The organism is Burkholderia sp. MR1-5-21 (genome assembly GCF_053427715.1).
In genome coordinates, this window is sequence record NZ_JBSAXD010000030.1 from 1 (window position 1) to 56,537 (window position 56,537).

Genomic DNA, 56,537 nt, shown 5'->3' on the forward strand with positions numbered 1-56,537 from the left:
CGGTTCAAGTCCGGCCAGGCCCACCAGTCGAACCCGGATGGTGAAAGCGGTAGACGCAGGGGACTCAAAATCCGCCGCGCTCTGACCGGTGCGTACCGGTTCAAGTCCGGCTCCGGGTACCAGACTCTCGCCGCGCCCAGCGCTCTCCCTAACGACCATCTCAGCAGTGCGCGGGATACCCCGTCGATATCAATGGACAGTTGCGGCAAGGGCTACAAAATGCGGTCGTTGGCCGTGCACCTTTGACCGCCGAGCGGGGTATGTGAAATGCGTCTGGGCGGTCACCAGCACTGAGGGAACGACAGCAACATATCGGTCGTTTGTTGGCACAGGCGCAACTGCTGAAGTAACCCGTTCGTCAGGCTTTCAGGTTGAGTCGGGGGCCGCCCTTGCGGCTGCTTGTCCAGCGCCTGCCGCCCCCGAGCCGGTCGACATGTCGTTGCAGATTGCGGCCCCAAGGAAATCCACTGGCCTTACCCAGGTCACGCACCAGCTTGACCACTTTTACGCGCGTACAGCGCGACAGCGGTCCGTCGAGCACCTCCGGGCGGAGATCGGGCAGCGATGACGCGATATGGATGGCTTCCTCCAGCGGCTGCCCCTTCTCGCGCCGCTTGCCTACGTCACTCGCGAGCTCGAGCAGGGCGCGCTCGGGCTCGGAAACAAGAATCGACGGATCGAGATTGGGGCGTGTCGACAGCCCCGTTCCTGGCGACAGACTCATATCGAACAAGCGCGTCGTCTGCAGCGTATAGGGCATGTGTTCGTCTACCCAGTCAGGCATGACATACGGACGGTCGGCCCAAAGAACGACGCGCTCTCGAAAATTCAGGTTGTGGCGCACACCGTGCCAGTCCAGGGCCGTCTTGCCGCCAACATGCAGTCCGTGAACCCGTCGGCTCAGATAAGCCAGGATCCGTCACGCGTGGGCGCGTCGCCCGTCAACAGATAAGCCCCTTTCGACAGGCGTTGCAACCACCCGGCATTGACCAGATACGTGGTCAGTTGGGCGCTCACGCCGCTGTCGCGCAGCATCTGGGGATCAAGCGGCTCTCCGCGTCGAGCGTCTTCCATGACGCGCTGGAGTGTCTTGCTGGCCATTCCGTCACGAAATCCGCGTGCATCTTGCGTCTATCAAGATAATCATTGATTTATCTGGCGCCGTCCTTGGTACAACGGGACCATGAATCGAGAAGAAAAGCCTCCGCGCGACAGCTGAACTGTCCGCTCGATGCGCGACGCACAAGATAAAGCCGTCGGCCCATGGTGCGGCAGCGTTGTAGAGCCGACGCAGTCGCATCGTATCGGGTGCCGATGCGTTGCGCACCGGCTAAATCACTTATGATCTCGGGATCCGGCGAGCGGGCCTAACCTTGCTGTCGGACGAGAACTATCGCGACTTGCCGCACGGCCAATCATTGCCGGCCCGCCTTTCCTTGTCATCGCAGAGCGATGACCGAAGCCTAATCCGATGAACGAAAAAATGTCACCCGGTAATCCGGTCGACGCGTGGCCCCCACGTGGCAATTCGAGCGGCGGACCGCGTTTGTCCGAAGCACCGGCGCGTGCGTTGCGTTTCGAACAGGCGGCGTTGCAGGCTGCGCATCCGATGTTTCTCTGTGACGCCGACGGGATGCTGAGCTGGGTCAATCGCGCGTTCGAAGCGCTGACCGGCCATCCGGCCACAATGCACGTCGGTCGCTCGACGATTCAGGCGCTCCTGGCCTCACCGGGCGGTGTGTCCTGTAATACGCCTGTCGCGCAACTGAATGGCAGTCGTTGGTTTGTAAGCGGGCGTTTGGACGCATTGCGGCTCGTGCGGGTCGATATATCGCAGCTTAATGGGGCACCTGCACCGGATGCCGCCACGAGTGCGGCTGAAGATCGCACCTATCACGCGCACGCAATGGACGAATTCGTCGGTCTCCTGGTCGAATGCGCGCACGAACCGCTGTCGGACTACCAACGCTGGTACGCGTCGCATTTCGACGATTCGATGCAATTGCCGAACCGCCGACTGTTCGCCGAGCGGCTCGACCTGCGTATTACGCGTGCGCGTGCTGTTCGTGAACGTTTCAGCGTCGTGATGTTCGCGCTGTCCGGGCTTGAAACAATCCGCAATGTGCTTGGGCAGCCGGGCGTTGAAATGGTCGCACAGGTGATCGGCGAACGATTGCGGTCGCGCATCCCCCGCGCGCATGCACTCGCGAGTATCGGCGAAGGGAAATTCGCGCTGCTCAGCGACGAGGCATCGGAGGAATTGATTGACAAGGTCGTTTCGCACGCGTGCGAGCCGGTCGAGTTCGTCGGTGCGCATCTTCGCGTGGCCGCTCACGCGGGCATCGCGACGTATCCCGACAACGGCGAAGATGTCGACACACTGATGCGCCGTACAGATGTCGCGCTGTCGTCTGCACGCGACGCGGGGGCGAACGGCGTCGTGCATTTCTCCAGCGCGCTTGACGTGCGGGCCGCGCGGCGATTCGAGTTGGAGTCGATGCTCGCCCGCGCACTCGAGCGACAGCAGTGCTGGCTGACGTACCAGCCCCAGGTGACGCTCGAGACCGGCGACATCGCGCAAGTCGAGGCCCTGATGCGCTGGAAACTTCCGTCTCACGGCGAGATCAGCCCAGCCGAATTCATTCCGATCGCGGAACAGAGCGGAATGATCGACACGATCGGTGAATGGGTAATCCGCACCGCGTGTCAGGAATTCGGCAAGCTGCGTCGCGTCGTCCCGCATCTGCCGCGCGTGTGCGTGAATGTATCGCCGCAGCAGTTCGAGCGTGGCAATCTCCTCGAGATCATCCAGGCCGCGCTGGATCGCAGCGGGCTCGCGCCTCAGTGCCTCGAGATCGAGATCACCGAAGGCGTGCTGTTCACCGATACGCAACGCGCACTGCGAACGATTCGCGCGATCCGCGAACTTGGCGTCGAGGTCGCGGTCGACGATTTCGGGACCGGGTATTCGAGCCTGTCCTATCTGACCCGCTTCCCGGTCAACCGGGTCAAGATCGATCGCTCGTTTGTCGCGGGGCTGCCTGACGACGCGGGAAGTTCGGAACTCGTTGGCGCGATCATCGCAATGGCGCATGCACTGAAGATGCGCGTGACCGCCGAGGGTGTCGAAACAGTCGAACAGGCCGACCGATTGCGCGAACTTGGATGCGACGAAGCGCAGGGCTTCTGGTACGCGCGGCCGCATACGATCGCGGCACTCACGACCTTGCTGGCAAGCTGAACGAACCTATCAATCCGTTGCATCGACCGGTTGAATCCGCAACGCAAGCGTGACGGTTGGTCTCGATCGATGATTGCTGTGTCGCCGCCGCGATGTTCGTGCCGCCGACGCGTGCCTCGCAAAGCACCCGAAGTGCTGGATGCTGCGGATGTGATATTCGTATTGCGATCCGGCCACCTTGATCCGTTCCACGTGGAAGCATTCTGCTTTGCGATTTGGAAATGTGGCACATCGCTCCGTAGGTAGATGCCCGAGCTTCGAATCGTTACCAGCCGGGCGAATCGAGCCAACATGCGAGACGGCACGAAATCGAAGGGTCCTGCAGCCCTTCGTCCGCACGAATACGAATGCGCCCACGCGGCTGTCGCTGACGCCGCAACCCGGTTCGCTGATTCATGCATCGCGACCGTCTCGCGGAAATGCCGCGCCTTGATCTTCCGCCGGAGCCGACGGTCGGCAGGAAGCCTCACGTCGCTATGTCGCGACGACACAGTTGCGCCCCTGATGCTTCGCCCGGTACATGCGCTCGTCCGCCGCGCGCAGAATTGCATCTATGGTTTCGCCATCACGGCCGAACTCCGATACGCCGACGCTTACGGTGATTGCGATCGGATTGCCCGCGCCTGTTTCGAACGGCTCCCCGGCGATCGCCGCGCGCAGACGCTCGCCGATCAATAGCGCGGTATCGAGTGCCGCCCGTGGCAGCAGCACCATAAATTCTTCGCCACCGACCCGGGCGACACCTTCATACGGTCGGATCGCGTCGAGGCAAGTCTTGACGAAACGCTGCAAGACCCGGTCGCCCGCCTGATGTCCGTAGCTGTCGTTGATTGTCTTGAAGTGGTCGAGATCGAGCGCGAGCAGCGAGAACGGTGCGCCATTGCGTTTTGCGCGGGCAATTTCAGCTTCGACACTATCGATGAATTGCCGCCGGTTCGCCGCGCCGGTGAGCGGGTCCGTCGCGGCCATATGTTCGAGCTTTTCGTTGGTCCGCTGCAGCTCGTGCAGGGCTCGTTCGGTGCGGGCCATCGCTTCGCTTAACCGCGCCAGCAGTTCTTCCTGACTGTAGATCTTCGAGAAGGAGCGCGTGGTGTGAAACGCCTGCACGACACCGTAACTGAGCAGGAAAAATCCGCTCGCAAAAATGACGTGCGCGAGCCACCACATATGATTCCATGGCCGCCCGAGGATGAAGGCGAGTGACGAGAGCGCAAACGATGTGACCGAGATACCGTAAAGGGTCATCAGCGGCGAGCGAATACGGCGCGCGACGAGCGCGATTACGTTGATCGTCGAAAGCACCAGCGCACCGCCCTCCATCGACAGTCGCACCCACAAGTTGCCAGCAGACGGCGAATAGGCGATCAGGGCGACTGCTACGTCGATCATCACGAACAGCGCGATCCAAGTCATCCAGGTGCGGTGATCGACGCGCGTCATCACGCTATCGGCGGAGCGACTATAGGAGAGCTGCCCGATGAGAAGCAGGATTGACATGGTCAGGCGCGAGGCCGGTCCATAAAGCAGGAACAGCCAGATATTGTGATGCGCCATGCCGGTAAACATGCCGTGCAATACATAGATCAGCGAAAAACCCAGAAAGCCCAGCGTAAGCCAGCGCAGCAAAGGTTCCCCCGATGAGCGATAGCAACGCCAGCATACGTAGGTAACGAACACCCCTTCGAGGGTGGCGGCAGCGATCGCCAATTCGTGAAACGCATGATTCTCGAATTTCAGCGACGGGTCCTGGAAGAAATACAGGTACACGATGAGATATGCCGGCACCAGCGCAAAGGCCGCCAACAGCAGTTTGGCGTAAGCCTTGGTGGCAAGCTGGATGGTGGTGGGAGCCTCGCTGCCGACAATATTGTTGTTCATCGTCTCCTCCGGGTTCTTCGGGTGGCCCTAGTATAGGTGGGGCGGACGCAAAATTCCCGTGTTTTGCCATGCCGCGTTGACAACCACGCAAGCCTGGTCGACGAATCGCTCGGCAGTAGCAGGCCAACGATCCGATGATCGACGGCGACAGGTCCAAGATCGCATCGCTGTTTCTTGTTCACGACACGGGAAGCGACCGAGTGTATCGGCGACGAACGCCTCAGCATCAAGAGCGAGTGGCTCGCGAACGCCGTCACGCACGACTATGACGATGAGCCGGTTGTGGCTTGGCAGTGTGCTCGGCCGGATCGTTAACCACAGGCGCAGCGCACGAGTCGCGGCGACGGGGCGCAATACAAAATTCGACGGCAGACTTGGCGTCCATCATCCTCGCCGTGCAGGTAGATGGCGCACGTCTCGATTGAGGCATGACGTAGGTTTTCCGGATGCAGCGGATATCGACGCCGGCGGCGGCTTGTCGCAAGTCGACACCCGGAGCGCGACGTGCTCGTCCTGCCACTCGGCTTCGCCTGCGGCATGCGCGTGACCGAGATTGCTCAGCTCGAAGTCGCCGATGTGCTCCAGCGGTCCGGCCGTCTTCGGGAGGAGGTCAGCCTACGCGGTTCGATCTGCAAGGGCTCGAAGGAGCGTTGCGTCTATCGGAGCCATACCAAGACTGTCGTGGCATTGGAGCGCTGCATCAAATTGCGCTGGGACCGCGGCAAGGCCACAGCGCTCGACCGGAGCAAGTGGCGTGGGTTGATGCCCAATGTGGCCGTTGATCCTGACGCACAAGGGCTCAGTGTGAAGCGGCGCGTGAACTACCACGACGAAACGGTCGAGTATCTGGCGCTGACAGCCTCCAGGACGACGTGACTTGCCTCTTATGCGCGACCGGGCTTGGGGGGGGCTACGGTTCACATTCAGGCCGTCGAACATTCGCTTCGAGGCTTCTTGCTCGTGGCCATTCCATTGAGGCCGTACAGTTGCTTGTGGGACATGTCGACGTTGATCACGTCTCGCCCTATTTGGACGTGTCCGAACGCGAACAGCGGGAAGCTGTCGCCGCGATTGATCTCGGCGAGTGATGCCCGTCAATCTGCGCGGCCTTTGGCCGTGCGGTACGTCAGCGGTTTCGCCCTTGCTTTTCGATATTCCTTACCATAAAGTAAGGAATATCGGAGGTGTCACCATGACGGCAGCAACTATCACGTCGAAGGGGCAGGTCACGATCCCCGTGGACGTGCGCAATCAGCTTGGCTTGGAGTCGGGAGACCGGATCGAATTCAGCTTCAACGAGGCGACCGGCCGGTATGAGATCTATCCGGCCACGCGCTCGCTCGCGTCGCTCAAGGGCATCGTGAAGAAGCCCGCTAAACCGGTGTCGGTCGAAGACATGAATCGGGCCATCGCCGAGCAGGGGGCATCTGCGCGATGATCGGACTGGATACGAACGTGTTGGTCCGCTACTTCGCCCAGGACGACGCCGTTCAGTCGAAGAAGGCGACGGCGCTGATGGAGTCCCTATCAGCCGAGCGGCCGGGGTACGTTTCGCAGGTCGCACTGGTCGAGGTGGTGTGGGTACTCGGGCGCTGCTATGGCGTCGAGCGCGAGCAGATGAAGGACATCATCGAATCGATGATCGGCACCAAGGAGTTGGTCGTTGAAGGTGCGGACACGGTGCGAAAGGCACTTCGCGTTTTCGCGGCATCTCCAAAGCCGTATTTCGCGGACTGCCTGATCGAGCGCTCCGGGCATGTAGCCGGATGCGAGTACACGGCTACTTTCGACGTGACGGCTGCGAAAGTCGCCGGGATGCAGTTGATCAAGTAATCACGGCACAAGCCGATAATGTGGGAAACGGGATGGAGAGCAAACAGAGCGGCGGCATGCTGGTCGACGGCGAGTACGTCGCAACGTGCCGGGAGCGCACCATACTCGGAGCAACTGCAAATGGGCACGATGCCGTGTTCCCCAAAGCGACGATGACCGTAAAGGACGGGTGGGCAACGTTCAGCCGTGACGGGGTAGAGGTGTGGAACTGCAACGCTCGCTATGCCGCCGCCCACTTCGACGTTCAACCCGCATAGGACATTCCGCCGATGAGTCACCTCGTTCAGATTGCGCCGGGCGTGTTGTTCTCGTCCGATGTACTTAGCCCCGAGTGGGGCCGTGAGTATCGACGGGACGAAGGGACTGTGGAGATCGTTCCGAATACGAAGCCTGCAAGGCGGCCGGGCAGTGCTGCAGAGGAAAGTAACCGCGACTTCCGCGAGAGCATCGGCGGACAGATGTCGTTGTTGTAGAGGAAAACGCCGGCTAGCGTTGGCGCAAAGGAATAGCACGATGGAGCGAATGGCGGTGTCCGCGTGCTACGAGGCAGTGAAACTGGGAAAGGCCGTCACGGGCCGCGTCGACTTCATTGCGCGGGTGGCAGATCCGACGAAGGGATACGACCTGACCACGCGAGCGCAGCGTGCAGTAGCACGCCGGCTACGAGTGAGTCCGGCTGACGTCAAGATCGTCGGCGTAATGTCGAGTTGACGCAAGGGAAAAGCGGACCGGACACCGTCGACGAGGGGGAGGCATCGAGTGGACTACTATCAAGGGATCGTCACTGACTATCTGAGAGCCGACCGCGCGATGTTCCTGAATATGGAATGCTGCATACAGCTAGATGCGGGAAGTAACCCCGATGCATCGCCAGGTCGGCACTGGTACTGTGACGTGGTCGCCGTCAATCTGAGGGATGAGGCCATCTTCCTTTGCGAGATCACGTACTCGTCGACTCTCGAAGCGCTCATAAAGAGGTTGAATTCTTGGCATACGCATTGGAACCATCTATGCGCCGCTCTCGTCAGGGATCTCCATGTTTCAGCGAGCTGGCCAGTGCGTCCATGGGTGTTCATTCCTGACGAGCGGCGAGACCTTTTCGCACAAAAGCTCGCGCCGCTGGGCCTTGGTAATTCGCCGAGTGTTGGCATGCCACAACCCAAAGTAACATCGCTCGAGGAAGTGGTCCCGTGGAAATATCGGTCGTGGAATCACATCCCGAATTGAGACAAACAACGGAAAACGGGTCGTGGGCGATCCGCTGACACCGTGAATGAAGTTGAAGCGGACGCTGTCCGGAACCGGCTTATGGTGAAGTCGTCCGTCATCTGGTCAATGGCGGGACCGGGTCCAGCGGCACCAGTCATGGTGATCCAAATGCCGCAGCAACTCTGCACGACGATGTTCGCGAAGATAATGCCTTGTCACACCAGTTGTCGCGATCAACAGCACGACCGTTCCGATCACAATCCCAATCCACGATTCGATCATTGCAGCCTCCTTCGTCACAACCAGTGAGCGTTCGCTGGCGGTTGCCTTCGAGGCGGGAATGGCTTGTCAGACAAGGCGGAGTCCATTCCCTCCATACGCACTGTACACGCGGACAGACTGCGGGGCTAGCTAACGAACACGCGCTACAGCTTTCAGGATGGCGTGGCCCTCGGGTGTGATACAAGGTCGTCCGTGACCGGACGCCACCCGTTCAAAGATCACCAGATGTTGTTCCAAGAGTGTGTGAATCTCATCGCGATTCGTTTCGATTTGATCCGGCGCGTCGTTGACCAGCATCAACGTGGTGAATTCATGCGGACTTAGCATGCGTGTCTCCTTACGTGGAAGTAGCCTCGGTTCATGATTACGGTTGGCACTGGAACAGATGTCCAGCGCCGTAACTACAGCATCGACGGCGAGTGACTTACTGCTTTGCGGCATGGAACTCGGGTGCTGCTGCCAGTCTTTTGGCCGACTTCGTGTCAGCGAAGACTGAGATAGCAAGAGTGGGACATTCGGCCTGCTGTTAGTGCGGCGAAATTGAGATGTAATATCTGATCAAACTGGCGAATTGCGGAATGGGAGGAAGTATTCTAGCGTCGTCAACTCAGCATGCAAGATGGTCCTTTATCGGGGTATGCCCGCATATTTTCTGGACGGGTCAATCGATTGCCTGGGACGCCTTGCGGCGGACGGCAAACGTCCCTTCGCAACGGAATGTCAGGCGATGATGGTTGCGTCCGGCATCGGACGGCAGATCATAGATGACAGGTCGCGCCGCGAACTTATCTTGACCAGTGGGGCGCGACAGTCAGTCTGGAAACGATGAAGATCGTGAAGTCCCTGCCACGTCTGGACATTCAGCAGCCAGGACCGACCGACTGTAGGACTGTTGATGGAACTGAAGGACAAACCGGATGCAATGATTGCGTGATTGGCGGGCAACGGTCAGCGTCTAAGGTGGATGCGGACTGTTGCCGTCAGCCGAGTGCAACGCGCGATTAGTGATCCTGAGTGAACCATTGGCGACTACCCGCCCTAGCCGACGCTGGATCAGCGCCGCCATCGGTGAGTTGTTGCACGGCATCAACGAAAAAGCCCGCACAAGGCGGGCAAAAGGCATCTAGGCGAGGACTACCTAAATGCGGCACGTAATGAGGCTACGCGCTCTAATCTTCGCCCTGCAGCCGGGTTTCCCCGGTGTATCGCCGATAGGTACTGCCGCCAGTTCGATCAAATCAGGCAGCCTTTTCGCCAATCGCGTGATCGCCGTAGATCGTATCAGCTGGGAAGCGTTACTGGCAGTTAGTTCGTCCCCGAATGCTTCCCACCGACTTCCTGTTATTCGGCGAACAGATCAGGGCCGAACACTTCGTAGTGGATACGCGCTTCGCGGATGCCCAAATCCTTCAGGGCGTCGTGCTGCATCCGCATGAACGGGATCGGCCCGCAGATGTAGTAGTCGGCGTCAGGCAACAGAATCGCATCCTTGATCGACTTGGCATCGACAAGCCCTGCATAGTCGTAGTCCCGGCCTACGACATCCTGCGGCAGCGGATCGTCATAGAACACCACCAGATCGAAATTGGCATACGTCTTGGCGGCTTCGCGCAGGCGGTCACGCATGGCGTGTACCCCACTGTTGCGAGCACCATGTACGAACACGACCTGACGTTGCGGGTCTTGTATCGCCCGCTTCAGCATGCTGACCATGGGCGTTAGCCCCACGCCACCGCTGATGAGGACGATGGGCGTCGTGGCGTTCACGTCGATATGGAACGTACCATACGGCGCAGCCAATTTGACTTCGTCACCCACACTGACGTGATCGTGTAGCAAGCACGAAACATAGCCCGCTGGCTGCGTACCGCCGCCTTCCCGCTTCACAGAGATGCGGTAGCTGCGCCCATTCGGCATGTCGGACAGGCTGTACTGCCGAATCTGCTGCAACCCCAAGGCTGGCACATCGATCGCAACGCTGATGTACTGCCCCGGTTCGAAGTTCTCGACGGGGCCGCCGTCCGAAGGTTCAAGGATGAACGACGTAATGACGCTGCTTTCGGGCCGCTTCTCGCGCACGACAAAGGTGCGCCAGCCTGTCCAGCCGCCTAGCTTTGAAGCAGATTGCTCATACAAGTCGCTTTCCATCCCCATCAGGACATCGGCGAGATTCCCATAGGCTTGCGCCCATGCGGAAATGATCTCGTCGGTTGCTGCGGCACCCAAGACTTCCTTGATAGCAGCCAGAAGGTTCTCGCCGACGACAGGGTAGTGCTCCGGTCGGACACCGAGACTCGCATGCTTGTTGGCAATGTTCTTCAGCACGGCCATCAGGCTGCCGGGGTCTTCGATGTTCTCGGCGTATGCGTAGACCGCACGTGCCAGCGCCTGTTGCTGCTGGCCCTGTTCCTGATGGGCCATGTTGAACACGTTCTTCAGTTCAGGATGGGCTTCGAACAAACGCTTGTAGAAGCACTTGATGATGTCGTAACCGTGTTCGGCCAGAACCGGTGCGGTCGCCTTCACGATGTCTTTCGTTTTCTGGGTCAGCATGGCCTTTCTCCTAACGCGGGCGTGGGGGTTGCCAAATCGGGAAGGCTAGACGGTGGCCCTACCTCGTCGCCTTGATCAAGGTCAAGTCTAGGTGAGACGTTCTTGACGGGACAACGCGCAGCAGTTGTTGAAGGCTTGAACGACGGCACTCGAAGTCGTTTACGCTGAATCACTTCATTGCCTCGCCATTGCGACTTTCCCCAGTAGGGGACGTAGGCCGATGCTCGTAGACTGGTCCTAAGTCGGAACGAACGTACCCAAAGGCGGCCATCGATACCGGGCCGCAACCCCACTTCTGCTTCGTTCCGACGCCCGTCTCACCAACCCGCCTCGGCGGGTTTCTTGTTTGCGCTTTCGAATGTTGAGTGGCCCAGAAATACAGGCCGTTCGCCACCATTCAGTCGATCGCCAGATGGCGCAAAACGCGACAGTGAAGGTCAGATGATTACTGTCCCGGCAATGCTTTCCTGAACGACCATCTTGCAACGGTATACGGGATGGAGAGCAAACAGAGCGGCAGCATGCTGGTCGACGGCGAGTACATTGCAACGTGCCGGGAGCGCACCATCCTCGGCGCAACTGCAGATGGGCACGGTGCCGTGTTCCCCAGAGCGACGGTGACCGTGAAGGACGGGTGGGCAACGTTCACCCGCGACGGGGTCGAGGTGTGGAACTGCAACGCTCGCTACGCCGCCGCCCACTTCGACGTTCAACCGCATAGGACATTTCGCCGATGAGTCAGCTCGTTCAGATTGCGCCGGGCGTGTTGTTCTCGTCCAATGTACTTGGCCCCGGGTAGGGCCGCGAGTATCGAGGGGACCAAGGAACTGCGGAGGTAGGCCGGAACACGGAGTCTGCAAGGCGACCGAGCAGTGCTATAGAGGAAGGCGACCGCGACACTCGCGAGAGCATCGGCGGACAGATGTCATTGTTGCAGACGAAAACAGGGAAAGGCCGAGAGAGTGGAATTGTATTAGCCGGGATCGATCTCGACGCCATCTACGCGGGATGCGTGCCGCCCCCAGGTCACCGAAATGCAGTCGCCAGCTGTAGGTCGTCTGCTCGCTGATTCCGTGCTACTTCGCGACCTCGGCAACTGGCGCCTTGTCCACCTCGGGCAAGTTCATGACCATCTCTGCTTGTCGGCAAACCGACTCATCGTCATGACATCCATTCCTCCGTTGGAAACGATTGTTTGATCAACGGTCACTCGATTTCCGAGGTGACATTTGGCTCACAAGCGCCTCAACGTGAAAATGCCGCAGCATGAGGATCCTGTCCGCGCAGCTTGTCCGGTATTTCGATTCGGAGCAAACGGTCGAGTTTGGCGGTGCATTGCAAGTAACGTCGACGACGAACCGAGCCCATTTGGCCATCGTAAATTCGGACGACCTCCTGCATTAAACAGACTGCGTCATCGCCGAGGCGCCAATCATCCGTTGCAAAGGCGTGCTCGGCCGCAGCCTCCAATGCGCCTTCCGCCTTGCAATACAGTTCGTATGCCGCGTCTCCATACCCGTCCTGCCAAAGCAGGTATGAAAGATAGGTCATGCGGATAAGCTGGTAGAGCTGATGCCGATTCCCCTGACCCGCGCGGCACACCGCGAAGGCCAGATGTGCTGCGAGCGACGCATCCCTGACGTACGCCATCGGCAAGGGGAGCAGCATTGCCTTTTGAGATAGCTTGCGGTTATGCATCGTTTCGTGGGCGTGCCTTTGTCGAACTGGACGACGCGGTCTTGAATGCGTCAGTACTCCAACGTTTACGCGCGGGCAATACGGCCCGTGTAACCGTCGGCACGTGAGCACTCGTGGCCACGATGGATCGATCGGGTTGTTCCTTGCGGTACAGCGAAGTCAAAGCGGCAATGCCTTGCCGGGACGCCCGCGCGGTTCGCTCGACAGGTGTTCTGCGAGGATCGCCGAAACGCCGAGGAACGCCGGATAGTCCGCGGTGATGACGTAGGTCGGCACGTTCGCGAGATAGGCGTCGAAACGCCCCTTGGCTTCGAAGCGCCGGCGAAACGACGAGCGGGTGAACAGCTCGCCCAGGCGCGGCACCACGCCGCCGCCGATATAGATGCCGCCGTGCGAGCCGAGCGTCATCGCGAGATTGCCTGAGAAACTGCCGAGAATGCCGCAGAAGCATTCGATGGTTTCGGCCGCGAGTGCCTCGCCCTCGTGCGCGCGCTTGACGATCTCGGCGGTGTCGAGGCTCGCGGGCAGCTCCTTCTTTTCGCGCGCGGTGAGCGCACCATGGATCAGTTCGATGCCGGGGCCCGCGCACACGCGCTCGAACGACACGTGCGGCGACTTCGTGCGCGCAAACTGCAGCACGAGATCCTCGCGCTCGTCCTGCGGCGAGAAACTCGCATGGCCGCCTTCGCTGCCAAGGGCGATCCAGCGGTTGTCAGCGGGAATCAGCCCCGAGACGCCGAGGCCCGTGCCCGGCCCGAGCAGGCCGATCACGCTGTTCTCGCGGGGCTGGCCGCCGCCCACCTGGCTGCGCTGCGCGTCGGTCAAACCCGGCAGCGCCATGGCAAGCGCGGAAAAGTCGTTCACGACCAGGAGCGTGTCGAAGCCGAGCGCACGGCGCGTGGCCTCGATCGAGAAGGTCCAGTCGTGATTGGTCATGCGCACCTGATCCCCGTCGACCGGGTTTGCAATGGCGATGGCCGCGTGCTTCACGCGGCCGACCTTCGCGTCCTTCAGATACTGCCGGATGACCTCCGCGACACCCGGATAGCCGGCGCACGGATACACGCGAACCTGGCCGATCTCGCCGGCGCCCGACTCCAGGGCAAAGCGCGCGTTGGTTCCCCCGATGTCGGCGAGCATTCTCGGTCCGTCGGCGTGCTGGCTCTCGCCAGGGGCAAATTTGTTAGGTGCACCTGTAGACATAGAGTCTCACTTCCTTGTCGTTCGCCAGCTTCGAGATGGCACTGCTCTGGTCAGCCGCGGCGGCCTGCTGCTGCACGTGGAGCTTGTGCTGGCGAGCGATCAGCAGGATCAGGCTCTCCGCCTGGGGCCGCGCCTGCATCGGAGGCGCGCCTGCGCCGCACCGAAAAGTGCGGTGATACCGCCGGAATCGCCAGGCATCTGTCGCTGCCGCCCGAGGCAATGTAGTTAGGCAAAAATTGTAATTGACACTGTTGTGTAGTTTAACTACAGTCGAGCGCAATGAATAGTACCTGGAGACGAAAAGGCGAAGCGATGTCGATGCAGAAAGGGCTGATCCAGTTCGCCGACAAGAGCGCTACGGGGCCTTTCCGGAACAGCGCGAGGTCTCGGCGAAGCGCATGGACAAAATCCGGCACCTCGCAATGACGCAATGAATGCGGGGACGCCAGTGCACTGGTTTCATCTGCCGAATCTGCGTTGGCGTTTCTCGCCGGCTTCAATCCCTCGTTGCAGCACTTCGCGCGCAGGCGCCATGCCCACATGCTCTGCTCCGATCGACTTCGGCGCTGCCGGCAAAGCGCCTTACAGCCGTGCGCCTTGAACGCCTCGACTCAACACGCTGCATACCTGTCCCCACTGCCTTCGGAGACCTCATGACGACCGATCACGATTCGCGACTCGCCCAGCATTTCCCAACCCTCGACGAGATACCGGCGGAACACCGTCTGACCGCCCCCGTTCACCAGCGCGGTTTCTTGATTGGCGGGGAGCTGCTCACATGGGACGGCCCCTGCAAAACCGTGCTGTCGCCGGTCTGCACACGCGACCCGGTGACGGGCGACGTGAGCCAGCTCGAGATCGGCAGCTACCCGCTCATGCACGAGGCGCAGAGCGACGCCGCGCTGAATGCCGCCGTCGCTGCGTACGACAACGGCCGAGGCGAATGGCCGACGATGACGGTCGCTGGCCGCATCGCCTGCATGCAAACGTTCGTGAAAGGCATGGCCGAGCGCCGGCAGTCGATCGTCAACCTTCTCATGTGGGAAATCGGCAAAAGCCTCGCCGACTCGCGCAAGGAGTTCGATCGCACCATCGAGTACATTCAGGCCACGATCGAAGCGCTGAAGGACATGGACAACGGCCATTCGCGATTCATGGTGGTCGAGGGAACCATTGGCCAGGTCCGCCGCACGCCGCTGGGCGTCGTGTTGTGCATGGGGCCGTACAACTATCCGCTCAACGAGACGTTCTGCACCCTGATCCCGGCGCTGCTCATGGGCAATACCGTGGTCCTCAAGCCGCCACAATATGGCACGTTGCTGTTCGAGCCGCTGCTCGAAGTGTTTCGGGATGCGTTTCCGCCCGGCGTGGTCAACACCATTTATGCACCGGGTCAACTGGTGGTGCCGCGCATGCTGGCCTCGGGCAACGTCAACGTGCTGGCACTGATCGGATCGAGCCGCGTTGCGGACCATCTGAAAAAGCAGCATCCGAAATCGCACCGCCTGCGCGCCGTGTTGGGCCTCGATGCGAAGAACGCGGCCATCGTGCTGCCCGATGCCGACCTGGATCTGGCCGCCAGGGAATGCCTGCTCGGCGCACTGTCGTTCAACGGACAACGCTGCACGGCCCTCAAGATGCTGATCGTGCACAGCAGTGTCATCGATGCATTCCTCGAGCGATTCACGGCTGAATTGGCCCGGCTCAAAACGGGCATGCCCTGGGAAGCCGGCGTGCACATCACGCCTCTGCCGGGGCCGCATCGCACCGCCTACATGACGGAAGCGATCGAAGACGCCGTGGCAAAGGGGGCGCGCGTCGTCAACGAGGGCGGCGGTGCGTTCTGCAGCACGCTGTTCAACCCGGCTGTCGTCTATCCCGTGCGCGAGGGGATGAAGCTGTACCGGGAGGAGCAGTTCGGTCCGGTCGTCCCGGTCATGCGCTTCGACGAGGTGGACGAGGCACTCGACTACGTGATCACCTCGGATCACGGGCAACAGGTGAGCATCTTCGGAAACGACGCCTCGCAGATCGGCACGCTGGTGGATCCGCTGGTCAACCAGGTCTGCCGCGTGAACATCAACTGCCAGTGCCAGCGCGGGCCGGACGTGTTCCCGTTTGCCGGGCGCAAGGATTCGGCCGAGGGCACGCTGTCGGTCAGCGATGCGCTGCGCGCGTTCTCGATCCGCTCGATGGTCGCGACCCGGCAGACCGAGCCGAACATGGCGTTGCTCAACACCATCGTGCGCGAACATCAATCGAAGTTCATCAACACAGACTTCATCTTTTAAGCGGAGTGAACATGACGCATCGCAAACGCAATGCCCGGATCGTCGCGACACTGGGGCCATCGAGTTCGGACCTGGCCACGGTGCGCGCTCTGTTCGACGCCGGGGCCGATGTGTTCCGGCTCAACTTCAGTCACGGGACGCACGCCCAGCACCAGGAACGGCTCGAGATCATCCGCCGCGTCGAGCGGGACACCGGGCGGCCGATCGCCGTGCTGCTCGATCTGCAGGGCCCGAAGCTGCGCATCGGCACGCTCGCCGACGGCCCGGTCACGCTAAACGCCGGTGCCGCGTTTCGCCTTGATCTGGACTCCACGCCGGGCGACGCCACACGCGCACCGCTGCTCCACCCGGAGATCTTTGCCGCACTCGAGACCGGTACCGAATTGCTGGTCGACGATGGCAAGGTGCGTCTCAAGGTGCTGAGCTTCGGGCCGGACTTCGCCGAGACGCAGGTGATCACCGGCGGCACGATATCGGATCGCAAGGGTGTGAACGTGCCCTCGGTACTGCTGCCCATCCCGGCCATGACCCCCAAGGACCGTGCCGACCTCGAGTTCGGGCTGACGCTGGGCGTCGATTGGGTCGCGCTGTCGTTCGTGCAAAGGCCGGAGGATGTGCTCGAGGTGAAGGCGATCGTCCAGGGGCGCGCCGCCGTGCTGGCCAAACTGGAGAAGCCGGCGGCCATCGACTCGCTCGACGCGATCGTCGATGCGGCCGACGCGATCATGGTTGCGCGCGGCGACCTGGGGGTCGAACTGCCGGCCGAGCAGGTGCCGCGGATCCAGAAACAGATCGTCAGGGCCTGCCGGGCGGCTGGCAAGCCTGTCGTCGTTGCCACGCAGATGCTCGAATCGATGATTGCCGCGCCGGTGCCGACTCGCGCGGAAGCCTCGGACGTGGCCAATGCGGTGTACGACGGCGCAGACGCCGTGATGCTGTCGGCCGAGTCCGCGTCCGGCCAATACCCGCGCGAGGCTGTGGCCATGATGGACCGCATCATTGCAGAGGTAGAGTCCGATCCGGACTACCGCAGCGCGATCGACGCCGCTCATACGGCGCCGCAGGCCGCAGTCGCCGATGCGGTCTGCCTTGCTCTGCAGCAGACCGCGAACCTGCTGCCTGCCGCGGCGATCGTCACCTACACGCGATCCGGCTACACGAGCCTGCGCGCGGCGCGCGAGCGGCCGGTGGTGCCCGTGCTTGGCGTGACGCCGGAACTCGCCACCGCACGGCGCCTGGCGCTTGTTTGGGGCGTGCATCCGGTGCACGCCGACGAACGCGTCTCCGACGTGCCCGACATGGTGAACAAAGCCTGCGCGATCGCGCGACGTGAAGCCTTCGCGCACGCGGGCGACTTCGTCGTCATTGCCTCTGGCATGCCTTTCGGCGTGGCCGGCACGACCAACTTCCTGCACATTGCCAAGGTCTGACGCCGATCTGGCCTGGCTACTTTGACTTGCCCTGCGCGCGTAACGACAGAATCGCGCCAGGGCAATTTTGCAGCGCGTGGAAGGAAACGCAACGCTTGCGTGCGTCGCATTTGCCCTATGTGACGAACGCGACGCGTCGATTTCCGACGCGCTCATCAGATGATTCGAACCCGAGGAGACAACATTGTGGCAGACATGACTTTAGGAAGCGCACGACCTGGCGGCAACTCGCCAGCTGCGACGAGCTATACGACACCGCTGATCATCCTGACATCCCTGTTCTTCATGTGGGGATTCATCACCTCGCTCAATGACATCCTGATCCCTCATTTGCGAGCGGTATTCACGCTGAGTTATGTGCAGGCGATGTTGATTCAGTTCTGCTTCTTCGGCGCATACCTGATCATGTCGTTCCCGGCAGGCTTTCTGGTCGAACGGCTCGGATACAAGGCGGGCATTATCCTCGGCCTGTCGGCGGCGGGAACCGGCTGCCTTCTTTTCTATCCCGCGGCGGAACACGCGTCCTATCCGTTCTTTCTTGGCGCGCTGTTCGTGCTCGCCTCGGGTATCACGCTGCTGCAGGTGGCTGCCAATCCGTATGTGGCCATTCTCGGGACGCCGGAGCTGGCGTCGAGCCGCCTCAACCTGACCCAGGCCTTCAATTCGCTCGGCACCGCGCTTGCGCCGGTTTTTGGCTCGGTGTTGATTCTCTCGGTGGCGATCAAGGCAGCCGGGGAGTTGCAGAAATTGAATCCCGCGGAGTTCGCGGCCTATGGCGTCTCGCAAGCCAGCGCAGTGCAAATCCCGTACATCGGGCTCGCGATCGTCTTCTACCTGCTGGCCTTCGCGATTGCGATGTTGAAGCTGCCGGAGATCGACGCGCCCGAAGCGCCGGTCGAGGTGCCCGACGCCCGTAACACCCACCATGTCCGCAAGAACGTCTGGGCCCATCGCCACCTGGTGCTGGGTGCGGTCGGCATCTTCCTGTACGTGGGGGCCGAGGTCGCTATCGGGAGCTTTCTGGTGAACTTCATGGGCCAGCCGCAGATTGCGGGCCTGCAGCAGGAGGCAGCCGCGCGATACCTGTCGCTGTACTGGGGCGGAGCCATGGTGGGGCGCTTCCTCGGCTCTGCATTGCTGAGCAAGATCCGCCCCGGCTATTTGCTGGCCTTTAACGCTTTCGTCGTATCGGCGCTGCTCGTGATCGCAATACTGGCGTCGGGCACGATCGCGATGTGGGCTTTGCTCGCGATCGGCCTGTTCAATTCGATCATGTTCCCGACCATTTTCACGCTGGCGATCGAGGGGCTGGGCAAGCATACCGGCGAGGGCTCGGGAATCTTGTGCATGGCGATTGTCGGTGGCGCGATCGTCCCGCTCATCCAGGGCTTCATGGCCGACCACATTGGCGTACAGCTCTCGTTCTGCGTTCCAGTTGTGTGCTACCTGTACATCGCCTATTACGGACTGAAAGGGCATTATGCAGATTGAGGTCCGCTGACCATCAGGTGGGTAGCCCGCGTTCTCCGGCGGGCTTCATCGTCCACGCGCGCGGTGGCCCAGGACCGTTGCCGTGGTGGCAGGTGTCGAAGCCACCGATGCCGGCGGCGGTAGTCTGGATTTTCGGGGAGGCGGCCGCCGGAACCTTCAAACGCAGGGCTGCGGCATCTGTCGACGGCAACTCCAGTGCCATCGTCGCCGCGAGCGCCGCTTCGATGCGGTGCTGCGCGAACGGGTCCGCTGCGTCGATATTGCGCATGGCCGACGCACGTCTTTCCAGCCGACGTATTCCACAGCAGCATCTTGACCTCCCAGCCGTTTGAACTGGCCCAGGTTGCAAAACCGCGGCACAGCGAGTGGCTGCTGTAGCCGTCAAGTGCAGGCACGCCCGTCGCTTCAAACAGGGCGCGCAGGAGCGGCACAAAGCTGCCGGCGTGCAAACCGTCGTTTCGCAGATACCCCCAGCGGTCGATCCCCCGAAATACCGGGCCTTCGGTCAGGTCGGGCACTGCCATCCACGCCTCATAGGCCGCGCCCGGACACAGCCGCGAAAGCGACGGCGCCTTGAAGGTGGTGCCGAACAACATGCGGTCGCCCTTCGTGCGCGGCAAGAACAGCGTCATGCCGCGAGGCCGGCCTCGATCGTGATGTGTTCGACGCGCAAGCGGCACAACTCGTCGGAGCGAAAGCCGCGCCAGAAACCGAGCAGCACCAGCGCCCGGTTGCGCCGGTGAGTCAAGCGCAGGCGCGCATCTGCCTGGATCTGCACGTCGAGCCAGCCCGCGAGGCGCTCGAGCCGTTCGAGTTGCAGGGGGCGGGCGCGCGCCTCCATCGCGGGATACGCACCGCGATGCCCCTCAACACTTTGCGGACATGCGGGCTCTTTGTCGGGTCAGGGAAGCCTTGCGTTTGGTGCCATTGCGCGAGCGCCGCCAGCCGGGTGCGCAGCGTGTTGATCGACAACGACGCGACATGGTCGGCCAGATATTGCGCGACCGCATCGGCACTCGCCGGCAGGAAGCCGCGCCACTCACGTTCGAAATGCCGGATCGCCGACTGGTAGCTGCGCCGGGTGTTGTCGCGCGTGGCCGCTTCGACGTAGCGATCGATGGTGGACATGGTGGGTGAGGGCAATCGGGGAGTCACGGTGGAACACGGTGATAGGCATCTGTAGACGAGAGCGCCCAAAAGTTTGGGGGGCACTCAACAAGGGCCGCGTGTGCTTCCTGCGGCGGTGCTGGTTTCTTATAGAGTGGCCTGATCAGTCTCGCAATACTCGGAGCCAAGCCATGCAATTGATCATTGAAGCAAGGTAGGTCGACTGCGAGAGTGACTCGGTCGAGGAGGGCGACGGAGTTCTGGCCGTCATTGAGCGCCCTGACCTTAGCCTTACGGAATTGGGTCTGACTCTCGCGGAAGGGCGGTCGTGACCCTAACCGAATCGTTCCGCTTCGAGCCCACGTTGGTGGCGCTTGCCAGTCGCCTTCTCGCATTGCTTGGCGAAAGGTGATGGCGGATAGCGGCCACCACCGTGTTGGAAACCCGATTCGCCTTCGGCGGTACAGGCATCATCCAGACGGAGCACGATCCCGGCCAGACAGGAACCACGTATGTAGCTGACCGATCCCCTTCGCCTCAATGGTGCCGCGCTCTTCAAATCGGAATGGCGCGCCGAGCCTGCGCCGAGTGGCATCCGTCACCTGCACACGTCCCGCCACGCCGTGGGATTCCATCCGACTAGCGGTGTTGACCGCGTCGCCCCACAAATCGTAGATGAACTTGTGCTTGCCGATCACGCCGGCCACCACCGCGCCGCTGTTGATGCCGATGCGCATCTGCAGGTTGTAGCCGCGGCGTTGATTGAAGCGCTCCAACGCGTCGATCATGTCCAGCGCCATATGCGCCGTGCGCGCAGCGTGATCTGCCGCCGGCTCCGGCAGTCCCGCTGCCGCCATGTAAGCATCGCCGATGGTCTTGATCTTCTCGAGTCCACGCTGGTCAGCGATGGTGTCGAATTCAGTGAAGATTTCATTGAGCACGCCCACCAGTTGCTCAGGGCTCATGCCTGCCGAAAACCGGGTGAATGCTACGATGTCCGCGAATAACACCGTCACCTCCGGAAAACTGTCGGCGATGACTTCCGGGATGCTGTCGGCGATCAACTCGGGACGTGCCTTCAGGCGTTCGGCGATCGGATAGGGCAGCAAATTGAGCAGTAGCCGCTCCGACACTTTCTGCTCAGCGACGATCTCATCGTAGAGGCTCTGGAGTTCGTCGCGCTGGCGGCGAATCAACTCCCGGCTTGCCTGCAATTCCTCGTTCTTCTTTTCGATCTCGGCTTCGGCGCGCTTTTTCTCAGTAATATTGCGGCCTTCCGGTAGCAGGAACACGATCTTGCCGTTCTGATCCTTGATGGGTAGAAGCGAGAAATCGACGGTGATCGTCTCCTCGCCTGCTGCCTGACCGTAAACCTCGAAGTCGCAGCGAATGAACTCACCCTGGCCAGCGCGTCGGATCAGCTCCCGCAACAATGCCTGGGTCTGCGGCGCGATGACCCACCAGCGGGCCTCCCAGAACGGCTTTCCCTGAACGTCGTCCATCCGGATCCCAACCGCCTCGAGCGCTGCCCGGTTGATCTCCAGCATCATGCCGTTCACATCCAGCAAGCCCACGAACTGGTACATTTCGCCCACCATGATGCGGGCGAGCTTATCCCGCTGCGTCTGGCGATCGTCCGTCGCAGAGAGCACAACATCGCGCACGCGAAGCACCTGGTCGTCCGCAATCGGCTGGCCGTTGATGATCAGCATGATGCACCTCACTTAAGCAGCACGCTTTGGAGAAAATGATTGGTCGGCCTCCCAACGGCGTACAACGCCTGCCTCCATCCAAGCAAATCCGGGCCGTCAACGTCGATCGATCTGACTCTCAGATCGATCAAGGTTGGTGTTGTTTTCTTCGGTCAGGCCGCTTAGAAACGAGTGTAGCCCGGCCGTTATAGGTGGTCACCGCTGTGACGCACGGCGGGGCGTGGTCGTACTCTGCTCGATGATGGAGCGGCCGAACGGGACGTCGGCGCCGGTCACGGGATGCCGCCGCCGTTTGGCCGCCAACACCGAGATGAGTTCGCGCAATCGCTCCGCCTCGGGTGGGGCGGCCGACTAAGGGTCGACGCTTGCAAAGCGCAGGCGTGCCCACCGGTCACCTGCCGCACGCGCGCCATGAACGCCGCGCGCTCGAACATCCAAAAAGGGGTGCTGACGAACTCGGTCAGCCACCACTGCCACCATCGTGCGATAGTCGAGGGCGGTATGCGCCGTGGCTGGAGTTGACGCATCGTCGAGGCGGGACCCGCACTGGCGCGCACGGCGCTTATCACGACCATAATCCCGGCGACTGACACGCGCAGGCCGAAAAAGAGCACGGAGAACGGTGTGGTGCGATGACCGCACTCGTGGCGCAGCAAAAGCTGTAATGGAAGTCGTACTCGGCATGGGTTTCGCGCGGGAGCCCGCGCGGCATGCGTGGAACGCGGGCGCTTTGCAAGACGCCGCCGCACGGCAGCCTTGCAAGCGGGCCTGAAGCTGGGATTCCGGACTCTCACGTGGTCGCCGAGCCCAACCAAGCCTCGACGACTAACTCAAGTGCTGTGTGCTGCGTAATCAGGCCAGCGGTGCGTCGCGCACCTTCGTTCTCTCCGATGACCGGCGCGTCGCTGCCTACTGTGCGCTCTCGTTCGGTGCAGTCGGTGAGACGGCTGCTGCAAAATGGACGCGTCCGCCGCCCAATCAGTGACAATTTTTGCGCGTGGCGCAAAAAATGTATGCTGACCCGATAAAATCGATATATAGAATTATTTTGCATACGGCGGCGCGCATTGACGCCGATGGGGCTGGCCCAGGAAACCGGGCCAGCCAGAAGTGGAAAGATCCGGTTCGTGCGTCATTCGAAGTGGTGCACATAGCGCAACACCATACGCGTGCCTTGCGGCCGGTTGCGCGCATAGACCTCGAAGTACGCGTTGAACATCAGATGATCCTGCGGCGAGAAGCTGACCATCGCGCCGGGTCCGATTGCCCACACGGCTTCGCGCGTGCCTGGCACGTTCTGGCCGTTTTCCTTCATATCGGTGGTCTGGCGCAGCCAGTAGCCGTTGACACCCAAACGCAGACCGGGGCGAACCTCGTATTCCGTCGCGAAGTTCGCATGGATTGCCTGGCCCGCCTGGGTCGACGCCACGTCCGGGCCGAACGAAGTCGACGGACGATGGTTGGTCGCATTCCACAGATAGTGCAGGCGCCATGACATGGTCCACTTCGGCGTCAGCCAGAGGGTGGCCGCCCAGTACGGGTCGAACGACCAGAAATGGCTGCCTGGGTTGATGGCCCGTGTCGGATCGTATGCGCCTGTGGGCGCGATGAACTGAAATTCCACGCGTTGTGCAAAGCGCGGACCATGCGCGCCCATGACCGGATCGAACTGGATGAACGGGCCGATCAGCAGGTCGCCAAAACCGGCACGCGAATTCAGCGCTACGTTGCCGATCCCGTCGTCCGTATGCACGGACGCGACCCACGGCAGGATCACGTCGAGGCCCGGATGCAACCCCGCGAATGTCAGCGGCGACTGATAGACGAGCTGGCTCAATCCGGCGAACAGGTCGACATCCTGCTTCGGCAGGCCGATCTTGTTGCCCGCGTTGTCGTTGATGCGGCCGGCCGTGTAGTACTCAAGGTACTGTGTGCCGTACCAGCCGGAGTCGGCCGGCGGCATGCCATCGAGGAAGCTGGTCATGCCCAGGTTGACGCTTGGCAAATCGGCGGCCTCGGCTGGCGCCGTTCCGGCAATGCAAGACAGCACGAGGCCTGCAATGGCAAGCGGACGAAATCGGCGCTTCATTTGAACTACCTCCCGCACATTTATTTGCATGACTAATCAAATCGAGCAAGAAAGAGCTGGGTGAGCCGCGATTGCACGGTATTGCCCCGCGTGGAACACCAGCGGCGCCTTGCCGAACGCATCGAATTGCTCGATCTGGCCGATGAAGATCAGGTGATCGCCGCCTTCGCACTGGCTGACGTTGCGGCAGACGAACCGCGCGCTCGCGCCTTCGAGGCAGGGCATGCCGCCTGCGCCGGACGTCACGTGAAGCACCCCTTCGAACTTGTCGGCGTGGGGTGTCGCAAAGCGGCGTGACAGGTCAATCTGATCGTGCGCGAGAATGTTGATCGCGAAATGGGTGGCGGCAATGAAATCCGCGAAGCTCGGCGCGGCTTTACGGAGGCTCCAGAGCACGAGGGGCGGGTCTAGCGACAGCGACGAGAACGAGTTGGCCGTGAGGCCGACCTTGCGTCCGTCGGCCGCGCGCGTGGTGATCACGGTGACGCCCGTCGGGAACTGCCCGAATGCGGCGCGCAATTGCGCCGGGTCGACACAGGGTCGGGCGTCGATGTCGCGATCGTGCATGACGGTGGTTTCCATGTCGTTCACTCCGAACGCGCACTGTGTTCGCGGATCAGCGCCGCACAGGCCGACGGATCGAACCACCACGGCGAGAACTGGCGCGGGTCGTCGAAACCGTTGGCGATCAACGCGGCGAGCGACGGCAATCGACCGGCTGCGCCGAGCAGTTCGAGGATGTGCGGCGGCGGCGGCGTGAGTAGCGAGTTGGTCCAGCGCACGACATACTGCGCGTAGGCCCAATAGCGTTCGAAGGTGTCCTGCATCCAGTCTTCGCTGAACGGCGCGGATTCGCGCGAGAGGATTGCATCGAAATACACCTTCGCGCATTTCGCGGCATTGTTCGATCCCTGGCCGGTGATCGGGTCGTTGACCACCACGGCATCGGCCATGCCGAACACCGTGTGGCCCGACGGCAGGCGGAAGAACGGCTTGCGTACTGTCGGCGTGAAGCGCCCGGACAGCGTGCCGTTCGGGTCGGTGAGCGCGACGTCGCGGCACCGCTCGAATTCCCACGGCAGGTATTGCTGCAGGAACGACAGGCTTTTGTCGAGATGCTGCTCGGGTGTCTTCACGTCGGCCCAGCAGTCGAGCGGGCCGCCTGGAATACCTTCGAACACCATGATTTCGCACGGGCCGCTCGTGGTCAGCGCGGGGAACACGAAATACTCGCCGATGCCCGGCAGCAGGTTGAAACGCACGCGCGAATACGGCTGGCTCGGCGTCATGCCTTTCACGTAGGTGAGGGCGAGCGCGCGCTGCGGGCGGTCGAACGCGCTGCGCGCGTCGTCGCGACCGAGCAGGTTGACGATTTCTCCCTTGCCGGCCGCCAGCAGCACGAGATCGTGGCTTCGGGCCAGTTCCTCGAGCTCGGGCACGCCGACGTCGCAGATGCGCACGTCCGCGCCACGGTGCCGAATGGTGTCGAGCCAGGCGGCCATCTTGATGCGCTGGTCCACAGACTGCGCATAGCGGGTCAGCCGCGACGACCAGTCGATCGCCTTCAGGCCGTTGCCGTCCGGATGCGGCACCGCGAGGCTGATGCCCTCGACGGAAGGGCAGGCTTCCTCCCACGTGTTCAGGCGGAGATCGCGCTCGATCTGCAGCGCGGTATCGAACATGCACTGGCTCGACATGACCTTGCCGGTGCGGATCTGCTCCGCGTCGCGGTTGGTCGCGAGCGTGACCTGGAAGCCCTGGTCGAGCAGGGCAAATGCGAGTTGCAGGCCGGACTGACCGGCGCCGACGATGGCAATGCGTCTCATGAGAAAGTCCTTGATTGATGGCATTCGAATCGGAATGTGATTGATGGCCGGCCGCGGGCTGCGCTCATTCGGCCAGCCGCGGAATAGCCGGCACCGCCTGCTCCGGGCCCATTGCGGAATAGCCGCCGTCCACCGTGTAGTCGGCGCCGGTCACGAAGCTCGCGGCGTCGCTGCAAAGGAACGTGACCACCTTCGCGACTTCCGACGGGTTGCCGACGCGCCCGAGCAGATGGAACGGCGCGGCAACGCGATCGGTTTTCGCGCGGTCGCCGTGGGTCAGTTCCTCCATCACGCGCGACCAGGTCCATCCCGGCGACACCGAGTTGACACGAATGCGATCGGGTGCGAGATCCATCGCCATGCTGCGCGTGAGCTGGCGAATCGCCGCCTTGGACGTCGGATAGAGCCAGCGGCCGGTTTGCGCGCATTGCGCAGAGATTGAACTGAAGTTGACGATCGCGCCGCCGCCGCGCCGGACCATGAGCGGATGCACTGCCTTCGTCAGCATCGCGGCAGAGACCACATTGACGTCCATCGCGGCGAGCCAGTCGTGGCGATTCGCCTGGATGCCGTTGTCGACGTAGCTGCAGGCCAGATTGACGAGCAGGTCGATCGCGCCGAACCGCTCGACGATGGCCGAGACCGCGCGTTCGATCGCGTGGTCGTCAGTAATGTCGGTGGCGATGAACATTCCGTGTGCGCCGAGGGATTCCGCGACGCGCGCGCCGTTGTGCACATCGAGGTCGAGCACCGCGACGCGCGCACCGGCGCGGCACAGATCCTGCGCGACAGCGGCGCCGATCAGCGTGGCGCCGCCGGTGACGATCGCGACTTTGCCAGCAAGGACAGTCATGGGGTGACTCCCGGAAACGGTGAGTGAGGGTAGGGCAGGGTCAATGGGTGTCCGGCGACGGCGCGCTGTCCTGCCAGCGGCGCATCAGTCCGTTCGACGGAACCGTTTCGTCGAGCAGCTTGCGGGCCGTTTCGACACCCGCGACCGGCAGGCCGGCGGAATCGAGCTGCCCGATCTGCACGAGCACGCTGGCCTGGTCCCAGTAGATGTGCTCGTGATAGAGCTTGTCGCCGCGAAACTTGACGATCGCAACGAGCGGTATCTCGACGCGCCTGTCGGTCGGCGCGACGCCTGGCAGCATCCAGTCGATCTCGGTGGTGTGCGTGAAGCAGAACAGCAGTTCGTCGACGATCTGGCTTGCGCCGATCGTGCGCGAGATTGGCGTGATCGTGGTGTCAGGCGGATTCGCGTGCACGAAGTGGTGCGTGTAGAAACGCTTGAGTTCCTCGCGGCCGACGCCGCCGGTGAGCGTCGGAATATGGTTCACGTAGGGCTCGGCGACCATCGTGGCCATCGTTGCGTCGACGTTGCGCGTGTCGAATTCGTGCTTTAGATGGACTTCCCAAAGCGCGGACAGGTCGTAGTTCGGGCCGAGCGTCCGGCGGAACGCGGCGATCGCGCGCTGATGCGCCATCACCGCGGCCGCCTTGTCCCAGTGGTCGCCGCCGACGCGCGCGAATGCATGATCGACACCGGGATAGACGTACACCTCGACGTCGTCGCGTCCGGACAGCGCTTCGGCGATACGCTGCTGTGACTCGGGCGGGCAGAAGCGATCCTGTCCGGCGATCTGCAGCACGAGACGCCCGCGCAGGTGAGCAGCCTCATCCAGCGCATGCTCGATGCCTACGCCGTAATAACTGACCGCGCAGGCCACGCCCGGCAGCCGACACGCAGCGAGGTAGGCGAGCTTGCCGCCGAGGCAGTAGCCGAGCACGCCGGCCTCGCCGGTGCATTCCGGCAGTCGCGTCAGCACGCTCAGTGCCGCGCCGATGTCCTCGATCCCCTTGCTCTCGTCGTATTGCCGGTAAAGTGCCATCGCGCGCTCGAAATCGGCCGGAGAGTCGCCCAGTTCGATGCCGGGAGACTGGCGCCAGAACAGGTCGGGCACGAGCACCGTATAGCCTTCCTCGGCGTAGTAGTCGGCCGCTTCGCGCATCGTCGCGGTTGCCCCGAAGATCTCGTGACACAGCACGATGCCCGGTCCCTTCCCGGCAGCTGGCGTACTCAGGTATGCGCGCAACGTTCCGCCGTCCGGCGATGGAATGTCGATATGCCGTCCTTTCATGTGCCCCTCCATCGTTCATGTTTGTGACGGGCCTAGTATTGGTGGACGAAACCGGCGCTTCTATCCGCTTTCTTCGGCCGCTGTCCACGAATTCCGGAAACCTGACGATCCGGTGGCCGGACCCGCTCGGTGACGTGTCGAACTGCGGGTATGTGCGGATACGGCCACACTGCGCAGTTTTCTACGATGCGCGAATGGTTCGCTTCTTGCGTTATCAGTTCGGGAATTTCGTTCTACCGGGCTGGACTGTCCGGATACTCCGGACGTTATCCGGATCGTGCGACGGGATTCGACGGATCGGGAACGCATGCACTGCGCGCGTGCAATCGAGCATCACGGGAGAACTTCGATGGCGCATTTTTCCGGAACGGGCTGGCTTGCCGAGGCCGCCTGTTTCAACCAGGGCAACCTGCTGCTGCAGTCGAACGATTTCGACGAGGTGCGCGCGCGAGTCGGGGACGTGTTCAAGCCACACCGGCTGACGCTGACCGGCCATTCGCGCCAGTTGCACAGTTGCCTGTATCACGCGCGCTGGGGCGACCTGTCGCTGAATCTGCTCGATTACGGCAGTGAAGTCAGCATCGAGCCGGGGCCACTCGAGAACTTCTTTCTGTTGCAGATCCCGCTACGGGGCCATGCCGAGATCGAGTGCGGCTCGAAGCACTTCATTTCGTCGCCGAGCGCGGCGTCGCTGATCTCGCCGACGCTGTCGCTGAAAATGCGCTGGGGCGATGCCTGTCCGCAGGCGATCCTGCGCATCGAGCGCGGGGTGCTGGAACGGCATGCGGCGCGACATTTCGGCGACGACCGGCGCGCGCCGATCGAGTTCGATCCGGAGTTCCTGTTGTCTTCATCGCAGGGGACGTGTCTGACGCAACTGCTGCCGATGCTCGCCGACGTGATCGCAATGGACACGCATCCGTTGCGTCATCCGCTGGCACTCGAACAGCTCGAATCGACGTTGCTCAACATTCTGCTTTACGGCCAGCCGAATAGCGCGAGGACCGGTGCGCGACTCATGCCGGTGGCACTCGCGCCGTTCTACGTGCGGCGCGTCGAGGAGTACATCCGTGCCCACCTCCATGAATCGCTGACGATCGAACGACTCGCCGAACTCGCGGGCGTCAGCGCGAGCACGCTGTTTGCCGGGTTCAGGAATCGTCATGGCACGACGCCGATGGCTTACGTGCGGCAGCTTCGGTTGCAGCACGTGCGCGAGGAGCTGCTCAGCGATGAGGCACCAGGACTCGGGTCGGTGACGGACATTGCGCTGAAATGGGGATTCGCGCACCTCGGACGCTTCTCGCTCGAATACAAGCGCGCGTTCGGGGAGTCGCCGTCGGCGACGCTCAGGACACGGCGTGTGCGAATTTGACGACTGAAATGGCAGTCTCGTCAGGACGTTTGCTCACCAGGCATGTTGTGCGCGATACAAGGATAAAATATATCCGACCCTAAAAATATCATTGTGTAAAGTATTGATTTGGGATGTGCGCACAACAGTTCCATTCAAGTCCGAAGTCGGTCGCAATGTCCGCGACAAAGCCGCGCAGCAGATCTGGAAGTTTATCAACGTCGTGCAGGAGTGGTTGCAATGCTCTCGGAATGCGGCGCGGGCGTTTGATATGCCGTAACCTATGGGTTACAATTGGGACATGACGAAGCTGATCATTACGCCCGAGTTTGACACTTGGCTCTCCCGCGTGCGAGACCGCCAGGCCGCGACGGCGATCGTCGGTCGGCTCAACCGGGCAAGGCTAGGCAATCTTGGACACTGGCGTGCGGTAGGCGACGGCGTCTCGGAGATGAAGATCGATGTAGGCAAGGGCTACCGTGTCTATTTCACGCAGCATGGCGACGTGCTGGTGATCATCTTGTGCGGTGGCGACAAGTCCACGCAGGCCGCAGACATCAAGCGCGCCAGGGCCATCGCGAAAGAGTTGGAGATTTGACATGAAAGTTAGCGAGTTGATGGAGTTTGACGCGTCGAAGTACCTGAAGGATGAAAACGATTACCGTCTGTACCTCGCACAAGCGTTTGAAGGCGGAGATCCGGTCGAGATTCAAGCGGCACTTGGTGACGTTGCCAAGGCACGTGGCATGACGGCACTTGCGCGCGAGTCGGGCATCGCGCGTGAAGCGCTGTACCGTGCGCTCTCCAACAAGGGAAATGCCGAGTTCGCGACGATCATGAAGGTGATCGGGGCGATGGGCCTGCATCTCACGCTGGCAAAGCCCGAAGCAACGCTGAAGGCGAAAGCCAAGGCTAAGACCGCGACGAAGGCCGTAGTGGCGAAGAAAGCAAGGCCAGTCGCGAAGCGAGCGAGCAGCGCGACCTCCAAGGGCCGCACCCGAGCCAGCAGCACCGCGCACGCCTGATACCCAATCCGTCCCACCTAACTCGCGATCGGACGAATCGATCTCGCGGGTTAATTGCGACGTCGGGCAGATGACTATGCCCTTCGCAGCTTCCGTTCCATTCCCAAAGCTCAGCCATCTTGCGCCCTCACACAATGGTGGCCAGGAAAATACAAGAGCGTGCTGCGCGCATGGGAGTACCTGTTGATGGAACATGGAGCGGGTGGGCCGGCTTCGAGGAAGGAAGCATTGTTGGCTTCAAATGGAAGTCCCGGCTTGTGGACTCAGACGCAGCATTGAAGTCAGCACAACGAACGATCGCTGACCTGCAGAAGAAGACAGGATGGAGAGCAAACAGAACGACGGCATGCTGGTCGACGGTGAGTACTGCGCAACGGGCCGGGAGCGCACCATACTCGGAGCAACTGCAAATGGGCACGGTGCCGTGTTCCCCAGAGCAACGATGACCGTGACAGACGGGTGGTCAACGTTCACCCACGACGGAGTCGAGGTGTGGAACTGCAACGCGCGCTACGCCGCCGCGCACTTCGACGTTCAACCCGTATAGGACATTCCGCCGATGAGTCACCTCGTTCAGATTGCGCCGGGCGTGTTGCTCTCGTCCGATGTACTTAGCCCCGAGTGGGGCCGCGAGTATCGACGGGGAGAAGTGGCTGCGGAGGTAGGTCGGAACACGGAGTCTGCAAGGCGACCGAGCATTGCTACAGAGGAAGGCGACCGCGACACTCGCGATAGCATCGGCGGACAGATGTCGTTGTTGTAGACGAAAACAGGGAAATGACCGAGGAAGTGGAATTGCCGGTTGGCGAGTGGATTGTTCGACTGCTCTTCCCTGTGCCCGGATTGGTTCGCGTTCGACGACGCGATACACTATTCGGCCATTCCGTTCTCAATCCTCGTCACCCGCCATGTCCCGTATGTTCAAGCCGACTGCAGAACAGTACGCGATCGTCGATGCGGTCGCGCGGGGAGGTAACCTGAAAATCAAGGCCTATGCCGGCGCCGGCAAGACGTCGACGCTCCGGCTGGTTGCGGATCAACTCGCCGGCAAGCGCGGCAGCTATCTCGCATTCAACAGGGAAATCGCTGACCATGCGCGCAGAGGATTTCCGCCGAATGTCCGATCGCGCACGATGCACGCACACGCCTATGCATCCGTCACGTCGGCATTGCGCAGTCGGATGAAGCTCCCGGTCGAACCACCGCATGAACTTGCCGCCCGCTATCGGCTTGGCCCCGTACGGGTACCCAACGTCAACGGCAAGCCCGTAGAAGTCGTGCCGTTCGAGATCGGCCAAATGATTGCCGATGGTCTCGGCATGTTTTGTCGCTCGGCACAGCTGCGTCCGGAGACTGCGCACATTCCTGTCGACGAAAAGATCGACGACAAGGCGGCCGCCTCGTTGCGCGAATGGTTGCTTCCCCATGTCGTCCGCCTGTGGGAGGAGAGCACCGACCCGCGAGGGCAAAGCGCCGTTACGCCCGATGTGTTGCTGAAAGTCTGGGCACAAGCGGACCCGCGCATCGATGCGGACTTCATCCTGTTTGACGAGGCGCAAGATAGTGATGGCGTCATGCTGTCGGTGCTCGGCCGCCAGCACCACGCACAGATCATTTACGTCGGCGATCCCTACCAGCAGATCTATGAGTGGCGCGGCGCGGTCAACGCCATGGCCCAGATCGCCGCCCCCGAGCGCGCGCTCACGGAATCGTTCCGCTTCGGTTCGACGTTGGCGGTGCTCGCCAGTCGTATTCTCGCTCTGCTGGGCGAGACGACGCCCATACGTGGTCAGCACAACATCGGCTCCATCCTGGTCGAGGATCCGAACATCGCTCCACCGGTCGATGCGGTTTTGTGCCGGAAGAATGTGACGGCGATCTGGCAATTGGCCGCCGGCCTCGAATCGGGTCATCGACCCGCGATCCGCATGAGTCCCGCCGAGATTGAAGCATACGCAGACGGCGCCGACCAATTGCTCGCCGGCCGACGAGCATTTCGCCCCGCGGCATTTTCGCTGTTCGAAACGTGGCAGGATGCTCAATCATTCGCGCGCAGCGCCGTGGGGAGCGACCTGCTACCGATCGTCCAGATCGTCGATGAGTGTGGGACAGGCTATCTGCGCGCGCTAGCGCGACGCGTCACACCCCAGGCCAACGCAGACTATGTGATCTCAACCGTTCACCGGTCGAAAGGGCTCGAGTGGAAACGGGTGAAGATTGCGAACGACTTCCGCTTCAAGATGCTCGACGGACGCCTGACGATGGACGACGACGAAATGCGATTGCTGTACGTGGCGGCGACGCGCGCTCGGCATCTCCTCGATGTCTCGTCGTTACGCGACGAACTCGTGCGCCTGTTTACCCAGCGCCATTGAGCCGGTCACGCGCAAAACTCGACACCAATGGCGAACAGGGTGACGAACACAAAAACTGCGCGGCTTTGTCCGAGCGAAATCATTGTATGCAAAAGAAATACGATGCGACCCTAAAATATTGATAAGTTTAGTTATGTCGAAATGTTTTCGATGTTTTAACGATATCAAAAGATGACGCAACGCATGTCGCGCTGCCCCGGAACTAGGATGCGAAACCCGGGGAGTCTGCAAAAGCTGGGCAGTCTCATCTGTCTGCCGGGGAGCACCCATTAACTAGTCAAGCGCATGACCGCGATAATGGTGTGGAGTAGGATTAAATCCTACCCAATTCGGAGAACTGCAATGCGGACCACCCAGCAGATGAGCATCACGCTCCCGAACGAAATGGCGGACAGCGTGCGCGAGCGGGTCGCCAGCGGCGAATATGCGACCGAGTCGGAAGTCATCCGCGACGCGCTGCGCGCCCTCGCCGCGCGCGACCGGGCGATCGATGCGTGGCTCCGCGCGGCTGTTGTGCCGGCAGCCGCGGCACTCGACGCTGATCCGTCGCGCGCGCTGTCGCCCGCCGACGTCCGCGCATCCCTCGCCCGGCGCCGTGGGTCGTCGCGTTGAGCGGCCCGACCTATCGCGTGGTCTTCTCGCCCGAGGCGCGGGATCAGCTGGCCGAGCTCGAGGACGCGATCGCCGCCGCGGGTGCGCCGCGCACGCCGCTGGCTATGTCGATGCCATCGTGACTTGCTGCGAGCCGCTAGCGCATTTCCCGGCCCGCGGTGTGCCGCGCGATGACCTGCTCGACGGCTTGCGCGTGACGAATTACCGTGGGCGCACCGTAATTGCCTATCGGATCACGGGTGAGCAGGTGGCAGTCCTCGGCGTCTATTACGGCGGCCAGGATTATACGGCCGACTTCCGAGCCAATTTTGACGACTGAGCCGCCGGGCGAAATCAGGCATCGAAGAACCGCGGCACCTTGCTCCGTTCGATACCGTCCTGCCCGGAAATCGCGCGCTATCTTGGCGAGCACGGCGTGAAATCGCAGACGGCGACCATCGCAGGCCACGGCCCGGCCAACCCAGTCGCAACCAATGCGACAGCAGTTGGTCGAGCGCAAAACCGCCGGGCCGACGTTGAACTCGATCCGTGAGGCGCGCGCTCGATTCTCGAGTTTGGGGGCCTATGAGCCTGACCGACGTAGGGCGAACGCGCACGCTGGAGATTCACGCATCGTCAGCTACGAGATAGGAAAATTCCGGCGAGCGAGTCGAACGCGTCGGCTTCCGGAAGCCGCGCCCACGACTCCCGTCCCGCGTCGATTTCCCCGACCGTCAGCAGACACGCATCGAGTTCACGCCGCAACTGCACGTAATCGATTCCCTGCCCGATGAACACGATCTCCTGCCGGCAATCGCCGGCTGGCTCCTCCCATTTTTCCAGCACACCATCGAGGCGATAGTCGTCGCGTGGCCAGTCAGACCGCGGAACGAATCGCCACCAGCGGCCAACGTAACCCCACTGGAACCGGCCGCCCGTCTGCACGAGCATGCCGATCTCGGCATGGCGGTGGGCGGCCCAGACATAGCCCTTGCAGCGCAGCAGCCGGCCGTTGGCCCACGGTCGGCTCAGCCATGCGAGCAGGCGCGCCGGATGAAACGGCGCCCGTTCGCGATAGACCCACGACGCGATCCCGTACGAATCCGATTCAGACGGACGCTCGTCGATCTGCATGCGTTGCATCCACCCCGGCGATTTGACGAGCGCCGGCAGATCGAAGCGCCGGGTGTCCAGCACGTCTGACGGATCGATTTCACCGTGTCGCATCGGCAGGATCCGCGCGGACGGATTCAGCGACGCGAGTACCGCGCGCAGCCTGTCGAAACCCTCGTCGCCGATCCGGTCGAACCGGCTGACGAGGATCACATTCGCGTACTCGACCTGTTCGATCAGCAGGTCCGACAGGTTGCGCGGCGGCCCGGCGTCGCTGCCGTTCGTGAGCGCGGCGTCGCGCGCGACCGGTTCCGCCGACGCGACCATGTCCTCGAACGTCTCACCGTTGACGACCGTGACGAGCGTGTCGAGTCGCGCGAATTCGCTGAGGCAGAAGCCGTCGCGGTCGAGGAACGCGAACGTCTCCGCGACCGGCATTGGCTCCGAGATGCCGGTCGACTCGATCAGCAGGTAGTCGAAGCGCCGATGCCGCGCGAGCGTGCTCACCTGCTCGAGCAGATCGGCGCGCAGCGTGCAGCAAATGCAGCCGTTGCTCATCTCGACCAGTTCGTCCTCGCCACGATGCAGCTCGACGTTGCGTCGTACGTCGTCGGCGTCGACGTTCACTTCGCTCATGTCGTTGACGATCACGGCGACCTTCAGGCCGGCGCGGTTGCGCAGGATGTGGTTCAGTACCGTCGTCTTCCCGGCGCCGAGGAACCCGGACAGCACCGTCACCGGGATCCGGACCGGCGGGTCGGCCGGCGCGGCCCAATTGGCCGGCGAAGTCATGCGGGCGTCCCCGGCGCGCGATCCAGATAGCCTTCGAATAGGTCGACTACGACGTAGCCGTCGTCGGCGGCGTCGCCCCACAGGTTCTTCACGCAGAATTCGACATGATAGGTCGGCTGATGCACGGCGCTGGTGTCGCCATGGCCGATCGCGTCCGGGAACGGCCACGATTCGCTCGTCCGGTGCAGCACGACGCCTTCCTTGCCGCGCACGTAGCCCGGGGTGCGGATGTGCCCGCTCACGTAGTCGTCGCGGACGATCACGCGATCGCCCACCTGGAACCGCGTCGAGCCGGCAGGCGCCGCTCGGCCGGCGGAATGTGATGGGTTCGCGAGCCGGAAATGCGAGCCGAGCGCGCGGTCGAGTTCGTCCTGCGTCAGCACGCCGGTTTCGACGAGCAGCGTCGCGGTCGCGATCACGTAGCGCTCGTAGTAGCGCGTACTGACGTGCTGACGCACGTCGATCCGTTCGACCGCGTGACGCACTTCGTCGACGCTGAATTTTTTCAGTTGATCGACGCCGACGAACATCAGGCTGTACGCGAGATGTTCCCAATCTTCCTTGAAGACTGGCTTGTAGCCGAGACTATTGATCATGTGCGGCACCCGGCCGAAGCCCTGGAATCCGCCGAGGTCATGAAAGCCGTCCATGTGTGATCTCCGAGATGAAGGTCGATAGGGGAGCGCGGCGCGGATCAGCTCGCGCGCGGCAGTGCGATGCCGATCAGCACGTCTTTCGTGACGAGCGTCCGCAGGTGTTCCTCGGTCATGTGCTCGCTGCCGGCGGGCCGCACCGGCAGCACGAGATAGCGGCTTTCGGCCGTCGTGTCCCAGACCTTCACGACGACGTCGTCGGGCAGGTTGGTGCCGAGTTCGCGCAGCACCGTGCGCCCCTCGCGGACGAGCCGCGCGCGGTATTCGAAGCCCTTGTACCACTCGGGCGGCAGCCCGAGCACCGGCCAGTTCGTGCACGAGCACAGGCTGCACACGATCACGTTCTTCAGCGTCGGCGTATCTTCGAGCGCGACGATGTATTCGCCCTGCGGGCCCGTGTAGCCGAACTGCGCGCACGCGGCAGTGCCGTCCTTCAGCAGTCGCTCGCGAAACGCCGGATCGACCCACGCGCGCGCGACGATGCGCGCGCCGTTGGCCGGATCCCAAGTCGTGGACATGAGTTCCGTCAGGCCTTCGATATAGCCGTCGGGGATCAGGTTCTTCTCTTTCATCACGCGAAACAGCGCCCAGGCACGTTCGCCGGGCGTCGAGGCTGTTTCCGCGGAGGGGTTCGCGCTCATCGTGGGGCTCCTTGTGGTGGTTCGGGTTGACCGCCGCCACGTCGTCGCTGCTTCCGTGGCGGGGTGCGGACGCATCGTGTCGGTCACGCTTGACGAGCAGGGTAAGAAGAGAAAAAGCGCGGTTCTTTGCCGGCACGGATCTGAAACTATGCTGAGACGGATCCGGCGCGCGACGGACGGCGACGCGTAACCGGTGCGGGAGATCCGCTGAATCGACAGGGCACCCGCGCACAGGCGGCCGCATGCGTCGCAATACCCGCACGAAACGGCGGCGGCCACGCCTCGCCTTGTTGCCGCCGCATGGCACTGGCCGCAGAAGCCCGCCACAGCCAATTTCTTGTTCCGCGGGAAAACAGAATCGCAGATTTTGCCTTCCTATTCTCCCCCTCAAGCGACTGCCGTTCGGTGTCGCGAAACGTCGGCGTGCAAAACGTGCCGACGGATAACAGCCATGCAGCACACCACGACTCCGGCGTCTGGCAACGGCGCGCGTTCGTCGCACGTTGGCCGCGATGGTGTCTGCGCATCCAGGTAAGGGGCACGATGGACAACGTCAACAAAACGAAACTGAAGCGAATTGCGCGCTGGATCGGCACATCGCTGTTGGTGGTCGCGTCGCATTACGCGGGCGCGGTCGAGGTCGATCCGGGCGACTACGAGCAGTACCCGGTCGGCGCAACGATCGGCGTGCTGTACTACGACTATTCGACGACGAACGCGTACTACGCGAACGGTCACAAGACGTCGGATTTCGACCTGCAGTCGAACATCGGCATTGCGCGCCTGCTGCACGTGTTCCAGATTACCGACCGCCTGACGATCGATCCGCAGGTGCTGCTGCCGTTCGGTCACGTCAGCGGCTTCGGCAATGCGAGCGCGCTCGGCAGCACGACCGGTGTCGGCGACGTGATCCTCACCGCGCCGCTGAAATTCCGCCTGAACGATGCAAAGGACGTCGCCGCCGCGACCGTCTACGTCTACGCGCCGACCGGAAGCTATGACCAGAACCACAATCTCAATCTCGGCGCGCACCGCTGGTCGCTCGACTTCCAGGCTGCGTACGTGAAGCATTTTTCGCCGCAGTGGGCGCTCGATCTCGTCGGCGACGCGATCTGGTACGGCAACAACACGTCGTACGGCGCGAGCGGCGCGACGCTGCATCAGCGGATGAGCTACAGCGCGCAGGCGATGGTTCGCTACATGCCGGATCCGGGTACGTCACTCGGCGTCGGCATCACGCAACTCTGGGGTGGCGAGACGAGCATCGACGGGGTCGACAGCCACGACGCGCTGCGTACGACGCGGATGCGGGTGACAGCGTCGAAGTTCGTGACGAAGGCCGACCAGGTGCAGATCCAGCTCGGCACCGATCTGAGCGTGCGCAATGGGCCGAAGGACAGCCTGCTCGTCGGCCTCCGCTACGCGCACATCTTCTAACGATGAGACGACGCCGGGAGTCCCATCCGATGCATATCTATTCGTTTTCCTGATCGTCGATTCGTCGACATTCGACTTCTTTTTCAGTGAGGCCATGCATGGAATCCGCCATCGACAAGCACCTGATCTGTCCGCGCACGCTGACGCGCCGCGTCGCCGACGATTACCAACCGCCGTTTCCGATGTATGTCGCCCGTGCGGCCGAAGACCTCAGCCAGGTCGTAATGGGATATTTCGGCGTGCAGTATCGCGGCGCCGAGAAGCGCGCCGCCGCATTGGCCGGGCTGCGCCGGATCATCGCCGATTTCGGTGCGCCGGACGGCCCGGGCAATCATGACTTGACGCAGCACACCGACAACCAGGGCTTTGACAACCTGATCGCCGTCGGCTACTGGCGCGATCCGGCCGCGTACGCGCGCTGGATCGCATCGCCGGCGGTCGCCGAATGGTGGGCGTCCGACGCGCGGCTGGCGGACGGAATCGGCTACTTTCGCGAAATCGTCGCGCCGCGCGCGGAGCAGTTCGAAACACTGTATGCATTCGCGAATGATTTCCCCGGCGTCGGCGCGATCATGGACGGCGTCAGCGGCGAGATCGAAGAACACGGCTACTGGGGATCGATGCGCGACCGGTTTCCGATCTCGCAGACCGACTGGATGTGCGCGGACGGTGAACTACGGATCGTCGAAGGCGATCCGGCACGCGGCGGCCGTGTTGTCGTCCTCGCGCACGACAACATCGCGCTGATCCGCTCAGGGCAGGACTGGCGTGCGGCCGAGGACGACGAGCGCCGGCTGTATCTCGAGGAGATCGAGCCGACGCTTCGCGCCGGGATGGAATTCCTGCGCGACAACGGCGCCGACGTCGGCTGCTACAGCAACCGCTACGTGCAGTCGATCGATCTCGACGGCAACCTGCTCGACGAGAGCTACAACATCGGCCACTGGCGCTCGCTGGACCGCCTCGAGCGCTGGGCCGAATCCCATCCGACGCACCTGCGGATCTTCGTTACGTTCTTCCGCGTCGTTACCGGGCTGTCAAAGCTGCGGCTGTACCACGAGGTATCCGTATTCGACGCGAAACATCAGATCTACGAATACGTGAACTGCCATCCGCGAACCGGGATGATGCGCGACGCCGTCGCCATCGCCCGCTGAATCGTGCCGGCGCCGCGCAGTACGGGCGGTGCCGCCTTACCGAACTGGAGAACGTCGATGGCCATCAAACGCCCGACCCGCGAACAACTTTCCGACATCGCTGCCGGCTTCGGCTTCCATGTCGATTTCCGGCAGCTCGCCGATTATGACGATGCGCTGCAGGCAAATTTCGACGCGTACGACGCGATCGACGCGCTGCCGGACTATCTGCCAGCCGTCGCGTATCCACGCACGCCTGGCTACCGCCCGGAAGGCGACGAGAACCAATATGGGGCGTGGGCGCGCAAGAGCACGATCCACGGCACCGCCGACGGCAAGCTGCGCGGCAAGACGGTGGCCGTGAAAGACAACATCTGCGTCGCCGGCGTGCCGATGCGCAACGGCGCGAGCACGTTCGAGGGCTACGTGCCGGATATCGACGCGACTGTCGTCACGCGAATGCTCGACGCCGGCGCGACGATCGCCGGCAAGTCGACGTGCGAGTACTACTGCTTTTCGGGCGGCTCGCACACGAGCACGTCCGGGCCGGTGCGCAATCCGCGCAAGACCGGACATTCATCAGGCGGCTCGTCGTCCGGCAGCGCCGCGCTGGTCGCGAGCGGCGAGGTCGACATGGCACTCGGCAGCGACCAGGGCGGCTCGGTGCGGATTCCGTCCGCATATTGCGGCATCTACGGGATGAAGCCGACGCACGGGCTCGTGCCGTATACCGGCGCGATGCCAATCGAGGCGACCGTCGACCACCTCGGGCCGATGACGAACGGCGTGCTCGACAACGCGCTGCTGCTTGACGTGATCGCCGGCGACGACGGGCTGGATCCGCGCCAGCGGGCGCTGCCGCCGCGCGCCGATTATCTCGGTGCGATCCGCGACGGCATTGCCGGCCTGCGGATCGGGATCCTTCGAGAAGGGTTCGGGCTCGCGAATTCGGAGGCGGTCGTCGACGAGGCGGCGCTCGTCGCCGCGCACCGGTTGCGCCAGCTTGGCGCGAGAGTCGACGAGGTGTCGGTGCCGCTGCATGCGGCCGGCACGGCGATCTGGCTGCCGATCGCGGCCGAGGGCGCGACGCAGCAGATGATGAAGGGCAACAGTCACGGCTTCAACTGGGGCGGCCTGTACGTGACCGGCATGATCGACCATCACGCGGGCTGGCGTGAACGCGCCGACGAGCTGCCGGATACCGTGAAGGTGACGATGCTGCTCGGCGAGTATTTCACCAGCCGGTATCGCGGCCGCTACTACGCGAAGTGCCAGAATCTCGCACGGCGGCTGCGCGCGGATTACGACGCGGCGCTGCAATCGTACGATCTGTTGTTGATGCCGACAGTGCCGATACGCGCGTCGAAACTGCCGGAACCCGGTTGCGCAATGTCCGAATCGCTGACGCGCGCATTCGAGATGCTCGCGAATACCGCACCGTTCGACGTGTCCGGGCATCCGGCGATGTCGCTGCCGTGCGGGGTCGCCGAGGATCTGCCGATCGGGCTGCAACTGGTCGGGCGTCGCTTCGACGAGGCGACGATCTACCGATGCGCGTATGCGTATGAACAATCTTCCGATTGGCAGCAGACGGCGTTCGCATGACGCGCCCGGCTCGGCAGCGCACCGCCGCGGCGCCACGTGTCGCGCCGACGGGTAACGCGGCGTGAGCTGTCGAATCGGTTGGACAACGCGTTTTTGAACGGGCACGCTACCAGTTGCCCGTTCGCTCATTCATTTGGGACACGATCATGGTGAAGCATTCGATCCCTCCCGCCGCGCACGGTGATGCCACGGGTCTCGCGCCCAGCGGTGCTCCGTTCGAATGGACGAGTTCGTCGATCGAGGTCGCGACCGACGGCTCGGTCAGCCAGCGCATCGAATTCTGGCGCGAGATGATTCTGCGCCTGTTCGCGGACGTGCAGATCGCGGCCGTCCAGAAGGCCGATTTCTTCGGCCAGGTACGGCAGCGCAAGTGCGACAAATTGCGGATCTCGGATATCCATGCGACCGAGCAGGCGGTGACTCGGCGCTACCGTCAGGCGCGCAGCGAGTATGAGGACAAGTATTTCGCGGTGCTGATGCTCGAGGGCAGCCAGTCGGTCGAGCAGGACGGCAAGATCGTCACGCTGCGTCCGGGCGATTTCGCGGTTTACGACGCGACGCGGCCGCATCACCTGCAGTTCGGTCAGTCGTGGCGCGAGATCGTCGTCAGCATTCCGCGCACGACGCTGAACCAGCTCGTCGTCGGGATGGAGCACCGCACCGCGTGCCCGATTCCGACTGGGCAGGGAGTCGGCTGCGTGATGCGCGGATTTCTCGAGCAGATGTCGTCGCAGATTCGCCACGTGTCAGAGGACGAGATGCTGCAGTTGTCGGATACTGCGATCTCGCTGATCGCGATGACGCTCGGGAGCCTGCAGCGCAACGATCTCGCGCAGTCGCGGATGAAGGCGCTGACGCTCACGCGCGTGAAGCGCCATCTGCTCGAGCACCTGCGCGACCCGGAGCTGAATCCGATGATGATCGAGCAGTCGATCGGGATTTCGTCACGGTATATCAACAAGCTGTTCGAGGCGGAGGACACGTCGCTGATGCGCTATGTATGGAACCTGCGGCTCGAACGGTGCGCGGAAGATCTCGTGAATCCGCAATGCGCGGTGCTGCGCGTGTCCGACATCGCGTTGCGCTGGGGATTCAACGATATGTCGCATTTCAGTCGTGCGTTCCGTGAGCGGTTTGCGATGTCGCCGCGGGCGTGGCGCGGGCAGGGCGATGCGAGGTCTGCTGCCTGACGCATGCCTGGCAGGTCACTGGACAGCTGAATCCCGAGTAGTCTGAAACGTTGGTCGAGCGGCAGAACTTGTTGCCCTTGAACGCGCGCTTCCGTGCTTCTCGATCATCTGAAGGAGGCTTTTCCGTCCGGCAGGCCCGAAGAACTGGCTGCCTATATCGAGCCGGAGCAGTGACACGGCGCCGGTCGCGGTTGCAGGTCATGCTCAATACAAGCGCGCGGTCGGTGAATTGCCGCAGGCAACTTTCAGGATTCCGGACGGCGGCGATGACGGGGGAAGCGGGGGGGCTCCGTTCGGCACGCTCGCCCGCCGATTGTCAGGCCGGCGCCGTGGCCGTCGACTCGCGGACGACGAGTTCCGGCGTACCGATCGTATGCACGGCTGCGGCCGGCTCGATTCCGTCGATCATGTCGAGCGTCAGCGCAATTGCTCGCGCGGCGATCTGCGACGTCGGGAACCGCACCGTCGTCAGCGCAGGGCGAAACTGGTGGGCGAGCTGGATATCGGTCATGCCGACCACCGACACATCGGCCGGCACGCGCAGGCCGAGATCGGCGGCCGCCTGCATCGCGCCGATCGCCATCAGGTCGTTGGTCGCGAACAGCGCGGTGAGGCCGGGCTTCTCTCTGAGCAGCGCGGCGGCCGCTTCATAACCGCCTTCGATCGAATCGTGCGCCGACACGGTCGTCAGCGCGTCCACCGGATGACCCCGTGCTGCGAGTTCGTTGGCGAAACCGCGCAGCCGCACCGACTGCGGGCCGCCCGAGCCCTTGCCGACGAGCGCGCCGAACGCGCGATGCCGCAGCCCGGACAGATGTGCGGCCGCCAGTGCGCCCGCCGCCGCGAAATCGACGGTCACGCACGGCAGCGTGCGCGACGCATGCACGTGCTCCCACATGCACAGCACGATCGATGCGCCGTGGCGCGCGATGTCGGCAAGCTCGGCTTCGGCGAGATCGGTGTTCATCACGATCGCGCCGGCCGCGAGCGTTCCCGCGATCCGTTCGAGGTAGTTGCGCGTGATCGCCGGATCGTCGTCGGTATTGGATACGAGCAGGTAATGGCCGCGCTTGCGCGCCTCGCGCTCGGCGGCCAGCACGAACTCCGGATAGAACGGGTTCGTGATGTTCGACAGCATCAGCGCGAGTGTCGACGTGCGGCCCTCGGCCAGCGCTCGCGCAGTGAGGTTCGGCCGATAGCCGAGTTCGCGGATCGCCGCCATCACGCGCTCGACGGTCGCCGGCTTCACCTTCTGCGGATTGCGCAGCACGTTCGAAACGGTCGCCGCGGTGACGTTCGCGCGCTGCGCGACTTGCGCGAGCGTCACCATGCGCGGTCTCCGGCCGGTCGTGCAACGCTGCGCGACGGGAGTGAAGCGGAGGAGTTTCTGCTCATATTCTGGGAGTACGTCCCACAAGTTGCACAGGGACAGGCGATACGCTAATTTCTCGACACATCAGACAAGGAGACGACATGGTACGGCGAACCGGGCGAACTGCGCCACTGAAATTTAAGCGATTAAATTTCTCGACCCGAAGCGCCTGACCGAGGAGAGGAGAGCGCGATGACCGCCATTTCATTGAAGGACGTCTCGAAGCGCTACGGCGACCATGCGCCGGTGCTGCGCGACGTGAACCTCGAGATCGCATCGCACGAGTTCTGCGTGTTTCTCGGTCCGTCGGGTTGCGGCAAGTCCACGCTGTTGCGGATGATCGCCGGGCTCGAGGACGTGACCGAAGGCGAACTGCGGATCGGCGGCGTGCGGATGAACGACACGCAACCTGCCGAGCGCGGCGTCGCGATGGTGTTCCAGAGCTATGCGCTGTTTCCGCACATGACCGTGTTCGACAACATCGGTTTCGGGCTGCGGATCGCCGGCACGCCGAAGGACGAAATCCGTCGACGGGTTACCGAGGCCGCGCGCGTGCTGCAGCTGGAGGCGCTGCTCGATCGCAAGCCGAAGGCATTGTCGGGCGGGCAGCGGCAGCGCGTCGCGATCGGCCGCGCGATCGTGCGCGAGCCGCGCGTGTTTCTGTTCGACGAGCCGCTGTCGAATCTCGACGCGACGCTGCGCGGCCAGACGCGCGTCGAGATCGCTCGCCTGCACGCACGCTTCACGCAATCGAGTTCCGTCTACGTGACGCACGACCAGATCGAGGCGATGACGCTCGCCGACCGGATCGTGCTGCTGCACGCGGGCGACGACGTCGCACGCTTCGGCAGCATCGCGCAGGCCGGTGCACCGCTCGAGCTGTATCACCAGCCGGCCAACCGCTTCGTCGCGGGCTTCATCGGCTCGCCGCGGATGAACTTCCTGCCGGCGGTCGTCGAAGCGGGCGATGCGCACGGCTGCCGGCTGCGGCTGGACGGCACCGGTGAAACGCTGGCCCTGCGCGATCGTCCGCTGCCGCGCCGCGTCGGCAGCGGCGCACGCGTGACGCTCGGGATTCGTCCCGAGCATCTGACGGTCGCCGCGTCCGGCGATGCCGACCGGCCGGCGATCGTGCGCGACGTCGCGCTCGTCGAGCAGCTCGGCGAAGCCGCCTACGTGCATCTCGACCAGCCCGGTAGCGCGCCGCTGCTCGCGAAAATGCCGGGGCAGGCCGCGTTGCGGCGCGGTGAGCGGCATGCGTTCCGCGTGCCGCCGTCGTGTTGCCATCTGTTCGACGAGGCCGGCATCGCGTTGCCGGCCATCCACGCCGAAGCGGCGTTTGCGTAGCGGCGCGGCGCCGATCCGCCGCGCGCGACGCGGCATCCATCACACCAATACCAGGAGACAACGATGAGATTTCGTGCGAGCCGACTGCTGCTTGCCCTGACGACCGCCGCGGCGTGCGCTGCGGGGATGGCCGATGCGGGCACGCTGAAGGTGAACGTGGCCGCGCGCGGCAACCAGCGCGCAACGTGGCAAGCGGTGTTCGACCAGTTCCACAAGGCGAATCCGGACGTCGACCTGAAGGTCAGCTACGTCGGCGAGGAGGCGTACAAGGTGCAGATGTCCGGCTGGCTTGCGACCGATCCGCCCGACGTGCTGAGCTGGAACAACGGCGAGCGGCTCGCGTATTTCGCGAAGCGCGGGCTGATCGAGGACCTGAGCGCGGACTGGCAGAAGAACGGCTGGAACGACACGTATGCGGCCGTGAAGCAGTCGTCGACCTACGGCGGCAAGCTCTACAGTCTGCCGCTCGGCTATGACGCGTACGGGCTGTTCTACCGCAAGGACCTGTTCGAGAAGGCAGGCATTCATGGCGAGCCGGCCGACTGGGCGCAGTTTCTCGACGCGTGCCGCAAGCTGAAGGCGGCCGGCATCGCGCCGATCGCGGTGGCCGCGCGCGATGCGTGGACATTGGCCGCGTGGTTCGACTACCTCGATCTGCGGATCAACGGCTACGCGTTCCACCAGAAGCTGATGGCGGGCGACGTCGCATATACCGATCCGCGCGTGCGGGCCGTGTACGCAGCATGGAAGAAGCTGATCGACGACAAGTATTTCATCGACAACGCGCTGTCCTACGACGTCGATTCGCTGAGCCCGCTGATCGTCAACGGGCAGGCAGCGATGACGCTGATGGGCACCTGGTATTCGGCGGGCCTGCTGAGCGCGACGCGCAACCCGATCGGCTTCTTCCGCTTCCCGGCGATCGACGCGTCGGTGCCGCTTGCCGAGGACGGCCCGGTCAACGTGTTGATTGTCCCGGCAAAGGCGCACAACAAGACGGATGCACGCCGCTTCCTCGCGTTCATGGGGCAACCGGCGGTCAACGGCGAGTTCGCGAAGGGGATGGGGCAGCTGTCGTCGAACAACAAGGCGCCCGAGCCGCAGGACCCGATCTCGAAGATCGGCTTCCGTACGCTCGCGACGACCCCGGGCGGGATCGCGCAGTTCTACGACCGCGACATGACGAAGGAAATGGCGGACGAGGGGATGAAGGCGATGCAGCAGTTCCTGTCCGACCCGACGCAACTCGATGCGATCCTGCAGCGCCTCGAGCAGACGCGCAAGCGCATCTACCGGAAGTAACGCACCGCGACCGGGCCGGCCATGCCGATCCGGTACGTCGCTACCGTCACGCCCGTTTCGTTCGTCACGCCCGTTTCGTCGAAGGTCACCTCATGTCAACCAGCCTGTCCGAAAGCGCCGCGCGCCGCGATGCCGGCTCGCAGCGGCATGCGCGTGCGTCGCTCGCGCGCCGACGCAACCGCGCGGCCCTGCTGTTCGTATTGCCGGGATTCGCGCTCTTCACCGTGTTCGTGCTGTATCCGATCGTCAGCAGCATTTGGCTGAGCTTCCATCACTGGGACGGGATGACGCCGATGACGTACGCCGGGCTCGACAATTACCGCGAGCTGCTGCAGTCCGACACGTTCTACGTCGCCCTGAAGAACAACGTGCTGTGGCTCGCGCTGTTCCTCGCCGCGCCGCCGCTCGGTCTCGCGCTCGCGCTGTACCTGAACCAGAACGTGTTCGGGATCCGGCTCGTGAAGTCGCTGTTCTTCGCGCCGTTCGTGTTGCCGGGCGTCGTCGTCGGCCTGGTGTTCTCGTGGTTCTACGATCCGACGTTCGGGCTGCTGAAGCTGATCGTCGGGCACGGCATTCCGGTGCTCGGCGATCCGCGCTATGCGACCTACGGCGTGATCGTCGCCGCGCTTTGGCCGCAGATTCCGTTCTGCATGATCCTGTATCTGACCGGGCTCACCGGCATCAACGGCGAGATCGTCGAAGCGGCCCGGATGGAAGGTGCACGCGGTTTCACGCTGCTGTGGCACGTGATCCTGCCGCAGCTGCGGCCCGCGACCTTCATGGCCGTGGTGCTGACCGTGATCGGCGCGCTGCGCAGCTTCGACCTGATCTCGGTGATGACGGGCGGCGGACCGTTCGACAGTTCGACCGTGCTCGCGTACTTCATGGTCGACCAGGCGATTAAGTACTACCGCGAAGGTTATTCGGCCGCGATCGCGGTCGTGCTGTTCGCGATCATGCTCGTCTATATCGTGTGGCAACTGCGCAAGCTGGTGCGCGCCGAATCATAAGGATCGCGAACATGTACCCGATGCCCGTGTCCCGCTGGGGACGTCCCGCCCGCGTGCTGTACCGGCTGTCGTTGCCGTGCGCGCTCGTGCTGTGGCTCGTGCCGCTGCTCGCGGTGCTCGTCACGTCGATCCGCTCCACCGACGAGATCATGGCCGGTCACTACTGGGACTGGCCGAAGCAGTCCGCGCTGCTCGACAACTACGGCACCGCGCTCACGCAGACGCCAATGCTGCATTACTTCGCGAACAGCATCCTGATCACGGTGCCGTCGGTCGCTGCGTCGATCCTGCTCGCGTCGCTCGCGGGCCACGCGCTCGCGAACTACCGGTTCCGCGGCAACCTCGTGCTGCTCGGGCTGTTCGTCGCCGGCAATTTCGTGCCGATCCAGATCCTGATGATCCCGGTGCGGCAGATCATGCTCGGCGTCGGCCTCTACAACACTGTATGGGCGCTGGTGCTGTTCCATACCGCATTCCAGACCGGCTTCTGCACGCTGTTCCTGCGCAACTTCATCCGCGAGCTGCCGTTCGAGCTGATCGAGGCCGCGCGCGTCGAAGGCGCGTCCGAGTGGGCGATCTACTGGCGCGTCGTGCTGCCGCTCGTGCGGCCGGCGCTCGCCGCACTCGCGATCCTCGTGTTCACGTTCGTGTGGAACGACTACTTCTGGGCGCTGTGCCTCACGCAAGGCGACGACGCGGCACCGATCACCGTCGGCGTCGCCGCGCTCAAGGGGCAATGGACGACAGCCTGGAACATCGTATCGGCCGGCTCGGTACTCGCCGCGCTGCCGTCGGTGCTGATGTTCTTCGCGATGCAGAAGCACTTCGTCGCGGGGCTCACGTTCGGCGCGACCAAGGGCTGATCCGTCCAATCCTGTTTCTTCTGCAAGGAATCCACGATGCACCTCGGCGTTTGCTACTACCCCGAACATTGGCCGCGCGAACAATGGGACCGCGACGCGCGGCGGATGGCCGAACTGGGCCTGACCCGCGTCCGGATCGCCGAATTCGCGTGGAGCCGGATGGAGCCGGAGCCCGGCCGCTACGACTGGGCGTGGCTCGACGAAGCGATCGACACGCTCGCCAGCCGGCAGTTGAAGATCGTGCTCGGCACGCCGACCGCCGCGCCGCCGAAGTGGCTCGTCGATCGCCATCCGGAGATCCTGCCGGTTGGCGCGGACGGCGCGGTCTGGCAGTTCGGCTCGCGCCGCCACTACGACATCGCGAGCCCCGTGTATCGCGAGCATTGCGTGCGCATCGTCGACGCGATGGCGCGGCGCTACGGCGCGCATCCGGCGGTGATCGCATGGCAGACCGACAACGAGCTCGGCTGTCACAATACGCTGCCGAGCTATACGTGTGCGGCGCTCGAAGGTTTCCGCGCGTGGCTCGCCGTGCGCTACGACGACATCGGCGCGTTGAACCGCGCGTGGGGCAACGTGTTCTGGAGCATGGAATATCGCAGCTTCGACGAAATCGAACTGCCGCGCCATACACCGACCGATGCGAATCCCGCGCATCTGCTCGACTTCCGGCGTTATCAGTCGGACGAGGTTGCGCGGTTTCATGCGGTGCAGGTCGATGCGATCCGTCCGCACGCGCCGGGCCGCGACGTGCTGCACAACTTCATGGGTTTCTTCACCGAATTCGATCACTACGCATTCGCGCGCGGCGGCCTCGATGTGGCCGCGTGGGACAGCTATCCGGTGCCGCGCACCGAAGTGCTGCCGTTCGACGAAGCGGACAAGCAACGCTGGGCACGCACCGGCCACCCGGACGTGTCGTCGTTCTCGCACGATCTGTATCGCGGCGTCGGAAACGGCCGGATGTGGGTGATGGAGCAACAGGCGGGCCCTGTCAACTGGGGGCCGTACAACCCGGTGCCGCACGCCGGCGCGGTACGGCTGTGGACATGGGAGGCGTTTGCGCATGGCGCGGAACTCGTGTCGTATTTCCGCTGGCGACAGTACCCACATGCACAGGAGCAGTTGCATTCGGGGCTCAATGCACCGGACGACCGGCTGTCGCCCGGCGGCCATGAAGTGGCGCGCGTCGCGCGAGAACTGGCCGCGCTGGATCCCGCGCTCGTCACCGGGGCCCGCGAGCCGGCCCGCGTGGCGCTGCTGTTCGACTATGAGGCCGACTGGATGATCCGGATCCAACCGCACGGCGCCGATTTCGACTATCAGCAGCATGTGTTCGACTGGTACCACGCGCTGCGCGAACTGGGGCTCGACGTCGACATCGTCGCTGCCGATAGCGACGTGTCGCGTTATGCGCTCGTCGTTGCGCCGACGCTGCCGGTCGTCGCGGATCGCCTCGTCGAGCAGGCCGCGCACGGCAATGCGCAGTGGCTGTTCGGGCCGCGCACGGGTTCGCGCACCACGGCATTCGCGATCGCGCCGGGCCTCGCGCCCGGCAAGCTGCGCGACGTGCTTCCGGTGAGGATCGGCCAGGTCGAGTCGCTGCGGCCGTCGCTCGCGCCGCGCGTGTCGTTCGACGGCGTCGACGGCCATGCGCTGAAATGGCGCGATCATGTCGATACCGAATCGGCGGTCGGCATGGACGTGCTCGCGGCGTGCGACGACGGTGTGCCGGCACTCGTGCGGCGCGGCCGCGTGACGATGGCGACCGCCTGCTTCGATCGCGCGCTGTTACGCGCGATCGTCGGCCGCTGCGCACGCGACGCCGGACTGCAGGTGCGCGCGCTGCCGGACGGCGTGCGCTTGCGCCGCCGCGGGCGCGTCGTGTTCGCGTTCAACTACGGCGACGCGCCGTGCACGTTGCCCGCGCCGGACGGTGCGCGCTTCGTGCTCGGTGGCCGCGAACTCGGTGCGGTCGACGTCGCTGCATGGGTCGAGCCGGACTGACGCGATGCAGTCGCCGCGGTTGCATTTCGCGCGCCTCGCCGGGATCGCGCATTTCGTGCCGCTGTCCGTTGCCGCGCTGCTGCTCGGCGTCGCGATGTCGTTTACCGCGCCGTATCTGTCGCTGTTCGGCGTCGAAGCGGCGGGGATGTCGCCGTTTCTGGCCGGCATCTTCATGACGTTGATCGCGGCGAGCGGTGTCGTCGCGAGCACGTGGGCCGGGCGCTGGTCGGATCGCCGCGACCAGCGCCGGCCGCTGCTCGTCGTGTCGCTTGCGGCCGCCGCGCTCGGCTTCGCGCTGCTGTGCGTGCTGCGCGCGCACGGGCCGGTGATCGTGGCAGGCACGATCCTGCTCGGTGCGGGGGCGGTGTCGCTGTCGCAGATCTTTTCGTTCGCGCGCGCGGTGCTGCCGGTCGACGACGACGCGCAGCGCGAACTCGCGTCGGCCGCGCTGCGCACGATGCTGTCTGTCGCGTGGGTGTTCGGTCCCGCGCTTGGCGCGCTGATCCTCGCGCATACAGGGTTTACCGGGCTGTTTCTCGCGGCTTCCGTCGGCTTTGTCGCGTGCACGGCGATCGTCGCGCGGATTTCGGAATCGACGCGGCGGCCGACGGCGGTTCATGTCCGCACGGTCGACAGCGCTGCGACGCCGCCGGACGATGCACCGGCGGTTGTCGTCGCGCCGCGTGCGAGCGTGCTGAGAACCCTTGTCGCGCTCACGCTGACGGGGCTTGCCGCGAACGCGACGATGATCGTACTGCCGCTGTACATGGTGCGCGAACTCGGCGGCACGCCGACCAACGTATCGGCCGCGCTGGGCCTCGCCGCGTTCCTCGAGATCCCGATGATGCTGTGGCTCGGCATCCGGTCGACGCGGCTCGACAAGGCGCGCTGGCTGACGGCATGCACGGCCGTCCATGCGGCATATTTCGTCGGGCTCGCGGCGGTGACGCGGGTGGACATGATCCTGCCGCTGCAACTGCTGAGCGCATGCGTGGTCGCGATCACGTCGTGCCTCGGGATGACGCACGTGTGCGACCTGATGCCGACGCGCCCCGGTACCGCGACCGCGATGTTCTTCAGCACCGCGCGTGTCGGTTCGATCGCATCGGGCGTGCTGTCCGGCGCTTGCATCGACCTGTTCGGCTATCGCGCGACGTTCGCAGGGTGCTGCGTGCTGGCGCTCGTGGCGTGCGCGCTGCTCGCGCTGGATGCGCGCGGAGGGCAGGGCGGTGCGAGCGGAAGCGGCACGGCTGCGCCCGCGCGACGCCGCTTCGATACACCGCACTGACGCGCGATGCGCCGGTGCGGTGAAGCGTCGATGGCGTGACGCCGGGATGCGTCAGCGTTGACGGTACGCGTCGAGCGACGACAGCGCGTTGCCATGGAAGTCGAACAACGTATTGTTGTCCCACTGATCGCCCGCGCCGAGCTTCCAGCCGACGCCCGGCGTCGGGATCCACTCCGGTTCCCACCAGAACACGCCCTTGCCGCGATTGCCGGGCACGCCCTTCACGATATCAACGACCGCCCCGAGGAATTGCGCCTGGCCGGCCGGCGACGGCGGGAATGTCGTCGAACCGGTGTTCGTCATCGAGTTCGGCTCCGAGTCGCCGTCGCTGGTGGTCCATGGATACGCGGTCTCGACGACGATCAGCTCCTTGTCGTACCGCACCGCGAGGTCGTTCGCGTTGTTGCGCAGGTCGTCGAGCGAGCCTTGCCACTGCGGGTAATACGACAGGCCGATCACGTCGAACGCGACGCCGCGCTGCGTCGCGCTGTCGAACCACCAGCGGCTCTTTGCGTTGTCGCCGCCGCTGTCGATGTGCAGCATCACCTTGATGTGCGGATCGACGGCCTTCACCGCATCGCGGCCCGTCTTCAGCAACTGCGCGAGGTTGTCCCACTGGTCGTAGCGGCCGAGCGGCCACAGCATGCCGCCCGTGATCTCGTTGCCGATCTGTACCCACTCGGGCCGCACGCCGGCGCGCTGCAGCTGGCGCAGCACGTCGGTCGTGTAGGCCGACAGCAGCGCGCACGTGTCCGACAGATTCTTGCCGGCCCACGCATGCGGCGGGTATTGCTTGCCGGGGTCGGCCCACCAGTCGCTGTAGTGAAAATCGATCAGGATGCGCATCCCCAGCGCGGCCGCGCGCTTCGCGAGCGCGACGACGTGTGCGGCATTGTTGTAGCCCGCCGCATCGCTCTGGTTCGCAGGGAAGAAATCCGGATTGCCGGGATCGTTCCATACCTTGATGCGGATCGAATCGACGCCGTGCGCGTGCAGGATCTTCAGGCAGTCGCGCCGCGCGCCGTCGCGATCGCGAAAGGTCGCCCCATGGGCTTCGAGTTCCGGGAGCGTCGATATGTCGGCGCCCATCGCAAACGGGCTCGCCGCCGCACCGGGCGCGGCGCGTTGCGCGAAGGCGGGCAGCGGGGCTGCCAGGTCGAGGCACGCGAGCGCCGCGGTTGAAACGCTCCAGCGCAACATCGATCGTCTGTTCATCGTCATCCTCCATGTAATGGACCCCGTCGAGCACGGGATTGTCGTTTTGAGAGTTTAAGCGCTTAAATTTCGAGCCCCGAAGTGGGGCAAAATCGAGCGTAGCGCATGCACTGCCGGACATGCAAAGGATGTGTGGGTTGCTTACTATCTGATCCGTATCGGCCAGCGTGACGATGCGAGTGTGCCGAAAGTCTGCGACGACGATGGCATTGCTTTTCGTCCATTCTTATCGCGTGGAGATCGAGCCCGAGTGCGATGCGGCAGGTTGCCAGCCGCTTGCTGCCAGGCGGTTCACGATATCGTCGGTCCAACGCAGACTGGAAGAATGCGGCCGGCCCAGGAGGCAGCGCGCTCAAGATGCGCGGCAAGCGGGAACAGCAGTGCCTCCGCGCCAAACGCCCCCGCGAAATGGCTACCGACCGGCAGGCCTTGTTCGTCCCAGTAAAGCGGCACCGACATCGCGGGCTGGCCGGTCGCGTTGAACCATGCGGTGAACGAAGAAAAGAGATGCGACCGGTCGACGACTTCGCTTAACGACTGCGTGTCGTTCGTTGCTGCCAGTTCGGCTGACGCGAGCGGCGGACGGCCCGTTAAGGCGGGAGGCGACCATTCCATCTAAAAAGCCGTAACATCAATCAACAAAAGCGGTCATACATATTACGCAAATAGACCCGCGTAACCGGGAGTGATCGTATCCATGTAGTCAGTGACCCAACGATATCGAGCGATTGATAGTGTTGACGCTGCGTCTCAAGTACTTTGGCACTGCGCGAAGGGGGCTCCCTGCCACTCGATCTACGCATCCTCTGATATCAACGCTATCGAATACGCGGCGCCGCTGATCAGCCGGTTGAGAGAGGCCAGCGGCTAACCGGCACGGTGTGCCTCGATGAAGCTTACTTTTGCGGCTTGGACTTGCCCGACGTCGCGCTTTTACGCTGCGCCAAATCGGACGGGGCGACTTCCTTCTCTTTCTTGCCTGATTTTGGGTCGCGCAAGATCTTACCCGCTGGAGCGGTCTTTTTTTCGGGTTGCCATGGTCACCTCACGTTGTGGTTGTACCCTCAATATCCGGGCAAGGTAATCGTATGAATTAGTTCGGCGAACTTCAAGGCTTTGGTTTTCCCACCCCCAAGATTCCAAACTTCATATTGGCCGAATGTTGTCGCCCCGATCACTGCTGCGATCATGCGTCCATCCTGGTCGCTGACGTCGCCGCGCTTTCGACCTGCGTCTGGCCCGTCGCCGGAGGTACCTGATCCCGCGGAAGATGCCCAGATCCGGTGCGCGTTACATTCGCCCCACCGTTCGTGACACGCAAGCTTGTGTCTGGATTAAATAACTGTCGGCTTTCACCCGAAGAGTGTGTTCAAGCACCGGGGTATTGAGGGAAAATACGCGGCTCTGGCGACGGGATGTCGTTCCGAGTAGACGGTTTCTGTGGCTTGCCCCGTTGGTCTGCAGGAGTGGATTGCCCGCCAAACCACCTGTTCATCGGTGTTGGTATGCGATGGAACGGGTACGCTCCGGGAGCGGCCGTCTAGCTTTCAGTGCCGAAAGACGAATCCCTCCTCGTGGCAGTCATCGAATCGGCTAAACGCGAACAGTAAGTAGAATGAAGCTTTCAATCATGTTGTGGGTTGCTGCGATCGTGGCCGTTTCGGCATCCGCGTCCGCGCACTCCCAGACAACCCGGTTGCAGTGTTTTGACGAAAAAGGGCGGCCGATCGCATCTTCTCCCCACTGTTTCGAACTGGATCTACCGAAGGACGCGCAACTGCAGTGGTCCGCGTGGCTATCGTCGTTGGGGGCCACTGCCGATGCCCGCATCGCCGTGTCGGGCGTCGTCGACGACAATCGTTTCGTGCCGACGTCGATCGGACCGGCGTCGCCCGGCGATCCGGCCAAACCTGACATGCTGATGTTCAACACGCCGCTTTTGCCCGGCCTCACGCTCCGGCCGTTTGGACAGGAAGAGCGGGCAAGCTCAAGCCGCAATCGCGAAGGTGACGCGGTCGCGATTGCCTGCCGGCCTGGCCGGCAGCCCGCCGGCATCGTTCTGGAGCGGCACTACGCCCGATGGCCGCGTGTCGCGGCGGGCGATGTCGTGCTGGCCGGGAGGGGGAGCGCCGGTTTTCAGTGGGGGATTGCAGCGGCCGGGCGCGATCCCGGCGCGCTGTACCCGCTACAGCGAACGGTCGGCACTGAGCAGGTGCACGGCCGAATCGATCTGGCGACTTTGCCGGGCGGGACAGAGAACATCGATCAAAACCTCGTGCTGGTGTGTCCGTCCGAAGGCGGGCGCCTCGACCTGAGCGATGTGCACCTCGCGCCGCGCGCTGCGGCGGCGGAGGGCGGACGTGCCGCGTGGGTGTGGCGGCGCAACCGATGGGAAGACGGCGGAGGCGACTTGCTCAAGGACGCGGTGCGGTACAAGGTGTCGCGCCTCTACATCGCGTTGCCGATCGCTGATGGTCAGGTGACCGGCGCCGACGCACTGCGTGATTTCGTGGCGCGCGCGCGCGGAGCCGGCATCCAGGTCTGGGCGGTCGAAGGCGATCCGGAAATGGTCACGGAAAAGGGGCGCGAACAAGCGGTGGCGCGCTTGCGTGCCATCGAACAGTATCAGCGCGGGTCGGCGGAGCCGACGCGGCTGAGCGGCGTTCAATATGACATCGAGCCGTACCAATTGCCCGCGTATCGTACAGAGCCGCAGGCGGTGATGCACGCGTGGGGCATGACCGTCGCCGCGCTCGGGGAGGCAACGGCACTGCCGCTCGATACGGTCCTGCCTTTCTGGCTGCTCGATGCGCCGGGAGGCAACGAGGTGCTTGAGCGGATCGGTCGAGCCGCGCACTCGCTGACCGTCATGGCGTATCGCACCGATGCCGCGCAAGTGCAGCGCGTGGCGGCGCCTTTGCTGGCGTGGGGCGCGGCCCGGAACTTCCCGGTCAGCGTCGCGCTTGAAAACGGCCCGATGCAGGACGAGTGGACGCAGACTTTCGCGCCGGTGCCGCCGGGCGGCGCGGGCACCCTGTGGCTGGTGCCCGAAGACGGCAAGATGGTCGCCGTGCGCCTCGATCGCGCCACCACGCTGGAGCGGGGCGTCGGATATGTCGAGCAGCGCAGGGAACGAATCGATGCGAACAACGTGAGTTTCCTCGGCGATCCTGATCGTCTGCTGACCGTCTCTGCCAGCCTGCAACCCGTGTTTCGCGCATGGCCGAACTATGCCGGCATCGCGTTCCACGGGCTGCTGGATCGTTGATCGGAAGTCGTCGGCCGGCAATGCGCAAAATCTCACTGTCCCGGCCCGCCGCAAGCGGGCAGCTACCCAACAGCCATGGTCCTGGAAGCGAAAATGTCGGATTTGCCAACGATTCTCATTGCTGAAGACGACGCGCTCCTTCGTGAGCTGCTCGAGCACAAACTCTCGACCTGGGGTTACAGGGTGCTGGCGGTTGCCGATGGCGAGGCCGCGTACAAACTCATACGCGAGCAGCGGCCGTCGATGGCGCTGCTGGATGTGATGATGCCGCGCCTCGACGGTTTTGCGCTGCTGCGCAAGATGAATCAGGACGGGGCACTCGAGCATACGCCCGTCATCATGATTACCGGACGCAAGCTGGAATCCGATGTCGTCAACGCGTTTCGGTGGGGCGTGGAAGACTACCTGAGAAAGCCGTTCTCGCTCAGCGAATTGCAGTCCCGCATTGCACGCATCGTTTCCCCGCAGGAGCGCGCCTGATGGTGAGCCAGGTTCCATTTGCCGGCCGTTGCGCGCTCACGGCCTTGCTGGTCTGCGGCTGCTTGCCGGCGGCTGTCGCCCAAAGCAGGCCGAGCCTTTCCCCCGCGGAAATCGCCCGACTGTATCGGGCCGGCGTACAGGCGCGGCTGGCCGGGCGCATGGACGAAGCGTTCGATCTGCTCTCTCGCGCGGCGGCCGCCGCGCCGGACAATGTCGACGTGCTGCTGCAGGAGGGCCTGGTGCTGATGGCGAAAGGGCGCGACAACGACGCAGCCCCGCTGTTTCAGCGCGTCCTGTCGCTGGCGCCCGGATACAAGGATGCGCGTCTCGCGCTCGCCAGGATCGCCGAGCGTCGTGGCGACTTCGATACAGCGCTCGCGCAGGTCGATGTCGTCTTGCGCGACGCCCCGCATGATGCCGAAGCGCGCGAGTTGCACGCGAGCCTGCTGCTCGCCAAGGGCGACGCCCGGAATAGCGAGTCGGAGTATC

Annotated in this window: 53 protein-coding genes, 1 tRNA gene and 4 pseudogenes (1 of these 58 running past the window's edge); 34 read left to right on the forward strand and 24 right to left on the reverse strand. The window is 63.3% G+C overall.

Annotated features, from left to right (window positions below; genetic code table 11):
* The first annotated feature begins 31 nt into the window (after positions 1-31).
* Positions 32-122: transfer RNA gene (locus ACV229_RS31255), tRNA-Leu, on the forward strand.
* A gap of 236 nt (positions 123-358) precedes the next feature.
* On the opposite strand, the pseudogene ACV229_RS31260 reads toward ACV229_RS31255, so the two are convergent.
* Positions 359-1,101: pseudogene (locus ACV229_RS31260) on the reverse strand (type IV toxin-antitoxin system AbiEi family antitoxin domain-containing protein).
* Between the two features lie 382 nt (positions 1,102-1,483).
* Here ACV229_RS31260 and ACV229_RS31265 point away from each other — a divergent pair.
* Positions 1,484-3,241, forward strand: coding sequence for an EAL domain-containing protein (locus ACV229_RS31265; RefSeq protein ID WP_448086952.1), 1,758 nt, complete (start codon positions 1,484-1,486; stop codon positions 3,239-3,241).
* A 474-nt stretch (positions 3,242-3,715) separates the two neighbouring features.
* Here the strand turns inward: ACV229_RS31265 and ACV229_RS31270 are convergent, their stop codons facing one another.
* Entirely contained in the window at positions 3,716-5,119 is a 1,404-nt protein-coding gene (locus tag ACV229_RS31270; protein ID WP_448086953.1) for a sensor domain-containing diguanylate cyclase, read from the reverse strand.
* A gap of 504 nt (positions 5,120-5,623) precedes the next feature.
* Between ACV229_RS31270 and ACV229_RS31275 the strand changes: the two genes are divergently transcribed.
* From ACV229_RS31275 to ACV229_RS31305, 7 genes are all read left to right on the forward strand, one after another.
* On the forward strand, positions 5,624-5,995 hold the full coding sequence (locus tag ACV229_RS31275; protein ID WP_448086954.1) for a hypothetical protein: 372 nt from the start codon (positions 5,624-5,626) through the stop codon (positions 5,993-5,995).
* Positions 5,992-6,207, forward strand: a complete 216-nt coding sequence (locus tag ACV229_RS31280) for a tyrosine-type recombinase/integrase (protein ID WP_448086955.1) — start codon at positions 5,992-5,994, stop codon at positions 6,205-6,207. The genes ACV229_RS31275 and ACV229_RS31280 overlap by 4 nt, the downstream gene beginning before the upstream one ends.
* A gap of 104 nt (positions 6,208-6,311) precedes the next feature.
* Positions 6,312-6,557, forward strand: a complete 246-nt coding sequence (locus tag ACV229_RS31285) for an AbrB/MazE/SpoVT family DNA-binding domain-containing protein (protein WP_174383011.1) — start codon at positions 6,312-6,314, stop codon at positions 6,555-6,557.
* Positions 6,554-6,952, forward strand: coding sequence for a PIN domain-containing protein (locus tag ACV229_RS31290; RefSeq protein WP_448086956.1), 399 nt, complete (start codon positions 6,554-6,556; stop codon positions 6,950-6,952). Before ACV229_RS31285 ends, ACV229_RS31290 begins: the two co-directional genes overlap by 4 nt.
* 32 nt (positions 6,953-6,984) lie before the next feature.
* Positions 6,985-7,209 (forward strand): hypothetical protein, encoded by a 225-nt coding sequence (locus tag ACV229_RS31295; RefSeq protein WP_448086957.1) that lies wholly within the window; start codon positions 6,985-6,987, stop codon positions 7,207-7,209.
* Between the two features lie 12 nt (positions 7,210-7,221).
* Positions 7,222-7,425 carry a hypothetical protein gene (locus ACV229_RS31300; RefSeq protein ID WP_448086958.1) on the forward strand — a complete coding sequence of 68 codons (204 nt, stop codon included), beginning with the start codon at positions 7,222-7,224 and terminating at the stop codon, positions 7,423-7,425.
* A gap of 286 nt (positions 7,426-7,711) precedes the next feature.
* The gene (locus ACV229_RS31305; RefSeq protein WP_448086959.1) at positions 7,712-8,179 is read left to right on the forward strand and encodes a hypothetical protein; all 468 of its coding nucleotides are present in this window, start codon (positions 7,712-7,714) and stop codon (positions 8,177-8,179) included.
* Positions 8,180-8,284: 105 nt separating this feature from the next.
* Here ACV229_RS31305 and ACV229_RS31310 read toward each other — a convergent pair whose 3' ends face one another.
* From ACV229_RS31310 to hmpA, 3 genes are all read right to left on the reverse strand, one after another.
* The gene (locus ACV229_RS31310) at positions 8,285-8,443 is read right to left on the reverse strand and encodes a hypothetical protein (RefSeq protein ID WP_448086960.1); all 159 of its coding nucleotides are present in this window, start codon (positions 8,441-8,443) and stop codon (positions 8,285-8,287) included.
* Between the two features lie 129 nt (positions 8,444-8,572).
* Entirely contained in the window at positions 8,573-8,770 is a 198-nt protein-coding gene (locus ACV229_RS31315) for a hypothetical protein (protein ID WP_448086961.1), read from the reverse strand.
* A 1,014-nt stretch (positions 8,771-9,784) separates the two neighbouring features.
* Positions 9,785-10,996, reverse strand: a complete 1,212-nt coding sequence (hmpA, locus tag ACV229_RS31320) for an NO-inducible flavohemoprotein (RefSeq protein ID WP_448086962.1) — start codon at positions 10,994-10,996, stop codon at positions 9,785-9,787.
* Between the two features lie 497 nt (positions 10,997-11,493).
* Between hmpA and ACV229_RS31325 the strand changes: the two genes are divergently transcribed.
* Positions 11,494-11,733, forward strand: coding sequence for a hypothetical protein (locus tag ACV229_RS31325; protein ID WP_448086963.1), 240 nt, complete (start codon positions 11,494-11,496; stop codon positions 11,731-11,733).
* 264 nt (positions 11,734-11,997) lie between these two features.
* On the opposite strand, the pseudogene ACV229_RS31330 reads toward ACV229_RS31325, so the two are convergent.
* From ACV229_RS31330 to ACV229_RS31345, 4 genes and pseudogenes are all read right to left on the reverse strand, one after another.
* Positions 11,998-12,161, reverse strand: a pseudogene (locus tag ACV229_RS31330) (transposase); the annotation flags it as partial.
* An 80-nt stretch (positions 12,162-12,241) separates the two neighbouring features.
* Complete coding sequence (locus tag ACV229_RS31335) at positions 12,242-12,694, reverse strand: hypothetical protein (RefSeq protein ID WP_448086964.1); 453 nt, start codon at positions 12,692-12,694, stop codon at positions 12,242-12,244.
* Between the two features lie 186 nt (positions 12,695-12,880).
* A pseudogene (locus tag ACV229_RS31340) lies at positions 12,881-13,897 on the reverse strand (glucokinase); the annotation flags it as partial.
* Positions 13,878-14,036 (reverse strand): hypothetical protein, encoded by a 159-nt coding sequence (locus ACV229_RS31345; RefSeq protein WP_448086965.1) that lies wholly within the window; start codon positions 14,034-14,036, stop codon positions 13,878-13,880. The gene ACV229_RS31345 and the pseudogene ACV229_RS31340, both read right to left, overlap by 20 nt.
* 514 nt (positions 14,037-14,550) lie before the next feature.
* Here ACV229_RS31345 and ACV229_RS31350 point away from each other — a divergent pair.
* From ACV229_RS31350 to fucP, 3 genes are all read left to right on the forward strand, one after another.
* On the forward strand, positions 14,551-16,188 hold the full coding sequence (locus ACV229_RS31350) for an NADP-dependent glyceraldehyde-3-phosphate dehydrogenase (protein WP_448086966.1): 1,638 nt from the start codon (positions 14,551-14,553) through the stop codon (positions 16,186-16,188).
* An 11-nt stretch (positions 16,189-16,199) separates the two neighbouring features.
* Positions 16,200-17,618, forward strand: coding sequence for a pyruvate kinase (pyk, locus tag ACV229_RS31355; protein ID WP_448086967.1), 1,419 nt, complete (start codon positions 16,200-16,202; stop codon positions 17,616-17,618).
* 195 nt (positions 17,619-17,813) lie between these two features.
* Complete coding sequence (fucP, locus tag ACV229_RS31360; RefSeq protein WP_448087041.1) at positions 17,814-19,109, forward strand: L-fucose:H+ symporter permease; 1,296 nt, start codon at positions 17,814-17,816, stop codon at positions 19,107-19,109.
* Positions 19,110-19,122: 13 nt separating this feature from the next.
* On the opposite strand, the gene ACV229_RS31365 is transcribed toward fucP, so the two are convergent.
* The 8 genes from ACV229_RS31365 to ACV229_RS31400 form a co-directional block, all read right to left on the reverse strand.
* Complete coding sequence (locus tag ACV229_RS31365) at positions 19,123-19,377, reverse strand: hypothetical protein (protein WP_448086968.1); 255 nt, start codon at positions 19,375-19,377, stop codon at positions 19,123-19,125.
* A gap of 476 nt (positions 19,378-19,853) precedes the next feature.
* Complete coding sequence (locus ACV229_RS31370) at positions 19,854-20,237, reverse strand: hypothetical protein (protein ID WP_448086969.1); 384 nt, start codon at positions 20,235-20,237, stop codon at positions 19,854-19,856.
* A gap of 449 nt (positions 20,238-20,686) precedes the next feature.
* Entirely contained in the window at positions 20,687-21,928 is a 1,242-nt protein-coding gene (locus tag ACV229_RS31375; RefSeq protein WP_448086970.1) for an adenylate/guanylate cyclase domain-containing protein, read from the reverse strand.
* A gap of 1,132 nt (positions 21,929-23,060) precedes the next feature.
* Positions 23,061-24,017, reverse strand: a complete 957-nt coding sequence (locus ACV229_RS31380) for a SphA family protein (RefSeq protein WP_448086971.1) — start codon at positions 24,015-24,017, stop codon at positions 23,061-23,063.
* A gap of 36 nt (positions 24,018-24,053) precedes the next feature.
* Positions 24,054-24,599 carry a flavin reductase family protein gene (locus tag ACV229_RS31385; RefSeq protein WP_448086972.1) on the reverse strand — a complete coding sequence of 182 codons (546 nt, stop codon included), beginning with the start codon at positions 24,597-24,599 and terminating at the stop codon, positions 24,054-24,056.
* Positions 24,600-24,604: 5 nt separating this feature from the next.
* Entirely contained in the window at positions 24,605-25,843 is a 1,239-nt protein-coding gene (locus tag ACV229_RS31390; RefSeq protein WP_448086973.1) for a styrene monooxygenase/indole monooxygenase family protein, read from the reverse strand.
* A 64-nt stretch (positions 25,844-25,907) separates the two neighbouring features.
* Positions 25,908-26,696: an SDR family oxidoreductase gene (locus tag ACV229_RS31395; protein WP_448086974.1), complete on the reverse strand. Its 789-nt coding sequence runs from the start codon at positions 26,694-26,696 to the stop codon at positions 25,908-25,910.
* A 40-nt stretch (positions 26,697-26,736) separates the two neighbouring features.
* Positions 26,737-27,984 carry a dienelactone hydrolase family protein gene (locus ACV229_RS31400; RefSeq protein ID WP_448086975.1) on the reverse strand — a complete coding sequence of 416 codons (1,248 nt, stop codon included), beginning with the start codon at positions 27,982-27,984 and terminating at the stop codon, positions 26,737-26,739.
* Between the two features lie 349 nt (positions 27,985-28,333).
* On the opposite strand from ACV229_RS31400, the gene ACV229_RS31405 reads away from it, so the two are divergent.
* From ACV229_RS31405 to ACV229_RS31440, 8 genes and pseudogenes are all read left to right on the forward strand, one after another.
* The gene (locus ACV229_RS31405) at positions 28,334-29,359 is read left to right on the forward strand and encodes an AraC family transcriptional regulator (protein WP_448086976.1); all 1,026 of its coding nucleotides are present in this window, start codon (positions 28,334-28,336) and stop codon (positions 29,357-29,359) included.
* Between the two features lie 280 nt (positions 29,360-29,639).
* Positions 29,640-29,936: a type II toxin-antitoxin system RelE/ParE family toxin gene (locus tag ACV229_RS31410; RefSeq protein ID WP_448086977.1), complete on the forward strand. Its 297-nt coding sequence runs from the start codon at positions 29,640-29,642 to the stop codon at positions 29,934-29,936.
* Position 29,937: 1 nt separating this feature from the next.
* Positions 29,938-30,270: pseudogene (locus ACV229_RS31415) on the forward strand (addiction module antidote protein); the annotation flags it as partial.
* A 415-nt stretch (positions 30,271-30,685) separates the two neighbouring features.
* Entirely contained in the window at positions 30,686-30,910 is a 225-nt protein-coding gene (locus tag ACV229_RS31420) for a hypothetical protein (RefSeq protein WP_448086978.1), read from the forward strand.
* Positions 30,911-31,271: 361 nt separating this feature from the next.
* The gene (locus tag ACV229_RS31425; RefSeq protein WP_448086979.1) at positions 31,272-32,738 is read left to right on the forward strand and encodes an ATP-binding domain-containing protein; all 1,467 of its coding nucleotides are present in this window, start codon (positions 31,272-31,274) and stop codon (positions 32,736-32,738) included.
* A gap of 342 nt (positions 32,739-33,080) precedes the next feature.
* A complete protein-coding gene (locus ACV229_RS31430; RefSeq protein ID WP_448086980.1) occupies positions 33,081-33,350 on the forward strand; it encodes a type II toxin-antitoxin system ParD family antitoxin in 270 nt (89 codons plus the stop codon).
* A complete protein-coding gene (locus ACV229_RS31435) occupies positions 33,347-33,472 on the forward strand; it encodes a hypothetical protein (protein ID WP_448086981.1) in 126 nt (41 codons plus the stop codon). Before ACV229_RS31430 ends, ACV229_RS31435 begins: the two co-directional genes overlap by 4 nt.
* Entirely contained in the window at positions 33,469-33,669 is a 201-nt protein-coding gene (locus ACV229_RS31440) for a type II toxin-antitoxin system RelE/ParE family toxin (protein WP_448086982.1), read from the forward strand. The genes ACV229_RS31435 and ACV229_RS31440 overlap by 4 nt, the downstream gene beginning before the upstream one ends.
* 296 nt (positions 33,670-33,965) lie before the next feature.
* On the opposite strand, the gene ACV229_RS31445 is transcribed toward ACV229_RS31440, so the two are convergent.
* Genes ACV229_RS31445 through nthA form a run of 3 tightly spaced genes read right to left on the reverse strand, consistent with a single transcriptional unit; the run spans position 33,966 to position 36,528 of the window.
* Positions 33,966-35,234: a GTP-binding protein gene (locus ACV229_RS31445; protein ID WP_448086983.1), complete on the reverse strand. Its 1,269-nt coding sequence runs from the start codon at positions 35,232-35,234 to the stop codon at positions 33,966-33,968.
* Entirely contained in the window at positions 35,231-35,884 is a 654-nt protein-coding gene (gene nthB, locus ACV229_RS31450; protein ID WP_448086984.1) for a nitrile hydratase subunit beta, read from the reverse strand. The genes ACV229_RS31445 and nthB overlap by 4 nt, the downstream gene beginning before the upstream one ends.
* A gap of 44 nt (positions 35,885-35,928) precedes the next feature.
* Positions 35,929-36,528, reverse strand: coding sequence for a nitrile hydratase subunit alpha (gene nthA / locus ACV229_RS31455; protein ID WP_448086985.1), 600 nt, complete (start codon positions 36,526-36,528; stop codon positions 35,929-35,931).
* Positions 36,529-37,071: 543 nt separating this feature from the next.
* Between nthA and ACV229_RS31460 the strand changes: the two genes are divergently transcribed.
* The 4 genes from ACV229_RS31460 to ACV229_RS31475 all read left to right on the forward strand — a co-directional run bounded on the left by ACV229_RS31460 (position 37,072) and on the right by ACV229_RS31475 (position 41,896).
* Positions 37,072-37,965, forward strand: coding sequence for a transporter (locus tag ACV229_RS31460; protein WP_448086986.1), 894 nt, complete (start codon positions 37,072-37,074; stop codon positions 37,963-37,965).
* Between the two features lie 98 nt (positions 37,966-38,063).
* Positions 38,064-39,122, forward strand: a complete 1,059-nt coding sequence (gene oxdA / locus ACV229_RS31465) for an aliphatic aldoxime dehydratase (protein WP_448086987.1) — start codon at positions 38,064-38,066, stop codon at positions 39,120-39,122.
* Between the two features lie 57 nt (positions 39,123-39,179).
* A complete protein-coding gene (locus tag ACV229_RS31470) occupies positions 39,180-40,706 on the forward strand; it encodes an amidase (protein WP_448086988.1) in 1,527 nt (508 codons plus the stop codon).
* A gap of 146 nt (positions 40,707-40,852) precedes the next feature.
* The gene (locus ACV229_RS31475) at positions 40,853-41,896 is read left to right on the forward strand and encodes an AraC-like ligand-binding domain-containing protein (protein WP_448086989.1); all 1,044 of its coding nucleotides are present in this window, start codon (positions 40,853-40,855) and stop codon (positions 41,894-41,896) included.
* A gap of 316 nt (positions 41,897-42,212) precedes the next feature.
* Here the strand turns inward: ACV229_RS31475 and ACV229_RS31480 are convergent, their stop codons facing one another.
* Positions 42,213-43,226 (reverse strand): LacI family DNA-binding transcriptional regulator, encoded by a 1,014-nt coding sequence (locus tag ACV229_RS31480; protein ID WP_448086990.1) that lies wholly within the window; start codon positions 43,224-43,226, stop codon positions 42,213-42,215.
* A 234-nt stretch (positions 43,227-43,460) separates the two neighbouring features.
* Here ACV229_RS31480 and ACV229_RS31485 point away from each other — a divergent pair, with 234 nt between their 5' ends.
* From ACV229_RS31485 to ACV229_RS31510, 6 genes are all read left to right on the forward strand, one after another.
* The gene (locus ACV229_RS31485) at positions 43,461-44,615 is read left to right on the forward strand and encodes an ABC transporter ATP-binding protein (RefSeq protein WP_448086991.1); all 1,155 of its coding nucleotides are present in this window, start codon (positions 43,461-43,463) and stop codon (positions 44,613-44,615) included.
* A 63-nt stretch (positions 44,616-44,678) separates the two neighbouring features.
* On the forward strand, positions 44,679-45,917 hold the full coding sequence (locus tag ACV229_RS31490) for an ABC transporter substrate-binding protein (RefSeq protein ID WP_448086992.1): 1,239 nt from the start codon (positions 44,679-44,681) through the stop codon (positions 45,915-45,917).
* Between the two features lie 92 nt (positions 45,918-46,009).
* Positions 46,010-46,927, forward strand: a complete 918-nt coding sequence (locus ACV229_RS31495; RefSeq protein ID WP_448086993.1) for a carbohydrate ABC transporter permease — start codon at positions 46,010-46,012, stop codon at positions 46,925-46,927.
* A gap of 11 nt (positions 46,928-46,938) precedes the next feature.
* Positions 46,939-47,790 carry a carbohydrate ABC transporter permease gene (locus ACV229_RS31500; RefSeq protein WP_448086994.1) on the forward strand — a complete coding sequence of 284 codons (852 nt, stop codon included), beginning with the start codon at positions 46,939-46,941 and terminating at the stop codon, positions 47,788-47,790.
* A 36-nt stretch (positions 47,791-47,826) separates the two neighbouring features.
* Entirely contained in the window at positions 47,827-49,797 is a 1,971-nt protein-coding gene (locus tag ACV229_RS31505; protein ID WP_448086995.1) for a beta-galactosidase, read from the forward strand.
* Positions 49,798-49,801: 4 nt separating this feature from the next.
* On the forward strand, positions 49,802-51,085 hold the full coding sequence (locus tag ACV229_RS31510; RefSeq protein WP_448086996.1) for a sugar efflux transporter: 1,284 nt from the start codon (positions 49,802-49,804) through the stop codon (positions 51,083-51,085).
* A gap of 51 nt (positions 51,086-51,136) precedes the next feature.
* Here ACV229_RS31510 and ACV229_RS31515 read toward each other — a convergent pair whose 3' ends face one another.
* From ACV229_RS31515 to ACV229_RS31525, 3 genes are all read right to left on the reverse strand, one after another.
* Complete coding sequence (locus ACV229_RS31515; RefSeq protein WP_448086997.1) at positions 51,137-52,300, reverse strand: glycoside hydrolase family 53 protein; 1,164 nt, start codon at positions 52,298-52,300, stop codon at positions 51,137-51,139.
* 291 nt (positions 52,301-52,591) lie between these two features.
* Complete coding sequence (locus ACV229_RS31520; RefSeq protein ID WP_448086998.1) at positions 52,592-52,915, reverse strand: hypothetical protein; 324 nt, start codon at positions 52,913-52,915, stop codon at positions 52,592-52,594.
* Positions 52,916-53,364: 449 nt separating this feature from the next.
* Positions 53,365-53,490, reverse strand: a complete 126-nt coding sequence (locus ACV229_RS31525) for a hypothetical protein (RefSeq protein WP_448086999.1) — start codon at positions 53,488-53,490, stop codon at positions 53,365-53,367.
* A gap of 425 nt (positions 53,491-53,915) precedes the next feature.
* Between ACV229_RS31525 and ACV229_RS31530 the strand changes: the two genes are divergently transcribed.
* From ACV229_RS31530 to ACV229_RS31540, 3 genes are all read left to right on the forward strand, one after another.
* On the forward strand, positions 53,916-55,568 hold the full coding sequence (locus ACV229_RS31530) for a hypothetical protein (protein WP_448087000.1): 1,653 nt from the start codon (positions 53,916-53,918) through the stop codon (positions 55,566-55,568).
* Between the two features lie 93 nt (positions 55,569-55,661).
* The gene (locus ACV229_RS31535) at positions 55,662-56,048 is read left to right on the forward strand and encodes a response regulator transcription factor (RefSeq protein ID WP_448087001.1); all 387 of its coding nucleotides are present in this window, start codon (positions 55,662-55,664) and stop codon (positions 56,046-56,048) included.
* Positions 56,048-56,537, forward strand: partial view of a YaiO family outer membrane beta-barrel protein gene (locus tag ACV229_RS31540; protein ID WP_448087002.1) — the beginning only. Its footprint extends 860 nt past the window's final position; the window shows 490 of its 1,350 coding nt (coding positions 1-490); its start codon is at positions 56,048-56,050; its stop codon lies beyond the right edge, outside the window. The genes ACV229_RS31535 and ACV229_RS31540 overlap by 1 nt, the downstream gene beginning before the upstream one ends.

Excerpts from the sequence above, each read along its gene's own strand:
- ACV229_RS31290 (WP_448086956.1), top strand. The coding sequence starts at position 6,554 with ATGATCGGACTGGATACGAACGTGTTGGTCCGCTACTTCGCCCAGGAC.
- ACV229_RS31530 (WP_448087000.1), top strand. The coding sequence starts at position 53,916 with ATGAAGCTTTCAATCATGTTGTGGGTTGCTGCGATCGTGGCCGTTTCG.
- ACV229_RS31425 (WP_448086979.1), top strand. The coding sequence starts at position 31,272 with ATGTCCCGTATGTTCAAGCCGACTGCAGAACAGTACGCGATCGTCGAT.
- ACV229_RS31295 (WP_448086957.1), top strand. The coding sequence starts at position 6,985 with ATGGAGAGCAAACAGAGCGGCGGCATGCTGGTCGACGGCGAGTACGTC.
- ACV229_RS31480 (WP_448086990.1), bottom strand. The coding sequence starts at position 43,226 with ATGGTGACGCTCGCGCAAGTCGCGCAGCGCGCGAACGTCACCGCGGCG.
- ACV229_RS31410 (WP_448086977.1), top strand. The coding sequence starts at position 29,640 with ATGACGAAGCTGATCATTACGCCCGAGTTTGACACTTGGCTCTCCCGC.
- ACV229_RS31380 (WP_448086971.1), bottom strand. The coding sequence starts at position 24,017 with ATGAAGCGCCGATTTCGTCCGCTTGCCATTGCAGGCCTCGTGCTGTCT.
- ACV229_RS31400 (WP_448086975.1), bottom strand. The coding sequence starts at position 27,984 with ATGAAAGGACGGCATATCGACATTCCATCGCCGGACGGCGGAACGTTG.
- ACV229_RS31525 (WP_448086999.1), bottom strand. The coding sequence starts at position 53,490 with ATGATCGCAGCAGTGATCGGGGCGACAACATTCGGCCAATATGAAGTT.
- ACV229_RS31430 (WP_448086980.1), top strand. The coding sequence starts at position 33,081 with ATGCGGACCACCCAGCAGATGAGCATCACGCTCCCGAACGAAATGGCG.
- ACV229_RS31390 (WP_448086973.1), bottom strand. The coding sequence starts at position 25,843 with ATGAGACGCATTGCCATCGTCGGCGCCGGTCAGTCCGGCCTGCAACTC.
- ACV229_RS31325 (WP_448086963.1), top strand. The coding sequence starts at position 11,494 with ATGGAGAGCAAACAGAGCGGCAGCATGCTGGTCGACGGCGAGTACATT.
- hmpA (WP_448086962.1), bottom strand. The coding sequence starts at position 10,996 with ATGCTGACCCAGAAAACGAAAGACATCGTGAAGGCGACCGCACCGGTT.
- ACV229_RS31420 (WP_448086978.1), top strand. The coding sequence starts at position 30,686 with ATGGAGAGCAAACAGAACGACGGCATGCTGGTCGACGGTGAGTACTGC.
- ACV229_RS31445 (WP_448086983.1), bottom strand. The coding sequence starts at position 35,234 with ATGACTTCGCCGGCCAATTGGGCCGCGCCGGCCGACCCGCCGGTCCGG.
- ACV229_RS31395 (WP_448086974.1), bottom strand. The coding sequence starts at position 26,696 with ATGACTGTCCTTGCTGGCAAAGTCGCGATCGTCACCGGCGGCGCCACG.
- ACV229_RS31265 (WP_448086952.1), top strand. The coding sequence starts at position 1,484 with ATGTCACCCGGTAATCCGGTCGACGCGTGGCCCCCACGTGGCAATTCG.
- nthA (WP_448086985.1), bottom strand. The coding sequence starts at position 36,528 with ATGAGCGCGAACCCCTCCGCGGAAACAGCCTCGACGCCCGGCGAACGT.
- ACV229_RS31345 (WP_448086965.1), bottom strand. The coding sequence starts at position 14,036 with ATGCAGGCGCGGCCCCAGGCGGAGAGCCTGATCCTGCTGATCGCTCGC.
- ACV229_RS31335 (WP_448086964.1), bottom strand. The coding sequence starts at position 12,694 with ATGCATAACCGCAAGCTATCTCAAAAGGCAATGCTGCTCCCCTTGCCG.
- ACV229_RS31460 (WP_448086986.1), top strand. The coding sequence starts at position 37,072 with ATGGACAACGTCAACAAAACGAAACTGAAGCGAATTGCGCGCTGGATC.
- oxdA (WP_448086987.1), top strand. The coding sequence starts at position 38,064 with ATGGAATCCGCCATCGACAAGCACCTGATCTGTCCGCGCACGCTGACG.
- ACV229_RS31300 (WP_448086958.1), top strand. The coding sequence starts at position 7,222 with ATGAGTCACCTCGTTCAGATTGCGCCGGGCGTGTTGTTCTCGTCCGAT.
- ACV229_RS31405 (WP_448086976.1), top strand. The coding sequence starts at position 28,334 with ATGGCGCATTTTTCCGGAACGGGCTGGCTTGCCGAGGCCGCCTGTTTC.
- ACV229_RS31520 (WP_448086998.1), bottom strand. The coding sequence starts at position 52,915 with ATGGAATGGTCGCCTCCCGCCTTAACGGGCCGTCCGCCGCTCGCGTCA.
- ACV229_RS31485 (WP_448086991.1), top strand. The coding sequence starts at position 43,461 with ATGACCGCCATTTCATTGAAGGACGTCTCGAAGCGCTACGGCGACCAT.
- ACV229_RS31475 (WP_448086989.1), top strand. The coding sequence starts at position 40,853 with ATGGTGAAGCATTCGATCCCTCCCGCCGCGCACGGTGATGCCACGGGT.
- ACV229_RS31495 (WP_448086993.1), top strand. The coding sequence starts at position 46,010 with ATGTCAACCAGCCTGTCCGAAAGCGCCGCGCGCCGCGATGCCGGCTCG.
- pyk (WP_448086967.1), top strand. The coding sequence starts at position 16,200 with ATGACGCATCGCAAACGCAATGCCCGGATCGTCGCGACACTGGGGCCA.
- ACV229_RS31270 (WP_448086953.1), bottom strand. The coding sequence starts at position 5,119 with ATGAACAACAATATTGTCGGCAGCGAGGCTCCCACCACCATCCAGCTT.
- ACV229_RS31310 (WP_448086960.1), bottom strand. The coding sequence starts at position 8,443 with ATGATCGAATCGTGGATTGGGATTGTGATCGGAACGGTCGTGCTGTTG.
- ACV229_RS31370 (WP_448086969.1), bottom strand. The coding sequence starts at position 20,237 with ATGTCCACCATCGATCGCTACGTCGAAGCGGCCACGCGCGACAACACC.
- ACV229_RS31510 (WP_448086996.1), top strand. The coding sequence starts at position 49,802 with ATGCAGTCGCCGCGGTTGCATTTCGCGCGCCTCGCCGGGATCGCGCAT.
- ACV229_RS31505 (WP_448086995.1), top strand. The coding sequence starts at position 47,827 with ATGCACCTCGGCGTTTGCTACTACCCCGAACATTGGCCGCGCGAACAA.
- ACV229_RS31500 (WP_448086994.1), top strand. The coding sequence starts at position 46,939 with ATGTACCCGATGCCCGTGTCCCGCTGGGGACGTCCCGCCCGCGTGCTG.
- ACV229_RS31375 (WP_448086970.1), bottom strand. The coding sequence starts at position 21,928 with ATGCTGATCATCAACGGCCAGCCGATTGCGGACGACCAGGTGCTTCGC.
- ACV229_RS31350 (WP_448086966.1), top strand. The coding sequence starts at position 14,551 with ATGACGACCGATCACGATTCGCGACTCGCCCAGCATTTCCCAACCCTC.
- ACV229_RS31470 (WP_448086988.1), top strand. The coding sequence starts at position 39,180 with ATGGCCATCAAACGCCCGACCCGCGAACAACTTTCCGACATCGCTGCC.
- ACV229_RS31365 (WP_448086968.1), bottom strand. The coding sequence starts at position 19,377 with ATGCGCAATATCGACGCAGCGGACCCGTTCGCGCAGCACCGCATCGAA.
- nthB (WP_448086984.1), bottom strand. The coding sequence starts at position 35,884 with ATGGACGGCTTTCATGACCTCGGCGGATTCCAGGGCTTCGGCCGGGTG.
- ACV229_RS31490 (WP_448086992.1), top strand. The coding sequence starts at position 44,679 with ATGAGATTTCGTGCGAGCCGACTGCTGCTTGCCCTGACGACCGCCGCG.
- ACV229_RS31535 (WP_448087001.1), top strand. The coding sequence starts at position 55,662 with ATGTCGGATTTGCCAACGATTCTCATTGCTGAAGACGACGCGCTCCTT.
- ACV229_RS31285 (WP_174383011.1), top strand. The coding sequence starts at position 6,312 with ATGACGGCAGCAACTATCACGTCGAAGGGGCAGGTCACGATCCCCGTG.
- ACV229_RS31515 (WP_448086997.1), bottom strand. The coding sequence starts at position 52,300 with ATGAACAGACGATCGATGTTGCGCTGGAGCGTTTCAACCGCGGCGCTC.
- fucP (WP_448087041.1), top strand. The coding sequence starts at position 17,814 with ATGACTTTAGGAAGCGCACGACCTGGCGGCAACTCGCCAGCTGCGACG.
- ACV229_RS31315 (WP_448086961.1), bottom strand. The coding sequence starts at position 8,770 with ATGCTAAGTCCGCATGAATTCACCACGTTGATGCTGGTCAACGACGCG.
- ACV229_RS31385 (WP_448086972.1), bottom strand. The coding sequence starts at position 24,599 with ATGGAAACCACCGTCATGCACGATCGCGACATCGACGCCCGACCCTGT.